The 56,902-nt window shown below is 66.0% G+C and carries 53 protein-coding genes and 1 pseudogene (2 of these 54 only partly in view); 18 read left to right on the top strand and 36 right to left on the bottom strand.

Annotation, left to right across the window (positions count from 1 at the left end; genetic code table 11):
- From ArtHe_RS14565 to ArtHe_RS14575, 3 genes are all read left to right on the top strand, one after another.
- Positions 1-2,134, top strand: partial view of a trypsin-like serine protease gene (locus ArtHe_RS14565; protein ID WP_248317611.1) — the 3' portion only. The gene continues 395 nt to the left of window position 1, outside the view; the window shows 2,134 of its 2,529 coding nt (coding positions 396-2,529); its start codon lies off the left edge, out of view; the stop codon is at positions 2,132-2,134.
- 155 nt (positions 2,135-2,289) lie between these two features.
- Positions 2,290-2,706: a hypothetical protein gene (locus ArtHe_RS14570; RefSeq protein WP_248317613.1), complete on the top strand. Its 417-nt coding sequence runs from the start codon at positions 2,290-2,292 to the stop codon at positions 2,704-2,706.
- A 100-nt stretch (positions 2,707-2,806) separates the two neighbouring features.
- Positions 2,807-3,235 (top strand): hypothetical protein, encoded by a 429-nt coding sequence (locus ArtHe_RS14575; protein WP_248317614.1) that lies wholly within the window; start codon positions 2,807-2,809, stop codon positions 3,233-3,235.
- A gap of 34 nt (positions 3,236-3,269) precedes the next feature.
- Here the strand turns inward: ArtHe_RS14575 and ArtHe_RS14580 are convergent, their stop codons facing one another.
- From ArtHe_RS14580 to ArtHe_RS14605, 6 genes are all read right to left on the bottom strand, one after another.
- Entirely contained in the window at positions 3,270-3,689 is a 420-nt protein-coding gene (locus ArtHe_RS14580; protein WP_174522135.1) for a hypothetical protein, read from the bottom strand.
- Between the two features lie 63 nt (positions 3,690-3,752).
- On the bottom strand, positions 3,753-4,343 hold the full coding sequence (locus ArtHe_RS14585) for a hypothetical protein (RefSeq protein WP_066300336.1): 591 nt from the start codon (positions 4,341-4,343) through the stop codon (positions 3,753-3,755).
- 52 nt (positions 4,344-4,395) lie between these two features.
- Positions 4,396-5,754: an MATE family efflux transporter gene (locus ArtHe_RS14590; RefSeq protein WP_248317615.1), complete on the bottom strand. Its 1,359-nt coding sequence runs from the start codon at positions 5,752-5,754 to the stop codon at positions 4,396-4,398.
- 24 nt (positions 5,755-5,778) lie between these two features.
- The gene (locus ArtHe_RS14595; protein ID WP_248317616.1) at positions 5,779-7,017 is read right to left on the bottom strand and encodes an MFS transporter; all 1,239 of its coding nucleotides are present in this window, start codon (positions 7,015-7,017) and stop codon (positions 5,779-5,781) included.
- Positions 7,010-7,939, bottom strand: coding sequence for a DUF4031 domain-containing protein (locus tag ArtHe_RS14600; RefSeq protein ID WP_248317617.1), 930 nt, complete (start codon positions 7,937-7,939; stop codon positions 7,010-7,012). The genes ArtHe_RS14595 and ArtHe_RS14600 overlap by 8 nt, the downstream gene beginning before the upstream one ends.
- 140 nt (positions 7,940-8,079) lie before the next feature.
- The gene (locus ArtHe_RS14605; protein ID WP_248317618.1) at positions 8,080-9,477 is read right to left on the bottom strand and encodes an NAD(P)/FAD-dependent oxidoreductase; all 1,398 of its coding nucleotides are present in this window, start codon (positions 9,475-9,477) and stop codon (positions 8,080-8,082) included.
- 286 nt (positions 9,478-9,763) lie between these two features.
- On the opposite strand from ArtHe_RS14605, the gene ArtHe_RS14610 reads away from it, so the two are divergent.
- Positions 9,764-10,867, top strand: a complete 1,104-nt coding sequence (locus ArtHe_RS14610) for an exo-alpha-sialidase (protein ID WP_248319816.1) — start codon at positions 9,764-9,766, stop codon at positions 10,865-10,867.
- Positions 10,864-11,157: a MoaD/ThiS family protein gene (locus tag ArtHe_RS14615; RefSeq protein ID WP_066300347.1), complete on the top strand. Its 294-nt coding sequence runs from the start codon at positions 10,864-10,866 to the stop codon at positions 11,155-11,157. The genes ArtHe_RS14610 and ArtHe_RS14615 overlap by 4 nt, the downstream gene beginning before the upstream one ends.
- Positions 11,158-11,221: 64 nt before the next feature.
- Here the strand turns inward: ArtHe_RS14615 and ArtHe_RS14620 are convergent, their stop codons facing one another.
- On the bottom strand, positions 11,222-11,974 hold the full coding sequence (locus ArtHe_RS14620; protein ID WP_083521686.1) for a transglycosylase family protein: 753 nt from the start codon (positions 11,972-11,974) through the stop codon (positions 11,222-11,224).
- Between the two features lie 642 nt (positions 11,975-12,616).
- Between ArtHe_RS14620 and ArtHe_RS14625 the strand changes: the two genes are divergently transcribed.
- A complete protein-coding gene (locus ArtHe_RS14625; protein ID WP_248317619.1) occupies positions 12,617-14,593 on the top strand; it encodes an APC family permease in 1,977 nt (658 codons plus the stop codon).
- On the opposite strand, the gene ArtHe_RS14630 is transcribed toward ArtHe_RS14625, so the two are convergent.
- The 16 genes from ArtHe_RS14630 to ArtHe_RS14705 form a co-directional block, all read right to left on the bottom strand.
- Positions 14,590-16,275, bottom strand: coding sequence for an ABC-F family ATP-binding cassette domain-containing protein (locus ArtHe_RS14630; protein WP_248319817.1), 1,686 nt, complete (start codon positions 16,273-16,275; stop codon positions 14,590-14,592). The two genes, ArtHe_RS14625 and ArtHe_RS14630, sit on opposite strands and share 4 nt — an antisense overlap.
- A 385-nt stretch (positions 16,276-16,660) precedes the next feature.
- Positions 16,661-17,284 carry a hypothetical protein gene (locus ArtHe_RS14635; protein ID WP_248317620.1) on the bottom strand — a complete coding sequence of 208 codons (624 nt, stop codon included), beginning with the start codon at positions 17,282-17,284 and terminating at the stop codon, positions 16,661-16,663.
- A gap of 60 nt (positions 17,285-17,344) precedes the next feature.
- Complete coding sequence (gene dnaB / locus ArtHe_RS14640; RefSeq protein ID WP_066300357.1) at positions 17,345-18,727, bottom strand: replicative DNA helicase; 1,383 nt, start codon at positions 18,725-18,727, stop codon at positions 17,345-17,347.
- A gap of 617 nt (positions 18,728-19,344) precedes the next feature.
- Complete coding sequence (rplI, locus tag ArtHe_RS14645; RefSeq protein WP_066300360.1) at positions 19,345-19,794, bottom strand: 50S ribosomal protein L9; 450 nt, start codon at positions 19,792-19,794, stop codon at positions 19,345-19,347.
- A gap of 18 nt (positions 19,795-19,812) precedes the next feature.
- On the bottom strand, positions 19,813-20,052 hold the full coding sequence (gene rpsR, locus ArtHe_RS14650; protein ID WP_003800144.1) for a 30S ribosomal protein S18: 240 nt from the start codon (positions 20,050-20,052) through the stop codon (positions 19,813-19,815).
- 102 nt (positions 20,053-20,154) lie between these two features.
- Positions 20,155-20,712 carry a single-stranded DNA-binding protein gene (locus ArtHe_RS14655; protein ID WP_248317621.1) on the bottom strand — a complete coding sequence of 186 codons (558 nt, stop codon included), beginning with the start codon at positions 20,710-20,712 and terminating at the stop codon, positions 20,155-20,157.
- A gap of 67 nt (positions 20,713-20,779) precedes the next feature.
- On the bottom strand, positions 20,780-21,085 hold the full coding sequence (gene rpsF, locus ArtHe_RS14660; protein ID WP_066300367.1) for a 30S ribosomal protein S6: 306 nt from the start codon (positions 21,083-21,085) through the stop codon (positions 20,780-20,782).
- Between the two features lie 229 nt (positions 21,086-21,314).
- The gene (locus tag ArtHe_RS14665) at positions 21,315-22,604 is read right to left on the bottom strand and encodes a M18 family aminopeptidase (protein ID WP_248317622.1); all 1,290 of its coding nucleotides are present in this window, start codon (positions 22,602-22,604) and stop codon (positions 21,315-21,317) included.
- 114 nt (positions 22,605-22,718) lie between these two features.
- Positions 22,719-23,585 carry an ABC transporter permease subunit gene (locus ArtHe_RS14670; protein WP_248317623.1) on the bottom strand — a complete coding sequence of 289 codons (867 nt, stop codon included), beginning with the start codon at positions 23,583-23,585 and terminating at the stop codon, positions 22,719-22,721.
- A gap of 2 nt (positions 23,586-23,587) precedes the next feature.
- Entirely contained in the window at positions 23,588-24,538 is a 951-nt protein-coding gene (locus tag ArtHe_RS14675; RefSeq protein WP_248317624.1) for an ATP-binding cassette domain-containing protein, read from the bottom strand.
- A gap of 155 nt (positions 24,539-24,693) precedes the next feature.
- A complete protein-coding gene (locus ArtHe_RS14680) occupies positions 24,694-25,539 on the bottom strand; it encodes an ABC transporter permease (protein ID WP_248317625.1) in 846 nt (281 codons plus the stop codon).
- Positions 25,536-26,483, bottom strand: a complete 948-nt coding sequence (locus tag ArtHe_RS14685; protein ID WP_248317626.1) for an ATP-binding cassette domain-containing protein — start codon at positions 26,481-26,483, stop codon at positions 25,536-25,538. Before ArtHe_RS14685 ends, ArtHe_RS14680 begins: the two co-directional genes overlap by 4 nt.
- Before the next feature lie 31 nt (positions 26,484-26,514).
- Positions 26,515-27,357, bottom strand: a complete 843-nt coding sequence (locus ArtHe_RS14690; protein ID WP_248317627.1) for an ABC transporter permease — start codon at positions 27,355-27,357, stop codon at positions 26,515-26,517.
- Positions 27,354-28,361 carry an ATP-binding cassette domain-containing protein gene (locus tag ArtHe_RS14695; protein WP_248317628.1) on the bottom strand — a complete coding sequence of 336 codons (1,008 nt, stop codon included), beginning with the start codon at positions 28,359-28,361 and terminating at the stop codon, positions 27,354-27,356. Before ArtHe_RS14695 ends, ArtHe_RS14690 begins: the two co-directional genes overlap by 4 nt.
- 148 nt (positions 28,362-28,509) lie before the next feature.
- A complete protein-coding gene (locus ArtHe_RS14700; protein WP_349238360.1) occupies positions 28,510-29,793 on the bottom strand; it encodes an MFS transporter in 1,284 nt (427 codons plus the stop codon).
- Entirely contained in the window at positions 29,765-31,447 is a 1,683-nt protein-coding gene (locus tag ArtHe_RS14705; protein ID WP_248317629.1) for an ATP-binding cassette domain-containing protein, read from the bottom strand. Before ArtHe_RS14705 ends, ArtHe_RS14700 begins: the two co-directional genes overlap by 29 nt.
- Positions 31,448-31,548: 101 nt before the next feature.
- Here ArtHe_RS14705 and ArtHe_RS14710 point away from each other — a divergent pair, with 101 nt between their 5' ends.
- Complete coding sequence (locus ArtHe_RS14710) at positions 31,549-31,869, top strand: putative quinol monooxygenase (protein ID WP_066300389.1); 321 nt, start codon at positions 31,549-31,551, stop codon at positions 31,867-31,869.
- Between the two features lie 86 nt (positions 31,870-31,955).
- Here ArtHe_RS14710 and ArtHe_RS14715 read toward each other — a convergent pair whose 3' ends face one another.
- The 7 genes and pseudogenes from ArtHe_RS14715 to ArtHe_RS17905 all read right to left on the bottom strand — a co-directional run.
- The gene (locus tag ArtHe_RS14715; protein WP_248317630.1) at positions 31,956-32,231 is read right to left on the bottom strand and encodes a hypothetical protein; all 276 of its coding nucleotides are present in this window, start codon (positions 32,229-32,231) and stop codon (positions 31,956-31,958) included.
- A 50-nt stretch (positions 32,232-32,281) separates the two neighbouring features.
- A complete protein-coding gene (locus ArtHe_RS14720; protein ID WP_248317631.1) occupies positions 32,282-33,364 on the bottom strand; it encodes a hypothetical protein in 1,083 nt (360 codons plus the stop codon).
- 160 nt (positions 33,365-33,524) lie between these two features.
- Complete coding sequence (locus ArtHe_RS14725; RefSeq protein WP_248317632.1) at positions 33,525-34,970, bottom strand: NAD(P)/FAD-dependent oxidoreductase; 1,446 nt, start codon at positions 34,968-34,970, stop codon at positions 33,525-33,527.
- A complete protein-coding gene (locus ArtHe_RS14730) occupies positions 34,963-36,042 on the bottom strand; it encodes a peptidoglycan bridge formation glycyltransferase FemA/FemB family protein (protein WP_248317633.1) in 1,080 nt (359 codons plus the stop codon). The genes ArtHe_RS14725 and ArtHe_RS14730 overlap by 8 nt, the downstream gene beginning before the upstream one ends.
- The gene (locus tag ArtHe_RS14735; RefSeq protein ID WP_248317634.1) at positions 36,039-37,484 is read right to left on the bottom strand and encodes a glycosyltransferase 87 family protein; all 1,446 of its coding nucleotides are present in this window, start codon (positions 37,482-37,484) and stop codon (positions 36,039-36,041) included. The genes ArtHe_RS14730 and ArtHe_RS14735 overlap by 4 nt, the downstream gene beginning before the upstream one ends.
- Positions 37,485-37,509: 25 nt before the next feature.
- Positions 37,510-37,719, bottom strand: a complete 210-nt coding sequence (locus ArtHe_RS14740; protein WP_248317635.1) for an Lrp/AsnC ligand binding domain-containing protein — start codon at positions 37,717-37,719, stop codon at positions 37,510-37,512.
- A gap of 47 nt (positions 37,720-37,766) precedes the next feature.
- Positions 37,767-37,928: pseudogene (locus ArtHe_RS17905) on the bottom strand (AsnC family transcriptional regulator); the annotation flags it as partial.
- Between the two features lie 68 nt (positions 37,929-37,996).
- On the opposite strand from ArtHe_RS17905, the gene ArtHe_RS14750 reads away from it, so the two are divergent.
- Both ArtHe_RS14750 and ArtHe_RS14755 read left to right on the top strand, forming a co-directional pair.
- Complete coding sequence (locus tag ArtHe_RS14750; RefSeq protein ID WP_248317638.1) at positions 37,997-38,671, top strand: LysE family transporter; 675 nt, start codon at positions 37,997-37,999, stop codon at positions 38,669-38,671.
- 172 nt (positions 38,672-38,843) lie between these two features.
- Positions 38,844-39,929, top strand: coding sequence for an inositol-3-phosphate synthase (locus ArtHe_RS14755; protein ID WP_248317639.1), 1,086 nt, complete (start codon positions 38,844-38,846; stop codon positions 39,927-39,929).
- A 91-nt stretch (positions 39,930-40,020) separates the two neighbouring features.
- Here ArtHe_RS14755 and ArtHe_RS14760 read toward each other — a convergent pair whose 3' ends face one another.
- From ArtHe_RS14760 to ArtHe_RS14780, 5 genes are all read right to left on the bottom strand, one after another.
- On the bottom strand, positions 40,021-41,688 hold the full coding sequence (locus ArtHe_RS14760) for a formate--tetrahydrofolate ligase (protein WP_248317641.1): 1,668 nt from the start codon (positions 41,686-41,688) through the stop codon (positions 40,021-40,023).
- A 59-nt stretch (positions 41,689-41,747) separates the two neighbouring features.
- Positions 41,748-43,001, bottom strand: a complete 1,254-nt coding sequence (mshA, locus tag ArtHe_RS14765) for a D-inositol-3-phosphate glycosyltransferase (protein ID WP_248317642.1) — start codon at positions 42,999-43,001, stop codon at positions 41,748-41,750.
- A 129-nt stretch (positions 43,002-43,130) separates the two neighbouring features.
- A complete protein-coding gene (locus ArtHe_RS14770) occupies positions 43,131-43,421 on the bottom strand; it encodes a hypothetical protein (protein ID WP_248317643.1) in 291 nt (96 codons plus the stop codon).
- A gap of 679 nt (positions 43,422-44,100) precedes the next feature.
- Positions 44,101-44,754 carry a histidine phosphatase family protein gene (locus ArtHe_RS14775; RefSeq protein ID WP_248317644.1) on the bottom strand — a complete coding sequence of 218 codons (654 nt, stop codon included), beginning with the start codon at positions 44,752-44,754 and terminating at the stop codon, positions 44,101-44,103.
- Positions 44,751-46,241 (bottom strand): CCA tRNA nucleotidyltransferase, encoded by a 1,491-nt coding sequence (locus ArtHe_RS14780; protein ID WP_248317645.1) that lies wholly within the window; start codon positions 46,239-46,241, stop codon positions 44,751-44,753. Before ArtHe_RS14780 ends, ArtHe_RS14775 begins: the two co-directional genes overlap by 4 nt.
- Positions 46,242-46,384: 143 nt before the next feature.
- Here ArtHe_RS14780 and ArtHe_RS14785 point away from each other — a divergent pair, with 143 nt between their 5' ends.
- The 6 genes from ArtHe_RS14785 to ArtHe_RS14810 all read left to right on the top strand — a co-directional run bounded on the left by ArtHe_RS14785 (position 46,385) and on the right by ArtHe_RS14810 (position 53,086).
- On the top strand, positions 46,385-46,915 hold the full coding sequence (locus tag ArtHe_RS14785; RefSeq protein WP_174522136.1) for an NUDIX hydrolase: 531 nt from the start codon (positions 46,385-46,387) through the stop codon (positions 46,913-46,915).
- A 79-nt stretch (positions 46,916-46,994) separates the two neighbouring features.
- Positions 46,995-48,662 (top strand): murein biosynthesis integral membrane protein MurJ, encoded by a 1,668-nt coding sequence (gene murJ / locus ArtHe_RS14790; protein ID WP_248317646.1) that lies wholly within the window; start codon positions 46,995-46,997, stop codon positions 48,660-48,662.
- Between the two features lie 167 nt (positions 48,663-48,829).
- Positions 48,830-50,338, top strand: coding sequence for an ABC transporter substrate-binding protein (locus ArtHe_RS14795; RefSeq protein WP_248317647.1), 1,509 nt, complete (start codon positions 48,830-48,832; stop codon positions 50,336-50,338).
- 166 nt (positions 50,339-50,504) lie between these two features.
- Entirely contained in the window at positions 50,505-51,539 is a 1,035-nt protein-coding gene (trxB, locus tag ArtHe_RS14800; protein WP_248317648.1) for a thioredoxin-disulfide reductase, read from the top strand.
- A 21-nt stretch (positions 51,540-51,560) separates the two neighbouring features.
- Positions 51,561-51,887, top strand: coding sequence for a thioredoxin (gene trxA / locus ArtHe_RS14805; protein WP_066300427.1), 327 nt, complete (start codon positions 51,561-51,563; stop codon positions 51,885-51,887).
- A gap of 5 nt (positions 51,888-51,892) precedes the next feature.
- The gene (locus ArtHe_RS14810; RefSeq protein ID WP_066300430.1) at positions 51,893-53,086 is read left to right on the top strand and encodes a peptidoglycan-binding protein; all 1,194 of its coding nucleotides are present in this window, start codon (positions 51,893-51,895) and stop codon (positions 53,084-53,086) included.
- 17 nt (positions 53,087-53,103) lie between these two features.
- On the opposite strand, the gene ArtHe_RS14815 is transcribed toward ArtHe_RS14810, so the two are convergent.
- Entirely contained in the window at positions 53,104-54,009 is a 906-nt protein-coding gene (locus ArtHe_RS14815; protein ID WP_066300432.1) for a LysR family transcriptional regulator, read from the bottom strand.
- Between the two features lie 139 nt (positions 54,010-54,148).
- On the opposite strand from ArtHe_RS14815, the gene ArtHe_RS14820 reads away from it, so the two are divergent.
- The 3 genes in view from ArtHe_RS14820 to ArtHe_RS14830 are tightly spaced (each overlapping or abutting the next) and all read left to right on the top strand, a layout consistent with a single transcriptional unit that may run on beyond the window.
- Positions 54,149-55,408 (top strand): FAD-dependent oxidoreductase, encoded by a 1,260-nt coding sequence (locus tag ArtHe_RS14820; RefSeq protein ID WP_066300438.1) that lies wholly within the window; start codon positions 54,149-54,151, stop codon positions 55,406-55,408.
- A complete protein-coding gene (locus ArtHe_RS14825) occupies positions 55,405-56,268 on the top strand; it encodes an NAD(P)-dependent oxidoreductase (RefSeq protein WP_066300447.1) in 864 nt (287 codons plus the stop codon). The genes ArtHe_RS14820 and ArtHe_RS14825 overlap by 4 nt, the downstream gene beginning before the upstream one ends.
- A protein-coding gene (locus ArtHe_RS14830) for an ABC transporter ATP-binding protein (protein WP_066300453.1) crosses the window boundary here: on the top strand, positions 56,265-56,902 show its 5' portion. The gene runs 154 nt beyond the window's last position; 638 of the gene's 792 nt are visible here — the first part of the coding sequence; the start codon lies at positions 56,265-56,267; its stop codon lies beyond the right edge, outside the window. The genes ArtHe_RS14825 and ArtHe_RS14830 overlap by 4 nt, the downstream gene beginning before the upstream one ends.

Genomic DNA, 56,902 nt, shown 5'->3' on the forward strand with positions numbered 1-56,902 from the left:
GCTGGGCGCCCGGCTCGAGGCACCGGCGGCCACGGAAAAGCCAGCCGAAGAAAAACCTGACGCCGAGCAGGCTGTGGATGGCAGCAGCACTCCTGCCTCCCCCGCTCCCACCGGGACCCCGGCCCCTTCAACCGAGCCCGCACCTAAGCCTTCCAATGAAGCGTCAGCCACAGCAACCACTGAAGCGACCCGCACCGCAACCGACCTGACTGCCCTGGCTCGCGACTACATTGCCAGCGTGGGTGTGGAAGGACTCCAGTCCATCAGCCTTGGCCCTGACGGCTTCACGATCAACGTCGAAAACCCGGAGGCTCCCGCCGCAGCCTCGGCGCGGACGCTGCAGGGCCCGGCTGCCTCCACGCCGGAGGAATTCGCTGACGACTACACCAACGTCAAGACTGAAGCATCCGGAAGCGGAGCCGGCGTCGCCCTGGAGAACGTCTACGGCGGCCAGGGCTACGCCATAGATACCGGACAGGGCTACAACGCCTGCTCCGTCGGCTTCAACGGCTGGACCCCGGCCGGCGAACCGGCCGTCATCTCGGCCGGGCACTGCACGGGCGACGGCACCGCCAAGAATACCTACGTGGCACCGCCCTCCAAGGCGCTGGGCACCTTCGGCACCTCGGTCTTCGGCGGACCGGGCAACACCCCCTCAAGCCCGGAGGCCCCTAACGTCGGCACCGACGTTAGCGTGATTGACGGTATCAACAGTGACCTGGACCTGGTTCCGGAAGTCACGCACTGGACCGCGGGCGGACTCTCAGAGACCACAACCCGGATCACCGGCGTCGGCACAGCCGTCGCCGGGCTGCCGGTCTGCCGCTCCGGGATGACGACCGGGTGGCACTGCGGGACGGTCGACAGGCTCTCGGTCTTCTTGGTCGGCGGCCGCAATATGGCTACCGACCCCAACGACGTTCGTGCCGTCCTGGGCTTCGAGTCCACATTGTTCGCCCAGCCCGGCGACTCCGGTGGACCGGTCATTGCCGGCAGCACCGCATTGGGCCTGGTCAGCGGAGGGTTCGATAAGGACGAAGACGGTGTCATTGAAACCGTCGGCGCCGCGGATCTGACATCCGCCCTCTCCGTCACCGGCGGCTACACCGTGGCCCTGTATCTCGCGGCACCGGAACTCAACATCAAAAATGGCCAGACGGTGGAAACCGATCAGGTGCTGACCGGCACCGCGCCGGCCGGCTCAACCGTCAAGGTCACCGTGAACGGCGGCACCAGCGACATACCGGCAGCTGCAGACGGCACCTGGTCCATGAAGGTTCCCCGCACCGTCGCCGACGGAGCTACCGCCAAAATCACTGCCACTGCAGTGGTCGGCTTCAACAAGTCGGAGACCACCACGTACTCCGTGACGGTCAAGCACTCTGCGCTGGCCGGTCCGGTCCTGACCAGCCCCGCTGACGGGGCGTCCGTGGTGAACGAGCTGCGGACGATCGAAGGGCTCGCCGATCCTGAGGCGACCGTAACCCTGGAGGTCGCTCCCGCGGCTGCCGGGGAGGGCGCAGCCGAAGCACGGGCACTGGCAGCCACCGACCCGCAGGTTGTGACGGCTAAGGCTGACGCAGAGGGAGCCTTCTCGGTCCAGTTGGACGAGGCGCTGTCCCAAGGTGCGTACTCGGTGTCAGCCAGTCAGGACGGCGTCACAGGGAAGGCCGCTTCTCCGGTGGTCACCACGTCCTTCAGCGTGATCTACCCGGCTCCGGCCATCACGTCTCTGCGCAACGGTGAAGTGTTCACCGAAGCCACCGCTCCGGAGACCATCTCCGGCACCGGTGTTCCGGGTGCAACACTCACGTTGACCGTAGGTGACGCTGATCCCGTGGCCGCGGTGGACGCAGACGGCAACTGGACCGTGGAACTGGGAACCTGGGCCGCCGGTGAGTACGTTGTCACCGCCACCCAGGAACTCGACGGCATCGGATCAGCAGAGGCGGCTGTGACCATCAGCGTCACGGCACTCCAGGTTGCCGGCGTGGCCAACCCGAATCCGGCCGGCAAGCTTCCCAGCACGGGAGCAGGCGGCACCACCGCACTGCTTTCCGCCGCAGGAATCCTGCTTCTGGGCGGAGCAGCAGGCGTAGGCATCAGCCGCCGACGCCGCAGCAGCTCCCGCTAGCCCGCTAGCCCGCTGGCAGAACGGTCCGGGATCCGCCCTGATGCGGAACCCGGACCGTTTTCCGTCTGGCACGATCACCAGCGCAGGCAAATACTGGCACGGGGCCGCTGCAGGCGAGCCCCTGCGGGGTTGGAGAATCACACACGGAGGACGGTATGCCGGACCTGGTAGAGACCAACGAGATCCTCAAGGCGCTCCTCGGCGCTGCGTATACCGATGCCTGGGTCGCTGACGGCCGTCTGCACGTGGCGGTTACGGACACGTCCTTCTTTGAGGCCATCCGCGCCGCCGGAGCCATCCCGGTGGAGGCAGCCTTCTCCGCGGCGGACCTGCAGGCAGCACTGCGCTTTGTCCACCAAACCGGAGCCGCGGCGGGCACGGAGTTCCATAGCCTCAGTTCCAGCGGACAAACCGGCATCACTGCCCGCGTACCCGCGGATCAGGTCGAGCGGCTCCGTTCAGCGCTGGCCACTGCGACTCCCCTGGCCACTGGGGGGCCGCCCGGCAAGGTGCCCCTAACGGTTGCCGTATCCACGGGAGTGGGGACACCGCTGGACCCAAACAGCGCCTGACTGCCCCGATTCGGCCAGCCCGGGGCGCGGCAGCGGAGCCTCCGCTCTTAGACTGATGGGGTCGAGCAGTACGGCATTCCGCCTGCCTCCAGGAGAGCGTATGGAGCAGAAACTGCGTTCCGCCCTGTCCCCCCGCACCGCCTGGATCCTGATCGGGGTGTGCATCGTCTTCTGGACAGTCTCGGCGTTCGGGCTGCTTCAACTGCCCGCAGATGCCCCGTCGCTGCTGATGTTCTTCTGGTTGTATCTGAATGCCCTCGCGGCCCTGGCCAGCGCCGTGACCGTAGCGGCAGCGGTTGCGGCGTTGGTGCTGCACCGCCGGGTTTCGCTGCGCCTGGAACCGGAAAGCGCTGGCGGGACACCGCCGTCGGCTCTGGACTCCGCGGAGGAAACGGACCTGTTCCGGCTGCTCAGTGAGAAGCCGCCAGAGGCACCCGGCGCACTCTCTCCAGGACCGGCCGCGCAGGAACCGCCGATGCGGGAAGAGACCACCAGCAGGCCGTCTCGAAAGAAGCGCAGAAGGCGCTAGCTGGGCTGGCCGGTCCGGTTAGCCCCGGCAGATCCTATGACTTGTCGGCGGGAGGGTCTGCGGGACCCCCGGCAGCATCGGACCCGGGGGATGGTGCTGCGGGCGGCGTGTTGGCGGCCTGGGCATCGGTGGCAGCAGTCTTCGCACCGGGTGCTCCAACACTGCCGGCGCCGCCGGGGATTTTGGCGGAGGCGCGGTGAATGCCGGACCCCTCGCTGAGGTGGTCCGGATTCGGCTTCTCCGTCATCAGCAGCAGCGAGGAAATCAGCAGCGAGGCAATAAACGCGATGCCTGCTGCGGTGAGGCCCAGATCAAGCCGCAGTTCCTTGGTTGCTCCGCCGGTGGCGAAGATCATGGTGGCGATGCCGGCAATGATGGCCAGGACTGCGGAGAAAACCAGCGGGGCTTTCACGGAATTCCGTTTCTGCGGCCCACCGGGCTGGCTCTTCGCCACTATCTGTCCTCCTGCGTTGTCGATTGGGCGGACTTCTACCTCAGGTAGAAGCCGCGGTCAGTTCTAGTTTACGGCCTTCGAGGCTTCCTCGCTGTCCCGGGCCAGGCTGGCGTCATGGCGCAGCCCCAGGCCGGAGATCGCGAGAATAACCGCGGTGATGATGGCTGCTCCGCCACTGACACCGATCAGGGCCTGAACGTGGCCGGCTTCGGGCAGGCCCAGGAAGACCGGCATCAGCACGCCGGCCCCGATGCCCACCACCCCGGTGATCAGCCAGTCACGGGCCGGGACGAACAGTTTCCGGGCGCGGAACCAGAGCACGAGCTCGATGGCCCCGCCAATGAGCAGGGCGGCGCCGGCAGTGAAGGCAAAGACCTCCGCTGACTGGATAACCGCCACCAGGACGCCGGCCACGGCATAGACGGCGGCGGCGGCCAGCAGTGCGGCCGGGACCATGGCAGCCCCGGAGGCCTTGGCCAGAGCGGACATCCGCCAGACGCTGACTCCGGTCAGCACCAGGTAGACGCCACCGGCGAGGGCGAGGACCGCCACTGTTGGTTCCTGCCAGAAAATGCTCACCGCTCCGTACACCGCCGCAATGACGGAACGCAGCAGAATAGGGACCCAAGGTGCCTTGGGGTGGGATACGCCCACGGTTGGCCTCCGCTTTCAGGTTGCTTGGCGGCCGGTCCGGCCGATCCTTAGCTTAGTCCTTCCGGTTCCCGGGTGCCGCACCGGTGCGCATCCAGGCGTCGCCGCGGGCCCGCCAGGCGAGGGTGATGGCCCGCGCTGACATGTAGCCGAGCCCAAAAGCGGCCCACAGCCACGCGATTCCGGTGCCGCCTTCGAGTCCGGAAATGTGGACCCACCACAGCAGCGGCAGATAGGCCAGCAGGTTCACGACGCCGGTGAGCGCCAGGTACTTCGCATCGCCGGCACCGATCAGCACACCGTCCAGCACAAACACCAGGCCACAGACCGGCTGCGCAGCGGCCAGAACCCACAGGCCAGCCGTCAGTGCCTGCTGCACACCTGGGTCGGGCGTGAAGATCCAGCCCACAAACGGCGCCGCCGCAGCCAGCAGCACGCCGGTGATCACACCAAAACCGATGCCCCACCGGGACATCGTCCGGGTCAGGTCACGGACGGTCCGCCGGTTCCCGGCGCCCAGCTCCTTGCCGATCATGGCCTGCGCGGCGATGGCGAGCGCATCGAGCGCGAAGGCCAGGAACGTAAAGAACGTCATAACCAGCTGATGGGCAGCCAGGGACACCGGCCCCTGGGACGTGGCGACGAAAACGGCGGCAAGCACCGCGATCCGCAGGCTCAGGGTGCGCAGCATCAGCCAGGACCCGACATGGAGGCTGGCGAGGATGCCGGAGACCGCAGGACGCAGCGGCACCCGTTCCCGCCGGGCCATCCGCGCAACCATGATCAGATAGACCGCAGCCATGCCCCACTGGCTGATGCTGGTTCCCAATGCCGCGCCGGCGACCGAGAGGTCCAGTCCGTAGACGAGCAGGAAGTTCAGGCCGATGTTAACGCTGAACCCGGCCACGGCGACTGCCAGCGGGGTTTTGGTGTCCTGGAGGCCCCGCAGCACGCCGGTGGCGGCCAGCACCACCAGCATCGCGGTCAGACCGGGTGCGGACCAGCGCAGGTAGTCCACGGCATAGCGCTGCACTTCTCCTTCGGCGCCCATCACTCCGGTCAGCCAGGGGGCCAGGAGGATGGCTGCAGCGGAGAGCACGATGCCCAGCAGGACTGCCAGGGCGATGCCGTCGCGTCCGGCCGCAACGGCGTCGCTGTGGCGGTTCCCGCCCAGGTACCGCGCCACGGTGCCGGTGGTCGAATAGGCCAGGAACACCATCAGCCCGACGGCGGTCTGCAGGACCGTGGACGCCAGGCCCACACCGGCCAGCTGGTTCACGCCCAGATGCCCCACGATCGCGGCGTCGGCAAGCAGGAACAGCGGTTCGGCGATCAGCGCCCCAAGGGCAGGGAGGGCGAGGGCAAGGATCTGCCGGCCGAGGCCGCGGTTCGCAGCGGGAGTCCTGGTTTTCACTCCTCTAGCGTACGGCTGGCCGGGTCACGGACCGGTTCCTCCGCCAAGGCGTGGCCGGCCCCCTGGCAGGGCAGTGGCAAGGAGGGCGGCCAGCGCCATCAGGACGCCGACAAATCCGGCCAGCCCCGCCCAGCCGGAGCCCTGGAAGAAGAATCCGCCGGCCCAGCCAAGCAGGCTGGATCCGCTGTAGTAGGCCAGGTTGTAGAGCGACGAGGCCTGCGCCCGGCCCGTTTCGGCCAGCACCGGCACCCACCCCGAGGCAACGGCATGCGCGCCGAAGAACCCGGCGGTGAACACCACCAGTCCGGTGATCACTGCTGGCAGGGTCTGCAGCAGCGTGACGGCCAGGCCAGCAGCCATCACAGCGGTACTGACCAGCAGGACGGTCCTGCGGCCACCGGCCAGCGTGCCGGCGGCCTTCCCGGCCGCCCGTGAGGACCAAGTGCCGGCCAGGTAGGCAAGGAACAGGGAACTGGCCAGCGCCTGCGGCAGATTGAAGGGCGCCATCCCGAGGCGGAAGCCAAGATAGTTGTACACGGCGACAAAACCGCCCATCAGCAGGAAGGCCTGGGCGTAGAGCACCAGCTGCCGCGGGGACCGCAGGTTCACGGCCAGCCGGGCGCCCAGGCCGGGGCCGCCGTCGCTCCGCCGGCGGGGTTCGTAACCTCGTTGCCGAGGGGCTGCGAGCATAAAAACGACGGCGGCCGCTGCGGCCAGCAGACTGACCACTGCCACACCTATGCGCCAGTTGGCATATTCGCCGATGGGCGCCGCCACGATCCTGCCAGCCAGCCCGCCGATCGTGGTTCCGGACACGTAGGTTCCCGCCGCGACGGCAGCGTGCACCGGACTCACCTCCTCGCTGAGGTAGGCCAGGGCGACGGCCGGTATCCCGCCCAGGGCCGCGCCCTCGGCGAAGCGGAGGAGCAGGAGCGCCGGAAAGTCCGGCGCCAGCGGCACCAGCAGTCCCAGCACGACGGCGGCCACGATGGCCGTCCGCATCACCGGCAGCCTGCCGAAACGGTCAGCGGCCGCAGACCAGGGGATGACGGCGGCAGCCAGGCCCAGGGTGGCGGCGGAGACACTGAGCGCAGCGGTGGCGGCGGTGATGCCGAAATCCGCGGCCAGCTCGGGCAGCAGGCCCTGCACGGAGTAGAGCTGGGCGAAGGTCGCCAGTCCAGCAGCGGCCAGTCCCACCAGTACTCCCCGGTAGCCGGCGCTTCCGCGTTCGTGTCCCAGGAATCCGTCCCTGCCCTCAGCCACGGGGCGGTTCAGCTTCCCGGCGCGGGGCACGGAATCCCCCGGTTCCGTCCGTGGAACCGGAAAGCGCAGCAAGTTCGCGGCGGAGGTTTGCGCGGGCCGCGGCTCCCCACAGTTCCTCGCCCCGGCCGGTGCGGAAGAGCCGGCTCCGGCCCAACAGTGCGTCAAGGACGGCACGGCGGCCGGCACGGAAGGCGGCATCGTCGAGGTGCCGGTATTCAAGCCGGACGTCAGCGGCATACCGGTCATATCCCTGCGCGTCCCGGCCCAGCACGGCCAGGTCCGCGTCGCTGAGCTGCGCACCGCTGATATCCCCGGGATCCGGATCGTGGCCGGCCGTCAGCCTGACCAGCCGGGCCGTCTCGGCCGTCTCGGGACGGCTGACACCGGCAGCCTGGAGCAGCTGCTGCGCCAGGACCGCGGAGGCCTCTTCGTCTGTGCCGGGTACGCCGTCGTACACCGCGTCATGGAACCAGGCTGCCAGCAGCACCGGACGGTCACTGCAGCCCAGACGGTGCAGGGCTTCCAGGGTTTGGAGCAGGTGGCGGCGGTCGTGATAGCGGCGGTGCGGCTCGCCCCACCGGTTCAGCAGTTCGGCACCCAGCTCCGGGGTGCCGGGGAGCAGCGCCTCCCAGCGGCGGCGCAGCGGATGCACCAGCGAGGCGGCGCGTTCTCGCGCCGGTATCCGCAGCCCGCCGGCGATCAGCGCCCGGACCAGGGTGGCGCCGTCGACCGCTGCGGCACCGGCCTCCACCAGATCGCGGTACCGGTGCGCCGGAACGTCATAGTGGTCCTGGTCAAAGGCCCGGCGGGAAATCCCGGCGGCGGCGGCAAAGTCATGCAGCTCTTCCAGCGAGGTGTCTGACACCAGGTGGGAGAAGTGGGTGTTGTGGGCAGGCCACAGGGGCGGGTCGATGTAGATCAAGCGGACTCGGAGGGCCGGGGTGCAGGAACCATTCCTCCATCCTTAGCCCACCGGGTCCGCAATTTCCATCTGGCCGGCTGCGCGCCCGCCTTCCACCCGCGGTACGGCGGCGCCGTCCCGCGGGTGGTTCCGCTGACCGGTTATTGCCCGGCAGGCTCCGGGGCGGTGTTTCCACGGACAATCCGGGCGGTCTCGTCCTCTGCCGGCTCTGACAGGTAACGCTCCAGGGAGTCATCCAGTTCGCTCAGCCACGGCGTGTGGTGGACCACCGACTCGGTGCCGGTCAGGACGGAGGTGTGCACACCGTCGCGGTAGGTGAGGATGTTCTCCTTCTTGTCCTGCTTCCAGGCGAGGAACACCTCCACCACGCGGTCGAGGTCGAACTCCGGATAATCCGTTGCCTCCACGAGGTCACGGATGTAGTCAGCTTGGAAACGCACCTCGTCAGCGGCGGCGCCGATAGCGCGGAAGCGGCCCCTCCACTCGGCCTGGTGCTGCAGGCGGGCCTCCTCGGCAGGCAGTTCCGCGGTGCCAAGGATCAGGTCCCGCACGTACCAGGCCTGGGCATCGAACATATTAAAGGTGAACCACTGGTCCTGGGCGCCCAGGTAGTACAGATGCGGGTTCCCTTCCCACACCACACCCCGGTACAGGCGTTCGGGGTAGACGTTGTTCGGGGAGTCCAGCGCGAGTTCGGCAGGCAGGAACGGATACTTGTGGAGGTATCCCGTGCACAGGATCACTGCGTCGAAGCGGCGCGTCTCACCGTTGGAGAAGCGCACGGTCTCGCCCTCGAAGCGTTCGAGCAGCGGCAGCTCTTCCATGCCGTCCGGCCAGTCCAGGCCCATGGGCGCTGTCCGGTAGCTGATCGTGACCGACTTAGCTCCCATCTTGAACGCCTGTACGCCGATGTCCTCGGCGGAGTAGCTGGCACCAACCAACAGGACGTCCTTGCCGGCGAGCGCCTCCGCACCGCGGAAATCGTGGGCATGGCGCAGCGAGCCGGGGAAGGTCTCAATGCCGTCAAAGTCGGGAACGTTCGGAACGGAGAAGTGTCCGGTGGCCACCACCACGCGGTCGAAGCGTTCCGTCGTTGTTGTTTTAGTCCGCAGGTCCTCGACGGTGACCTCGAAGCCGCCGTCGACCTCCTTCACCCAGCGGACGGCGTGAGCAAAGCGCACCCACTTCCGGACGTCCGTTTTGCTGACCCGGCCGTTGATGTAGTCCCAGAGGACCGCCCGCGGCGGATAGGAGGAGATGGGCCGGCCGAAGTGCTCGTCGAAGGTGTAGTCGGCGAACTCGAGGGCCTCCTTCGGCCCGTTGGACCAGAGATTGCGGTACATGCTGGAGTGGACGGGTTCCCCGTATCCGTCGATCCCGGTGCGCCAGGTGTAGTTCCATTGGCCTCCCCAGTCGTCCTGCTTCTCAAAGCAGACAATCTCGGGGATTTCCAGGCCCTCCCGGGCCGCCGACTCAAACGCTCTGAGCTGGGCCATGCCGCTGGGGCCGGCTCCGATAATGGCAATTCGTGCAGTCAAGGCTGCCTTTCCGGCCTTTCGGCCTCGTGTCACACAGCGCGGAGGCGGCCCGTGGGCCGCCTCGACACGCCGCTTCGTATAACCGGGAGCAGCCATCACGTGGCGGGTGCTCCCGGAGGCGCCGAAGGGGGCGCCCATGCGGCTCATCCTATCGGTTGGGTTTTCTCAACCTCTTTTCCGCGGGCGGATCCGGCGCCGCCGGCGCCTTCCCTGTTGGCTGGATGACTGCGGTTAGGCAGCCGGATACCCCTTGCCCAGCCCGGGGCCGAATGGTCCAATGTCTGCCATGACGCACACGGAGGATACTGTCCTGGCCATCGGCACGCGCAAGGGGCTCTGGCTGGCGAGCAGCCCGGACCGCAGGGACTGGACGCTCAGCGGGCCGTACTTTCTGATGAATGAAGTTGCCAGTGTTGCCCTGGACACCCGCACCTCCCCGCCGCGGATCCTGGCCGGCCTGCTCTCCTCCCACTGGGGGCCGACAGTGGTGATCTCCGACGATCTTGGTGCCACCTGGTCGGAGCCGGAAGAGGGGGCCATTGCCTTCCCCGCCGCGGCCGGGGAGTCGCTGGGACGGATCTGGCAGCTCCAGCCGGATACTGCGGACCGACCGGGAGTCGTCTGGGCCGGGTGCGAACCGATTTCGGTGTGGAAATCGACCGACGGCGGAAGCCGCTTCGAGCTGAACCAGGGCCTGTGGGACCACCCGCACCGCACCGAATGGGGTGCGGGCTACGGCGGGGCCGCCGCGCACACTGTCCTTCCAAGTCCCACGGATGACACGGTGCATGTGGCCATCAGTTCCGGCGGCGTCTACCGGTCCGACGACGGCGGGAAGAGCTGGCAGGCACGCAATCAGGGCATTTCCGCCTACTTCCTGCCGGACCCTCATCCGGAGTTCGGCCAGTGCGTGCACAAGGTGGCGCGGGACGCCGAAACGCCCGGGCGGCTCTACGCGCAGAACCACCACGGTGTGTACCGCTCCGATGATTCAGGCGAAACCTGGATTTCGATTGCCGGCGGCCTTCCTGCGGACTTCGGGTTCGTGATGCTCTCGCATCCGCGCAGCGGCGGGACCATTTGGACCATTCCGCTGGTGGCAGACGGTGAACGGATACCGCCGGACGGGCGCCTGGCCGTCTACCGCAGCACGGATGCCGGGGACTCCTGGACCCGGCAGGACACCGGACTCCCGGAGGCGGAGTACAACGCAATCCTGCGTGACGCAGCGGCTGTGGATGCCGGGGACCCAGTCGGTGTGTACTTCGGCACCCGGGCGGGGGACGTCTACGCCAGCGCTGACGAAGGGGGCACTTTTAGCCTGGTCGCTTCCAATCTTCCCGATGTCCTGTGCGTCCGCGCTGCCACACTCGGGACAACCGGACCATGACTGCAGGCGAGGTCCGGGTCCTGCTGCCGGAAGTCCTGGCCGCCACGGCGGAAGGTCAGCGGGAGCTCACGCTCCCTGGTTCCGATGGACTGACGCTCGGATCCCTGCTTGACGCCATCGGGCGCCGCTATCCCGTGCTGGAACGGCGGATCCGGGACGAGACAGGAACTGTCCGGCGGTATGTGAACATCTACATCGACGGCCAGGACATCCGCGGCCTGGACCGGCAGGACAGTATTCTCGGTGCAGGCTCGGAGGTGATGGTCCTGCAGTCCATCGCCGGTGGATAGCAGTGGTTAAAAAGGGAATGGCTGGACTCCCGAAGGAATCCAGCCATTCTCAGGCAGCGCCGTCTTATGCGGGGAGCTGCAGGACCTCGCCGGTGAAGATGAGGTCCGGGTGGACGATCGTGCCGGCGTTGGCAGCGTACAGGGCCTGCCAGCCGCCTGCGATGCCGAGCTTGTCGGCGATGGAGGACAGGGTGTCGCCAGCCTGGATGGTGTAGGTGTCACCGCTCACGGCCGGAGCCTGCACGGGTGCAGCCGGGGCCAGCGAGGATGCGGGAACCTCGACAGGCGCGGCAGCGACCGGGGCCGGCTCAGTGTAGGTCGGTGCCGGAGCAACTTCCTGCACCGGGGTTTCCGGAACGTAGGTCTCAACCGGGGTGTAGGTCTCAACCGGAGCGGCCGGAACGGTCTGCTCCGGAGCCACGTACTGGCTCTGGGTGGTTACCTCGGGGGCTGCGGAGGTAACCCCGGTAGCGCCGCCGGAAAGACCCAGCTTGGCGGAGCATGCAGGCCATGCGCCCCAGCCCTGGCCTGCCAGGACCTTTTCAGCAACAGCGATCTGCTGCTCGCGGGAAGCGTTTTCGGGGCTGCCGGTTCCACCGTAGGCTGCCCAGGTGGAAGGCGTGAACTGCAGGCCGCCGGAGAAACCGTTGCCGGTGTTCGTGTTCCAGTTGCCGCCGCTCTCGCACTGCGCCAGGGCATCCCAAGTACTCGCATCGGCCGCCTGGGCACCGGGCCCAGCAAAGGTGAGGCCTGCGCCAGCCACAACAGCGGCAGCAAGTCCACGGCGAACGTAACGGGTAATCTTAGAGTTCTTCATCAGCTGTATCTGCTCCTGAGGGCCCACCATGCGTTCCGCCCGTCCCCGGGCTTCATAACGCCGTCGCCTACCCCGACTACTAGAGTTCAGGTTTAGGTGCTCCCACCGCGGCGACGTCTGGTGGCGCGGGGCACCTTGCAATTTGTCGGCCACACCATCTCATGTGGGTGCTGGCCGGCCGGATCAGCCTCAGCGGACTCTCTTGGATCCGACGTAGTCCCGTATTGGGTACATATCCAAGCTAAGACGAGTTCGAATCGATACCAAATCGAGACCTTCGGAAATCAACCGTTACCACACTCCACTTCCGCTTATTCATGCCGATCCAGGGGCCAATTGTGCACTTTGCCACAGAGCTGTTTTAACGCTAATCAGGGTTGTTCGAACTGAATGTTTTTGTGCGCGCGCTCACGGCCCTGGCTGCCCTGAATGGGATTCGCGGGCACCGTCCCATCGGGATTTCACATCCCGGTTCATGATTTCTTCAGCTCAGCGGCTCAGAAACAATCGACGTGGATGTGCAGCACTGCCAGAGCCGAGCTGTGCTGCCTGGCAGCCGTTTGAGCCCTGGATGCTGGCCCGGATAGGCCCGGTTCGTGACCGTCTGGACTTGGTTCTGCAACGGGTCTAGGGTTTGTCCTCGTGCTCACATTCTTCAATGCGCTCAAGCGCATTCTGGTGGGGCGTCCGTACGGCAATGAACGCCTTTCGCGCACCCTGCTGCGAAAGCGGGTTGCATTGCCCGTTTATGCCTCGGACGCGCTTTCCTCGGCAGCCTATGCGCCGGACGAAATCCTCCTCACCCTGGCCCTGGCAGGGGTAGCAGCAGTTACCCTGTCCCCCTGGGTTGGGCTCGCCGTCATCGTGGTCCTCCTGACAGTGGTGGCCTCCTACCGGCAGAACGTCCACGCCTATCCCTCCGGGGGCGGGGACTATGAAATCGCCAGCGAAAACCTGGGCCGGCGTGCCGGACTGACCGTCGGGTCGGCGCTGCTTGTGGACTATGTCCTCACCGTTGCCGTCTCCATGTCCTCTGCCTCGCAATACCTGGTAACCGTTATTCCAGCGCTTCACGGCCGGCAGGGGCTCCTCGCCGCAGCCGGCGTCGTCATTCTGATGCTGGTGAACCTCCGCGGGGTCAAGGAAGCGGGAAAGATCTTTGCCTTTCCCACCTACCTGTTCCTGGCCTCGGTTCTGGGCATGTGCGCCGCCGGCCTCTTCCAAGCCGCTACGGGCACCCTTGCACAAGCGCCTTCGGCAGCTTTCGATCTGGTGCCCGAGGCGGGGCTCGACGCCGGCCTGACCGGACTCGCTGGCGCTTTCCTGCTGCTTCGGGCGTTTTCCTCCGGCGCCGCTGCGCTGACCGGCGTGGAAGCCATCAGCAACGGGGTTCCCACCTTCCGGAAACCGAAGAGCACCAACGCTGCCACCACCCTGCTTCTCCTGGGTGGGCTGGCGGCGCTGATGCTGGCCGGGATCCTCACCCTGGCTACCCTGACCAAGGTCCATTTCGTCCAGAACCCCGCCACGCAGCTGCTCCTGAACGGTGCGCCTGTGCAGGACTACCTCCAGCACCCGGTCATCAGCCAACTCGCGGAGACCGTTTTTGGGGACGGCTCCCTGCTCTTCTACATTGTGGTGGTCGCTACCGGATTGATCCTGGTGTTTGCCTCCAACACCGCGTTCAACGGTTTCCCCATCCTGGCCTCGGTGCTGGCCCGCGACGGATACCTGCCCCGGCAGATGCGCACCCGCGGCGACCGCCTGGCCTTCAGCAACGGCATCATCGCCCTCGGCCTGGCCGCCCTGGTGCTCATCCTGGCATTCAACGCGGACGTCACCCGCCTGATCCAGCTCTACATCGTGGGCGTTTTTGTCTCCTTCACGGCCAGCCAGCTCGGCATGATCCGGCACTGGACCAGGAAGCTGCGGACCGAACGGAACAAGGAGGCGCGCCGCCGGATGCGGCGTTCGCGGGTGATCAACGCCTGCGGTTTCGGCATGACGTCGGTGGTGCTGGTGATCGTGGTGATCACCAAGTTCGAGCACGGGGCGTGGATCGCCCTGTTGGCCATGGCATTCCTCTACGCCGTGATGAACAGCATCCGGATCCACTACCAGTCCGTGGCGGAGGAGCTGCGGGTGGAGGACGATCCCGAGGTTCTGGCCCTGCCCAGCCGGGTCAACGCCGTCATTCTGGTGTCCAAGGTCCACAAGCCGGTCCTCCGCGCCCTCGCCTACGCCCGTGCGTCCCGCCCCTCCAGCCTGAACGCGATCATCGTGGACCTGGATCCCGAGGAAACGCAGAAAACCGTGGATGACTGGGAGCGGCTGCGCATCCCCGTTCCACTGACGGTCCTCTCCTCCCCCTACCGCGAAACCGTGTCCCCCGTCCTGGCCTACCTGCGTGAGGCCCGCCGCAGTTCACCGCGGGAACTTTTTGTGGTGTACATCCCCGAATACGTGGTCGGCCGCTGGTGGGAACAGCTGGTGCACAACCAGACCGCGCTGCGGATCAAGACCCGGCTGCACTTCGAGCCGGGAATCATGGTGGCCAGTGTCCCCTGGCAGCTGGCGTCCAGCCGGGACAAGACCGCTGCCCCGGGGCCCGGGGACTAAGCTGCCTGCGGGTCCGGAGCCGCCAGGCTGAGCCGGGCACCGGTCCAGCGCTGCCGCAGCCAGTGGTCATGGCTGGCCAGGATCACCGTTCCCGGATACGCAGTGATGGCCTCTTCCAGTTCCTCCGCGAGGGCGAGGGAGAGATGATTGGTCGGCTCGTCCAGCAGCAGCAGCTGCGGCGGTTCGGCCACCAGCGCCGCCAGTGCCACCCGACGGCGCTGGCCCGGCGAGAGCTCAGCCAGCCGCAGCCCGTCCACCCCCGGATGGAGCAGGCCAAGCTCAGCCAGCGACGGAGCCTGGCCGGGTTCCGCCAGCCGTGACCGGTACGCATCACCGGCGGTGACGTCCAGGTCCGGCCAGCTGTCTTCCTGGCTCAGCAGGCCCACCGTCAGTCCGCCGGCGCGGACCACCCGGCCGGCGGCGGGGGCCATGGTCCCGGCGAGCAGCCCCAGCAGGGTGGATTTCCCTGCCCCGTTGGGGCCTTCCACCAGCAGGCGGTCACCGGCCCGGAGCACCAGGGTCTGCGGAGGCAGCCGTCCCGGCACCCCTGCTTCGGCGAGGAGGACAATCTCCTCCGCTGCCGTCCCCAACGACGGGCTGCCGGGTGATCCGCTCACGTTCGGCATTCCGCTCACACCGAAGGTTCCGGGTGTTCCGGGTATTCCACGGAAACGCAGCGGCGGCTGCGGAGCGGGAACCGCGGAGCGTTCCAGTTCGGCCAGGCCCCGCCGGGCGGCCTGGACCCTGCCGCCCACGGTCTTGGCCGCCTTGTCGCTGTAGAATTTCCGGGCTCCGCGGACTTCAGTCTTCGGCGCCGTGGTGTGGAAGACGTTGCGCCCGTCCACATCGGCTATCTGCTGCAGCCGCTGCCGCTCCGCCTCCTGCGCCCGCCAGGCTTCCTCCCAGCGGCTGCGCGCCCCGGCCTTGGCCCGCAGGTAGCCGGAGTACCCGCCGGTATAGCGGATTCCCTGCACGGTCGGCCCGCCGTAGCCTTCAGGCCCGGAACCGGGGTCCAGGTCCACCAGGTCCGTGGCAACGGTGTCCAGGAACCAGCGGTCATGGCTGGCCATCAGGACCGGTCCCGGCCAGCTGGCGAGTTCGGTGGCCAGGAAGTCCAGGGCGCCGTCGTCGAGGTGGTTGGTGGGCTCATCAAGGAGGAGGGCGAAGGGGCGTTCCAGCAGCAGCGCGGCGAGGGACAGCCGCCGCCGCTGGCCGCCGGATAGGGCGTCCAGGGGGCGGCTGCGCGGCACTGCTCCCAGTCCCAGCCCGTTCATAACGGCGGCGATCCGGGCGTCCAGCGACCACAGGCCGGAGCTGTCCGCCTCCTGCAGGACACGGTCATAGGCGTCAGCAACGGTCGGATTGTCCGGTTCCGATCCGAGGCGCTCCGCCAGTCCGGTCAGCTGCGCGCCGAGGGAACGGACCGGTGCGACGGCGGCCTCCAGGACCTGGTCCACGGAGAGTGCGGGGGTGGATGCCATCTCCTGCCGCAGGAAACCGGTGGATTCCGGGCGGCGCACCGACCCGCTGTCCGGGGTAATCATGCCGGCGGCTATCCGTAGGAGCGTGGATTTCCCGGCTCCGTTTTCTCCGATCAGACCGGTGCGCTGTCCGGGTGAGACGGTTACTGACACATCTGTCAGCAGCCGTCTGTCCGGATAGCTGAGGGATACGGCGGCCAACCGGAGGTGGCGGATGTTTCCGGCGGTGACCGGTCCGGTAACTGGTCCGGGAGATGCTAAGGGGAGGTGCTGATCAGCCAACGAAGGTCCTGACGTCCAAATACGGAAGCCCGCCGGGCAGGATCCACAGGTTGGCCAGGCGGGCGGATCCGACAGGTGCGGATTCCGCCAAGGCTGGCAGTGGGGCCTCGGGCGCGGGCAGTTGGTGTCAGGAAAGCAGCATGCGTCGATACTAATTCCGGGCCGGGCTGGGTGCAACACAGGTCCGGCCGGCCGGCGGGACCGGGACCGGCCCGGCGCAGGCCCGGGCTCCGGGCAAGCGGCTCAGGCTCCGCGGGACCGGCTCAAGCTCCGGCTCCGGCCCGCGGGAATGGGCAGGGCAGGCCTACGGCAGAGTGGCTGCTCCGCGGCCCGCCAGGACGGACTGGTAGGCGTAGCCGGTGAGACGGCCCTCCCGGGCAGCGCTGGCCACGGCCTCGAAGGAAAGTTCCCCGCTGCCGCTGTACGGAAAATGGATCAGCTCGGCAATGAGTTCCCATTCCTCAGCGATGGTGTCAATGAGTTCTCCGGGCGTTTCATCCGGGCCGGGGCCTCCGCCCAGAACCGTCCACGCGCCGTCGGGCACCCGGTAGGACTCAAGGCGTTCCAAGTCTGCCGCCAGCTCCTCCAGCGAGCCATACTCCCGCTGCGCCTCGGGCGGAACGGAGCCGTCCGGGGTGGCGAGCTGACTGACAAATCCGGTCTGAGCAGGGAACACGGAAGTGGGCACCGGCTCCCCCTCTTCGAGGTAGGCGGGCAGCTGGGAAGGCATCCAGTACCAGGCGTCCCCCTGGTCCGCCCCGCCGGGCTGGTTACGCTCGCTGATCCAGCCCCGGGAGCTCAGCAGTTCCTCGCCTTCGTCACTGACGAAGGTTTCCGTATCACCCAGGATCCTGTTGGTTTCGTGGGCGCTGCGGCGGGCCTGGCTTTTCTTGGCGGCAGCCTTCTTGCGCGGCTTGGACTTGGGCACGGTGTTGCTCCTGAAAGACGGCGGGTTGAGGAAGATCGGGGGTTCGGCGGGAAGAAACGGCTAGAAGCCGGAGCCGCCCTCGACCGCCATGTTGGAGAACCGGGAGTAATGGCCCTGGAAGCCCACCACGATGGTCTTGGTGGGGCCGTTACGGTGCTTGGCCACGATCACGTCGGCTTCGCCGGCGCGCGGAGACTCCTTGTCGTAAATGTCTTCGCGGTGCAGCAGGATGACCATGTCCGCGTCCTGCTCGATCGAGCCCGATTCACGGAGGTCGGAGACCATGGGCTTTTTATCCGTACGCTGTTCCGAACCACGGTTCAGCTGGGACAGGGCGATGACCGGGACATCGAGTTCCTTGGCCAGCAGCTTCAGGGCACGGGAGAACTCGGAGACTTCCTGCTGGCGCGATTCCACCTTCTTGCCGGAGGACATCAGCTGCAGGTAGTCCAGGACCACCAGTTTGAGGTCGTGCCGCTGCTTCAAGCGGCGGCATTTGGCCCGGATCTCCATCAGGGACATGTTGGGGCTGTCATCGATGAACAGCGGGGCATCGTTCATCCTGCCCATGGTGGTCGCGATCTTGCCCCACTGTTCGTCCTTGATCGTTCCCTTGCGGAGGTCCTGCAGTCCGATCGTCGCCTCGGCGGAAAGCAGGCGCATGGCAATCTCGTTCCGGCCCATTTCCAAGGAGAAGAACACGGTGGTCATGTTGTTCTTGATTGCCGCGGACCGGGCAAAGTCGAGAGCGAACGTGGATTTACCCACGGCCGGACGGGCAGCGATAACGATCATCTGGCCGCCATGCAGGCCCTGGGTCAGTTCGTCGAGCTCGTAGAACCCGGTAGGGACACCGATCATGCCCTCACCGCGGTGACCGGCGGATTCGATCTCGTCCACCGTGCCCTCGATGATGTCCTTCAGCGGAACATAGTCCTCCGCCGTGCGGCGCTCAGCCACGGCATACACCTCGGCCTGCGCCGCGTTGACGATGTCGTCGACTTCCATGCCGTCGCTTGAGTAGCCCAGCTGGACGATCTTGGTTCCTGCGTCCACCAGCCGGCGCAGCACCGCACGTTCCCGGACGATCTCCGCATAGAACCCGGCGTTTGCCGCGGTCGGCACGGACTGGATGAGCGTGTGCAGGTAGGCGGGACCACCGATCCGGCCAATTTCACCGCGCTTCGTCAACTCATCCGAGATCGTCACCGCATCGGCAGGCTCGCCGCGGCCATAGAGGTCGATGATGGCCTCGTAGATGGACTCATGGGCGGGACGGTAGAAGTCCACGCCGCGCAGCACCTCAACGCAGTCGGCAATGGCGTCCTTGGAGAGCATCATGCCGCCGAGAACAGACTGCTCGGCCACCAGGTCCTGCGGCGGAGTCCGGCCGAAATCCGAATTGCGGGTTGATTCAGCGGCATCCGCGTGAGCAAGCGACACTATGGCCACCCTTTCCAAAAACGTTAGATCCATGGGCCCCGTCGGGCGGGCGGCATGAGGTTGTGGCTGTCTATCTGTTTACCCGACGGCACTGACACCGGCTGGGCCGCCAGTGCCTTCGCCGTAACCTCTGCAGGTGCACCGATGAAGGAGTCCACCGCAACCGTAGCCCCGTAAGGCCCCCTCAACAAACGAGTTATCCACAGGCGCTGTGGATACCCTGTTCATAACTGGGCGTGTCTTGTGCACAGGTTGGGCATAAGGTTGTGGATAACAATTTTATTTCGGCCCAAATATGGCTCTGACTAGGGAAAACACTCGTCCACACCTGTGCACAGAGAAGTATTTTCCTCAACATTCATCCTGTACCTTCAGGTTGACAGATCAATTTAGGGGGCGTAGCGGCGCCATTATCCACAGTCGATATCCACATACCTGTGGGCTTCCGAAAACTACTTGGAATAAACTGCCTGCGTAGCTTCCATCACCGGCAATGGATGTGCTTGACGGCACAGGAAAACCGGGGTCCTGGCCCGGCAGGTTCTGGCCCGCACACAAAAGCGCCCCCCGCCAAAGGCGGAGGGCGCTTTTAGTCACGCAGTGCGTAACGGGCGGTGCTAGCTGGCAACGACCTCAAGGTCGATGACGGCAGCAACGTCGTCGTGCAGGCGGACGTTGGCCTGGAAGGAACCAACCGACTTGATGTGCGTCGGCAGTTCAACCTTGCGCTTGTCGATGCTGCCGAGGCCGGCAGCTTCAACGGCAGCGGCAACGTCAGCGGGCTTGACCGTGCCGAAGAGGCGTCCGGACTCGCCGGCCTTGACGGTCAGCTTGACCGGCTTGGCGGAGAGAGCAGCAGCCTGCTTCTGGGCATCTTCCAGCGAAGCGTGCTCGCGGGCAGCGCGGGCAGCCTTGATGGACTCAACCTGCTTCTCGCCACCCTTGGTCCAGGTCAGGGCGAAGCCGCGGGGGATCAGGTAGTTACGTGCGTAACCATCCTTTACCTCAACAACGTCGCCTGCAGCACCGAGACCGGTTACTTCGTGGGTCAGAATGAGCTTTGCCATGAGTTAGGTTCCTTTCCTTTAGCCGCGGCCAGCGCCGGAGTAAGGCAGGAGTGCAACTTCACGGGCGTTCTTGATTGCCTGTGCGATCTTGCGCTGTTCCTGCACGGTTACGCCAGTTACGCGGCGAGCGCGGATCTTTCCGCGGTCGGAAATGAACTTGCGCAGCAATGCTACGTCCTTGTAGTCGATGACAGTGATGTCAGCGGCCTTCAAGGGATTGGACTTTGGTTTGGGCTTGCGAAGTTCAGCCTTAGCCATCGTGGAGCTCCTTATGTCTAGTGGAGCCCGTGGATTGATTCCACGGGATGGGCTCGACGGCGGTTGCCGTCAGAGGTTGTGCCTTGCGGCACAGGGTGTTGCTTAGAAGGGCGGGTCGTTGGAATCCGGACCGGCTCCCCAGCCGCCTGAGTTGCCGCCCGCAGGCGCACCCCAGGGGTCTTCCGCAGGTGCGGACTGCTGCTGCTGCTGGCCGCCCCAACCGGAGTTGGAGTTGCCGCCGAAGCCGCCGGAGTTTCCAGCATTGCCGCCAAAGCCGCCACCGCCACCGCCGGAGCGCTGGGTGCGGGTGACCTTTGCGGATGCGTACCGCAGCGAGGGGCCGATTTCGTCGACCTCAAGCTCCATGACGGTGCGCTTTTCGCCTTCTTTGGTCTCGTACGAACGCGACTTGAGTCGGCCCTGGCAGACGACGCGGGTGCCCTTTGTCAGGGACTCGGCGACGTTTTCCGCAGCTTCGCGCCAGACCGATGCACGGAGGAACAGCGTTTCGCCGTCCTTCCATTCATTGGACTGCCGGTCGAAGGTACGCGGCGTCGAGGCAATGGTGAAGTTCGCCACTGCCGAACCGGACGGGGTGAACCGGAGTTCCGGATCATTCGTCAGGTTGCCGACCACGGTGATCGTTGTCTCGCCTGCCATTTATGCCTCCTGGTGTCTCGGCCCGGAATGCGGACCTTTCATTGACGAGTAAAAGGATGGGCCGAAATTACTCGGCAACAACCTTCTGGTCTTCGGGGCGGATGATCTTGGTGCGCAGGATGGTCTCATTGAGGCCAAGCTGGCGGTCAAGTTCAGCAGCCGCTGCAGGGCTGGCGGTGAAGTTAACCACCGCGTAGATGCCTTCGGCCTTCTTTTTGATTTCGTAGGCCAGGCGGCGACGGCCCCAGATGTCCACCTTGTCGACGGTTCCACCATCGTTGCGGACAACGTTGAGGAACTTGTCGAGCGAAGGCTCCACGGTACGCTCTTCGACCTCGGGGTCGATGATTACCATCAGTTCATAAGCACGCATTTGTGAACCCACCTCCTTTGGGCTATACGGTCACGGTATTTCCGTAACAGGAGGTTCTTTAGCGTTGTCTTTGCTCCGGGAACCCGGCGGATAGCTCCGCCGCGCACCAAAAGCCTGCCAGCCAAGGCCGACAGCACAGACTCCACTATCCTATCGGACTTTCACTCCGGTTTTTGACGCCTGCGGGCACCTGTGGACAGCTGCCGGAAGACCGGGCGGCCCCCCGGATTCAGCGGTTGAAGAACAGTTCCGCCGCACGGGAGAGCAGGTAGGGATCCTGCACGCCCGCCATTTCGCGGGCCGAATGCATGGAGAGCAGTGGAATCCCGACGTCGATGGTGCGGATTCCCAGCCGGGTCGCAGTGAGCGGTCCGATGGTGGAGCCGCAGGGAATCGAGTTGTTGGAAACGAACTCCTGGTACGGGACTTCAGCCTCGCGGCACAGGGCCGCCCAGTAAGCAGCACCCGGCGCATCGGTGGTGTAGCGCTGGTTGGCGTTGATCTTCAGCAGCGGCCCGCCGTTGAGGACCGGCTTGTTAGCCGGATCGTGGCGCTCGGCATAGTTCGGGTGCACCGCATGCCCGGCATCCGCGGAGACACAGAACGATGCCGCGAAGGCGCGCTGGGTCTCTGCGGTACCGGCACCCACCCCGGCACTGATCCGGGCCAGCACGTCTTCGAGGAAGGGGCCGGCGGCGCCGGAGCGGCTGCCGCTGCCCACCTCCTCATGATCGAAGGCCGCCAGCACGGCAATGGAACCACCGGATTTGGAGGCGGCAGCAGCACTCTCAAGTGCGCAGAGCCCCGCGTGCACCGAGGAGAGGTTGTCCAGCCGACCTGAGGCGAAGAACTCGTTGTCTGCTCCGAAAACGCGTGCGGGCTGTGTGTCCGCGGCAACGACGTCGTACCCGCCGATCTCTGCCCGGTCCACGCCGGCCTTCGCAGCCAGCACTCCCAGCAGGTCGGCAGCGGACGGATCGCCCAGGCCCCAGACCGGGTTTAGATGCTGCTGCTTGTCCAGCTTCAGGCCTTCGTTCACGGCCCGGTCCAGGTGAATGGCCAGCTGGGGGAAGCGCAGCAGCGGCCCCGTGGAGACCAGGTGCTCCTGTCCGTCCAAGGTGACCAGCCGGCCGGCCAGTTCCAGTTCGCGGTCCAGCCAGGAGTTCAGCAGCGGCCCGCCGTACACCTCCACGCCGGCCTGCAGCCACCCGAACCGGCCCGTGGTGGGCGAAGGCTTGAGCTTGAAGGTGGGGGAATCGGTATGGGCGCCGAAGATGTTGAAGCCGGTGGCCGGCGCCGCGTCCTCCGGAACGATCCAGGCGATAAACGCTCCGTCGCGGACCACCACGTAGCGGCCGGGCGCTGCCGGCCAGTCCTGGTCTTCGGCCAGCTCGGTGAAGCCACCGGCGAGGAGCCTCTCCGCGGCGGTGCGGGCGGCGTGGAAGCTCGAAGGTGAGGCGCTGACATACGCGCCGAGGTCGTTGATGTGTTCGAGGGGCTGCCTGGTCGGATTCAACATAGTCCGATTCAACCAGAATGCGCCGGACATAACAGTGGAGGGGTCCGCGGCCGTTCGTTCCGCATTCCCCTCCACCGGGCTTTATCCGCTCACCGGGAGCAGGTTATTTCGGCGTTAGACGTCGCGCCGCTTCGTTACGACCAAGGCGATCGCCAGCAGGACCACTGCCCAGGCGGCCAGGACCAGCCCGCCCTGCCACTGGTTCAGTGCGCCCTCGGCGATGTCGAGGGCGACCAGTTGGTTACCGGCGTTGCTCGGGAGGAAGCGGGAGACGTCCTGGACCCACTCAACACTGAAGATCGAGGACAGGATCGGAAGGATCATCAGCAGGCCGATCGTGGTGACGACGCCGCCGGCGGTGCTGCGCAGCAGCGTGCCGATGGCGGTGCCAATGATTGCCACGAGTGCCAGGAAGGTCCCGGTGTTGATGATGCTGGGGATCATGCCCTCAACGTCAAGGGAGAATCCGAGGTCGGCACTGTTCAGGATCGGCATCCCGACAAAGTAGCTCAACAGCGCGGAAACCCCGCCGACGACGAACGCAATAACGGCGATGATCAGGGCCTTGCCCAGCAGGGCCGGGATCCGCTTGGGAACGGCGACCATGGTGGAACGGATCATCCCGGTGCTGTACTCGGAGGCGATCAAGACCACGGCCAGGGAGGCGATGAGCAGCTGACCGAAGATAAGCCCGGAGGTGGGAACCATGTGGGCCATGGCCTGCATGTCCATGGCGCCGCCCATCTGGGCCATCATTTCGGGACTGGCTTCAGCCATGATCTCTTTGCTGACAACCACGTTCCAGGCAAAGAAGGCGCCGAGGCCAACCATGACCACCAGGGTCGTCGCGATCAGGATCACGGTGGAGGGGACGGTGGTGACCTTGATCCATTCCGAGCGCAGGATCCGCGCGAAGTTCACGCCGCTGCCGTCGGGCCGGGCGGCCCGGCGGGAGGGAGCTGGTGCAGATGTGGTGCTCATTGTCAGTTTCCTTCCCCGGTGACACCGGCGGACGCCGGTTCCTGCGAGAATCCTTGGGACCTGTACTCGACGTCGTCCCGGGTCAGTTCCATGTACGCGTCTTCGAGCGAAACCTGGAGCGGTGTCAGCTCGGTCAGCAGGATCCGGCGATCGAGGGCGATCTCCGCAATTGCGCGTGAATCGGCGCCGCTGATCTCGAAGAGGCCGTCTTCCATCCGCTGGATCGTTGCGCCCTGCGCCTCGAGGACCGGCAGGAGTTCCTGTGCCCCCTCGGTCCGGACGCGGGTCCGCTGGCGGCCACCGCCGTCGATGATGTCCTGAATCGGAGCGTTGGCGATGATGCGGCCGCGCCCGATGACAATGAGGTGATCGGCCGTGACAGCCATTTCACTCATGAGGTGTGAAGACAGGAAAACTGTGCGTCCCTCCGCAGCGAGGCCGCGGGCGAGGTTGCGGACCCAGAGCACGCCCTCGGGATCCAGACCGTTGACGGGCTCGTCGAGGATCAGGGTCTGGGGGTCCCCCAGCATGGCGACGGCGATGCCCAACCGCTGGCCCATGCCTAGTGAAAAGCCGCCAACGCGCTTCTTCGCGACGGGTTCCAGCCCGGTCAACTCAATGACTTCGTTCACCCGTTTGTTGGAGATGCCGTGGGTGGCTGCCATGGCACGCAGGTGGTTGTAGGCGGAGCGGCGCGTGTGTACGGCCTTAGCATCCAGCAGGGCACCTGCCTCGTGCAAAGGCGCCTTGTGCTGGGCGTACCGGGCGCCGTTGACGGTGACAGTCCCAGCGGTGGGTCGGTCCAGGCCGACGATCATCCGCATGGTGGTGGATTTTCCAGCACCGTTCGGGCCCAGGAATCCGGTGACTTTACCGGGCTCGACAGTGAAGGAGATGTTGTCGACGGCGGTCTTGCTGCCATAGTGCTTGGAGAGGCCGTGTGCCTCGATCATAGTGATCCTCATCTAGGAGCGTACAAGTACAGGGTGTACGTCCACCCTATGCGGCGGACGTCCGCTGCGGACGGTTCCTAGGGATGAATGAGGGAAATCAGGCGTCCCCCTTAGGGATGACTCAGGGTCTTCACCGATACCCCGGATGCGAAAGCTCAAACGTCCCGCTTTTTTATGACGACGGCGGCAGCCGCCAGCAGCACGACCGCCCATCCCGCCAGGATCAGTCCGCCTTCCACCTGGTTGAACGCCTCCGGCTCGATTCGCGTGGCTACCAGCTGGGCCGCAGCGTTGCTGGGCAGAAAGCGGGCTGCGTCTGCCACCCAGTCCGCCAGGCCGGTGAGCAGGCCGGCGATGATGGGCAGCACGAACAGTGCGCCGACCAGCGTGACAACACCCCCGGCGGTGCTGCGCAGCAGAGCACCGATGGCTACGCCCATAACGGCAATCAGCGCAAGGACCGTGCCGGTATTGATGATGGCGGGCACCACCCCATCGGCGTCCAGCCCGAAACCGAGGTCCGAACCCGCGAGGATGGGCTGCGCCACCAGGTAGGTGGTGAAGGCCGCCAGGACACCGGTCAGGAAAGAGATGACGGCTATCACGAGTGTTTTGCCCAGCAGGGCGGGGATACGGGTGGGTATGGCCACCATGGTGGCCCGGATCATGCCGGTGGTGTACTCGGACCCGATCAGCACCACCGCCAGTGCAGCGATCAGCAGCTGGCCGAACGGCAGGCCTGCGGCCGGCACGTCGTAGGCTGCGCTCTGCAGGGACTGGCCGATCCCCTGGGGTGGGCCGGCCTCGGGATCAGTGGCCAGCGAAACGAGGCCCCAGGCAACCAGGGCGCCCAGCCCGACCATCACGGCGAAGCTCACAGCCAGCAGAATCACAGTGGAGGGCACTGTGGCCGTCTTGATCCATTCCGAGCGCAGGACGCGCCCGAACGTGACCGGCCGGCCGGTCCAGGTCCGCGGTGCCCGGGGCGCTGCCGTGCTCATGCGCTTTCTCCTTCGCCGGCCGGGAGCATTTGCGGATCGATCTGCCGGGACCGGTACTCGACCTCGCCGCCGGTCAGCTGCATGTACGCGTCTTCAAGGGTTTCCTGCTGCGGGATCAGCCCGGTAAGGAGGATGCCCCGGGAAAACGCTGCTTCGGCGATGCTGCGGGCGGACATACCGGTGATTTCGAGCTCGTCCGCCGCCCGTCGGCGTACCTCCACCCCGGCTGAGCCGACGGCGTTGGTCAGCGCATCGGCGTCGTCGGTCTGCACCAGGACGCGTTCCTGCCGGCCGCCGGCGAGCACCGTCTCGATCGGTGAGTCGGCCAGGATTCTCCCCCGGCCGATCACGATGAGGTGGTCGGCGGTGAGCGCCATCTCGCTCATCAAGTGGGAGGAGATAAACACCGTGCGGCCTTCCGCGGCAAGGCCCCTGACCAGATACCGCACCCACTTCACGCCCTCCGGGTCCAGACCGTTGACCGGTTCATCCAGGATCAGGGTCGCCGGGTCTCCCAGCAGCGCCACCGCAATGCCAAGCCGCTGTCCCATACCCAGTGAAAAGCCGCCAAGGCGTTTCCTGGCCACCGGCCCCAGGCCGGTCAGGTCAATGACTTCCCTGACCCGCGCGGCGGGTATACCTTCTGTCGCGGCCAGTGCCCGCAGATGGTTATAGGCGGTGCGCCGCGGATGGGCCGCCTTGGCTTCAAGCAGCGCACCGACTTCATGCAGCGGCATCGGGTGCCTGGCATACGGCTTGCCGTTGACGCTCACGCTCCCTGCCGTGGGATGGTCCAGGCCAACGATCAGCCGCATGGTGGTCGACTTCCCGGCCCCGTTGGGCCCCAGGAATCCGGTCACCTTCCCGGGCTGGACGGAGAAACTGATGCCGTCAACGGCGGTCTTGGCGCCGAAACGCTTGGTGAGTTCGTGTGCCTGGATCATATGGTGTCCTTCGAGTCGATTGGGACGGTTCCTAGCGGGAGCTCACAGCCTCAAACTTCCGCACGGCAAGCGGCACGAACGCCACGAGCATGATCGCCGAGCCGATGAGCACCGTGGTGATCGGATTCTGCATGGGCCAGGTATCCGGCACCGGCGTGGATCCGAGGTTGCCGAAGAGCTGCCGCACGGCCTGGACCAGGGCCGAGACGGGATTCCAGTCGGCGATGGTCCGCAGCGGTTCCGGCAGGGTGGAGCTCTGCACGAAGGCATTTGAAATGAAGGTGATGGGGAACAGGATGATGAAGGACGCGTTGTTGATCGCTTCCGGAGACCGCACGGACATTCCCAGCAGTGCCATCACCCAGCTGAAGGAGTAGGAGAACAGCAGCAGCAGTCCAACGCCGCCAAGGAAACTCCAAAAATCGGTGTTGACGCGCCAGCCGACCAGCAGGCCCGTCCCCATCATGATCACCATCGAGATGCTGTTCAGCACCAGGTCCGAGTTTGTCCGGCCGATCAGCACGGCCGATGGACTCATCGGGAGCGTGCGGAAGCGGTCGATGATCCCTTCCTTCAGGTCCTGAGCCATGGCCGAGCCGGAGAAGGTGGAGCCGAACACCACCGTCTGCGCGAAGATTCCGGCCATCAGGTACTGCGTGTAGTCGGTCCCCGCCACTTGGATGGATCCGCCGTATACCTGGCTGAACAGCAGCACGAACATGATCGGCTGCAGGACGGCGAACACCACCATGTCCGGCGTCCGGCGGATCTTGATCAAATTCCGTTTGGTCACCGTCCAGCCGTCCGAGGCCCAGCTGCCGGCGGTGGCGCCCTGGCTCGGCTGGAACGTGCGTGTCTGCGCTGCGGTGCTCATCGTGAGGCCTTCGCTTTCCCGGCGTCGTCCTTCTCCTCTTCGGCCACATGCCCGGTGAGCTTGAGGAAAACGTCATCCAAGGTGGGGCGCCGGATCCCGGCGTCGTGCAGTTCGATCCCCGCGGACTCAAGGTCGCGCAGGACCTGCTGGAGCGCCGACGGACCCTCGGTGACCGCTACTTCGAGGGTCCGGCCGTCGCTGGCGGTCTGGACTTCGCCGTTGCCGTACCGGGCCAGGACTTCCCTGGCCACACCGGCGTCGAATCCTTCCACCAGCGCCACGGCCACCCGGTGCCCGCCGATCCGGGCCTTGAGCTGGTCGGAGGTGCCTTCTGCGATGACCTTGCCGCCGTCGATGACGGCCACGGTATCCGCGAGCTGGTCAGCTTCCTCCAAGTATTGGGTGGTGAGCAGGAGTGTGGTCCCTCCGGCGACCAGGGATTTGATGACATCCCAGAGGGCCAGCCGGCTGCGCGGATCCAGGCCGGTCGTCGGTTCGTCCAGGAACAGGACCCGGGGCTCGTTCACCAGGGCGCCGGCCAGGTCCAGCCGGCGGCGCATACCGCCGGAATATCCTTTGACGGGCCGGTTGCCGGCGTCGGAGAGTTCGAACTGGTCAATGAGCTCGGCTGCCCGGGCCCGCGCCTTTCGGGTCGGCAGGTGGTAAAGCTTGCCCACCATCCGCAGGTTCTCGATGCCGGTGAGGTTCTCGTCCACAGCGGCGTACTGGCCGGAGACACCGATGATCCTGCGGACCTCCTTGGGGCGCGCTGCGACGTCGATCCCGTCAATGGAGGCGGTTCCGGCGTTGGGTTGGATCAGGGTTGTCAGCACCTTGACCGCTGTGGTCTTGCCGGCTCCGTTGGGGCCCAGGAGGGCGGTGACGGTTCCTTGGGGAACTCCGATATCGAGTCCGTCGAGGGCATGCACCGGCCCCGACTTGGATTTATAGATCTTGGTCAGCCCGCGGGCCTGGATCAGCGGATCCCGCCGGCCCTCAGACACGGGGTTTTGCTGTTGTTCAGGGTGTGGGGGGTTGTGGGGTAAGGACATGCGAACAGGGTAGAACCGGCCCCGGCCGCTGGGTAGGTCTTTTCAGGACAGGTTTTGTCCGCAAGGGAAGGTGCGTCAGAAAGTTGGCTGGATCTCTGCGTTACACGGCAGGATCCTGGGCGGTCTGCGGGCTCTTGCGGCGCTCGGCAGCGGCGGGAGCGAAGATGATCGAGAGCAGGATCGCGGCACCGACCACCAGCAGGGCATTGCGCAGGCCCCAGAGTTCGCCGAGGAAACCCAGCACCGGCGGACCGACGAAGAAGGCGGTGTAGCCCAGGGTGGAGACCACCGAGACCCGTCCGGCGGCAAGCGCGGGGTCATCCCCGGCCGCAGACATACCCATGGGGAAGCCCAGGGCGGCTCCGATCCCCCAGAGGATGACGCCGATGCCCGCCAGCCACAGGTTGGGCGCGGCCACGAACAGGACCAGTCCCACCAGTGAGGCGCTCATGCACAGGCGCAGCGCCCGTACCCGGCCCATCCGGTCGATCAGACGGGCGCCAAACCAGCGGGTGGCAGTCATGGCGGCAACGAAAACACCGAACATCACCGCGCCAGCGGTTTCCGAGGCGTGCAGCCCATCGACCGTGGCCTTGGCCACCCAGTCGTTGGCGGCGCCTTCCGTGAGTGCCGCCCCCAGGACGACGACGCCGATCAGCAGCGTGCGCCCTTCCTTCCACGCAGCGAAGCTGGACGGTTTGGCCACAGGTTCACCGTGTTCCTGCAGCGGAGCGTCCGGCAGGAAGGCCCGGGGAACCAGGATCACCAGGACGACGGCGATCACCACGATTCCGATCAGGTGCAGGGACAGGCTCACGCCGACGGCGGACAGCACCGCACCAATCATCGCCCCCACGAACGCGCCGCCGCTGAACGCTGCATGGAACTGGGGCATGACCGTCCGGTTCAGCCGGTGCTCAACCTCGGTCCCCTCGAGGTTCATGGCGACATCCCAGAGGCCGATCCCGGCTCCGAAGATCAGCAGCCCGCCGGCGGTCAGCGGGATGGAGGTCCAGGCCAGGCCAGCGGCGATCACCAGAGCGGCGAAGGACGCCAGCAGTCCTCCCAGCCGAACCGCGTTGGCCGTGCCGACCCGCTGGGCCACTGCCCCGGACAGGGGCAGGGAGGAGACCGATCCAACAGCAGAGAAGAGCAGCAATACGCCGACGCCGGCGGAGCCGATCCCCAGCGATTCGGCGGCAGCGGGAATCCGCGCTGCCCAGCTGGCAAAAATCATGCCGTTCAGTCCGAAGATGGCGAAAACGGCCAGTAGTGCCCGATCCAGTGATTTGGTTTGCACGTGCCCATTCTGGGACACGGCTGCCACCCATGGGAAATTCCTGTGCCGGCAGGGCTTACCGGGCCCGCTGGACCCGCTTCTCATCCCAGACCGGCTCTTCGGATTCGTAGACCTTGCCGTCGGAGCCGAAGACCAGGAACCGGTCGAAACTGCGGGCAAACCAGCGGTCGTGCGTTACCGCCAGGACCGTTCCCTCAAAGGCATCAATGGCTTTCTCAAGCGCCTCGGCAGAGTGCAGGTCCAGGTTGTCGGTGGGCTCATCCAGCAGCAGCAGCGTGGCTCCGGAGAGTTCCAGCAGCAGGATCTGCAGCCGCGCCTGCTGCCCTCCGGAGAGTGAGTCGTACTTCTGCTCGCCCTGCGAAGCCAGGCCGTAGCGATCCAGGGCGCCGGCCGCGGCTTCCCGTCCCAGCCCGGACCGGTGGTCGTCACCGCGGTGCAGGATGTCCAGCAGCGTTTTACCCAGCAGGTCCTGGCGCATCATGGTCTGGGCAAAGAACCCGGGCCGAATCCGCGCGCCGAGCTTTACCGATCCCTCATGCGGGACGGGCGCGATTTCCACCTCGGAGACAGGTTCGTGTTCCTTGTCCGGATCGCTGCCGCCCAGGGCCAGCAGCCGCAGGAAGTGTGACTTTCCGGAACCGTTGGAGCCCAGGACTCCCACCCGGTCGCCGAACCAGATCTCGGTGCTGAACGGTTTCATCAGACCGGTGAGCTCAAGCTTCTGCGCCACGACCGCGCGCTTGGCGGTCCGGCCGCCGCGCAGCCGCATCTGCACATTCTGTTCAATCGGCAGCGCTTCGGGCGGCCCTGCCTCCAGGAACTTCGCCAGCCGGGTCTGGGCTGCGTGGTACCGGTTGGCCATGTCGGAGCGGAAGGCCGCTTTGTTCTTGTACATGTTGACGAGTTCCTTGAGCTTGACGTGCTCCTCGTCCCAGCGCCGGCGCAGCTCCTCGAACCGGGCGTTCCGGTCCTCGCGGGCCTGGACGTAGCTTTCGAACCCGCCACCGTGGATCCAGGCCGAGGCTCCGTTGATCCCCGGCTCCAGGGTGACGATCCGGGTAGCGGCATTGGCCAGCAGTTCCCGGTCGTGGCTGACGAACAATACCGATTTCTTCGATTCGGCCAGTTTCGCTTCGAGCCAGCGCTTGCCCGGGACGTCCAGGTAGTTGTCCGGTTCGTCCAGCAGCAGCAGCTGGTCCGGGCCGGAGAACAATGCTTCCAGGACCAGCCGTTTCTGCTCGCCGCCGGAGAGCGTGCTGGCTTTGCGGTACTGCGCCCGGTCGAACGGCATCCCCAGGGATGCCATGGTGACCTCGTCCCAGACGGTTTCCTGCTCGTACCCGCCCACGTCTCCCCAGTCCGCGACCGCCTGGGCATAACGCATCTGGGTGGGTTCGTCGTCGTTCTCCAACATGGCCAGTTCCGCGTCGTCCACCGCCCGGGCAGCCGCAGCCAGCACCGGCGGGGCAGCGGACACAAGCAGGTCGCGGACCGTGCTGCCGTCACGGACCTGGCCGACGAACTGGCGCATGATGCCCATGTTCCCGGAGCGTGAGACGGTGCCTTCGTCGGGCTTGACCTCGTCCGAGATGATCCGCAGCAGGGTCGTTTTGCCGGTGCCGTTCGGTCCGATCAATGCCGTCTTATGGCCGTCGCCGACCTTGAAGCTGACACCACTGAGCAGCTGCCGTCCGTCGGAGAGGAAGTAGTCAATGTTGGATACGTCGAGATGAGCCACGCATCCATCCTCCCATCCGGCGGGCTGGCTCCGGCCAGCGTGACGGCGGCGCCGGGCGGGGCATAGGATTGCTGTCCCGTTCCCAACCGAAAGCAGGAGAGATGATCTTCATTGTCGTTAAGTTCAAGGTCAAGCCGGAGTGGAATGACCGGTGGCCGGAACTCACCGCCAATTTCACTGCTGCCACCCGGTCCGAACCCGGGAACCTGTGGTTCGACTGGTCCCGCAGCCTGGAGGACCCGAACGAGTATGTCCTGGTGGAGGCGTTTAAGGACGACGCCGCAGCAGCCCACGTGAACAGCAGCCACTTCCAGCAGGCCATGAAGGATATGGTCCAGGCCCTGGAGGAAACCCCGCAGATCATCAACACGGTCATCGAGGGCGAGGACTGGTCCCGGATGGGCGAACTCACCGTCGATTAGGGCTGTCGAGCAGGGCACCGTCCGCCTGGGCGGCCAGCGGAAAACTCTCAGCCGGCTACCCCGGCGGGAGGGGACATCCGGAGGGTTCAGTCCTCCGGCGTGTATCCCGCCCGCTCCAGCATTTCGCGCAGGTCCACCACGGTCTGTTCATCGATGTCCTTGCCCCGCGGCGGGGTGAGGACATCGGTGCGGCCCGCCAGGGTGACCTCGTACTTGCCGTTATGTTCCCGGGTGGTGTCAGCGACCGCCTCAAGCAGGGAACGCACCCGTTTCCACTCGATGTTGTGGGATACAGGGTGGCGCAGGATCTGGTTCAGCGTGTCCCGGTGATGGTTGTTCAGGTGCTCCGGTGTTTCCGTCATGGCAACCTCCTCCCTCAAGTTCGCCACGCGCCGGGCGGCAGTGCAAGGGGCTACGGCCGGAAGTCGAGCTTCAGCGAGTCCCCGGCCAGCTCGAGCTCCGAGCTGAAGGGAATATTCACCAGGTCGGACCGGGTCTCCCAGCGCCCGTCTCCGGCGGCGTCCTCCTGGTACGTCACCCGGGCTTTACCGCCGGTGGCGTAGACGGACAGGCCGGATGCCGGAGTGCCCGTGATCCGGTAGACGGGAGCCTTTTCCGCCGTCCACTCCACGGCACGGTGGCCTGCGGTGCCGCCGCCGGACGTGTAGGCCGAATTCGGGCAGGCCGCCGGAGCTGTCTCGGCGCGGTGCAGGCAGTCCTGAAGGTAGGCGTCTCCCTGGGCCTGCACCTCGGCGGCAAGTTCCGGCGTCACGGCGGCAACCAGGCGGACCGGTCCGGGATCCCCGGCCATACCGGGTTCCACCAGGACAGTATGCGGGCTTCCGTAGGTGAGATAGCGGCTGTCGGGGCCCTGGAGCCGGTAGCGTCCCGGGAGCAGCCTCACCTCGACCGTGCCGGCGCCGGACTGCGGCAGCTGGACGTCCCGCCCGTTGATCCTGACCGCCCCGGCTCCCTCCGGAACCGTTACCGCCACCGTCCGCGCTGCAGTGTGCTGCAGCTGCCAGCCGGTGAAGACCAGCAACCGCTGTCCGTCGTCACTGAGCTCAAACTCCACCGTGGAGCGGCCGCCGTTCTGCTCAAGCTCAGCGCGGACCACCGCTTCGCTGCCGTTGATTTCTTCGCCAAGCACTTCATAACCGGTAATCCGGTTCTCCGCCGCGGCGTAGATGCCCTCGTCCGCCGGGGTCAGGGCTTCCGACGGCGGCAGCAGCTCGATGGCCGCAGCCTGGTCGCCCGAGGCCAGGGCCGCCAGATACGCCTTCACCTGGGCCTGCGGGCTGAAAACATCGTGGCTGAGGAAACGGAACCCGATGATCCCAGCAGCTGCCAGCAGCACCACCCCCGCAGCGGTCAGCACGACGGCGGCATTCCGGCCAGCGCGGCGGGCCCGCCGGCGGCTGCGCGGCCGAAGGCCGGTGGCGGGTGTTCCATCACCGGGGCGGCTCCGCGGGCGCTCTGGTGTTGAAACGGTCATCGGCTGGTCCCCCGGTCAAGCTCTGGCTGCCGTCCCAGGCAGCGGCGGCACCTCTCAAGATACAGCCTGTGGACACCGGAATCCCCGCAGGCCCGGCAACGGCGCTTCGCCGTGCCGGAGTGTGCGCCGGTCTGACGGCAGGCCCCGTCAGGGCCGGCCGTCAACGGGCAGGAGCAAGGTCCGGAACGGGCAGGCCAAAAACCTGCCGCAGGGCCAGCGCGGCCGCATGGTAGCCGCCCATTCCGTGAACTCCCGGTCCCGGCGGAGTGGACGCGGAGCACAAATACACCCCGGGCACCGGCGTGCCCCAGGGTGCCCGGGACGCCACGGGCCGCCGGATCATCTGCGGCAGCGTCACCGCGCCGGCCCCGAAGTCCCCGCCCACGTAATTCTCGTTGTACGCGGCGAGTCCGGCCGCCGTCGTCGCCTGCGAGTCCACGATGAGGTCCCGGAATCCCGGTGCGAACCGCTCGATCTGGGCAGTAACCGCCGCGGTCATGTCCCGCTCGGAACCCGCCGGCACATGGCAGTAGGACCAGAGGACGTGCCGGCCCTCCGGTGCGCGCGAGGCGTCGAAGCTGCTGGGCTGGGAAAGCAGTACGTACGGGCGTTCCGGATGCCGGCCGGCGGCTACCTCCGCCTCGGACGCCGCCGTCTCGGTGCGGGTTCCGCCCAGGTGCACGGTTCCGGCACCGGCCACTTCCGGATTGGACCAGGGCACCGGTCCGGAGAGGATGTAGTCGACTTTGCAGGCGGCGTTGCCGTAGCGGAAGTTCTCCAGGCGGCGGGCGTACCGGGGCGGCAGCCGGTCCCCGGCGAGGCGCAGCAGCCCCGCCGGTGAGGTGTCCAGGATGACTGCGCGGGATCCGGCAACCTCGGCAAGCGAGTTCACCCGGTGTCCGGTTTCCAGGTCTCCCCCGTGCACCCGCAGGTCCGCCACCAGGGCGTCGGAGATCGCCTGCGATCCGCCTTCCGGGATGGGCCAGCCCACGGTATGGGCCAGCAGTGCCAGGAGCAGACCGCCTCCGGCCGACGGAAGGGAGGGAAGCCGGCCCACGGGGTGGGCCATCACACCGGTCAGCAATGCCGGGGCAGCGTCGCCTGAAAAGCGGCGGTTCCAGGCCGGGCTTCCCTGTTCCAGGGCTGCCAGGCCGAACCGCAGGGCAGCGGCAGGATTGCGCGGCAGGCTCAGCAGCGGATTCATCAGCAGTGCGGTGATGGCCTCGGAATGCCGGACCAGCGGGCGCATCAGTGCACCAAATGCCTGCCCGTCCGGTCCCAGGCCCAGGATGGTGTGCTCCAGGCTGCGGTAGGCGACGGCGGCGCGGCCGCCATCGAGCGGCTGGGCGTAGGACGCCTCCGGAATGGTGAGCCGGATCCGCTCCGCCAGGCCGAAAGCGCGGAAGAACGGTGCTGCCAGCGCCATTGGGTGGACGGCCGAGCAGACGTCGTGGAAGTGTCCGGGGCGGATCAGTTCCTGGGTGCGGGTGCCCCCGCCCGCGGTGGGCGCCGTGTCCAGGACCTGCACGGAAAGTCCGGCGCGGGCCATGGTCACAGCTGCGGCCAGGCCGTTCGGCCCGGATCCCACCACGGTCACATCAGTCACGGCGGGCCTTTGCTGCGGCCGGCAGCTGCTTCAGCCGCCCCAGGGCTCCCTTGAGGGCGGACGGTGCTTCCCGCCGGATGCGCAGGGCGCTGGCGAGGATCCGGTAGCGGGCCGGTTTCAGCGGAATGTCGTAGGTGGTGGGGACGGTGACAATGGTCTTGGAGAAGTTCCGCTTGAAGGTGGTGACGTTCGCCAGCGAAGGGTAATTTTCGCTCTCGATGCCGGTCAGGCCGCAGGCAGTGTTCCCGGCCTCCTTGAGTACCTTGAAGGCTTCCCAGAGCAGCAGATACGGCGCATTGGTCTTGCGGGCATCCCGGGAACTGGCGGCGAAATAGTAGACGGCGTAGCCGCGGTACTCGGTGGTGATCAGCCAGGACACCGGTTTGCCGTCGACGTAGGCGACCATCAGGCGCAGGTAGTCACCGAGCTCGTCCAGCAGCGTTTCGTAAAACGCGGAGTCGAAGCTGGAGAAACCGTCGCGCGCCGCGGTTTCCTGCATGATCGGGAACAGCTCGGTGCGGAAGACCGTGGTCCACTGCTCCCGCTCCACCGTGCGCACATCCACGCCCAGCTTCTCGGCCTTGCGGATCAGGTTGCGGGCATTCGGGCGGAAAGCGGCGGAGATTTTCTCGGTCTCCGGTGACAGGTCGACGACGATCTCGCGCTCGTACCAGCCGTGTTCCAGCGGTCCGGTGACCGGCGGCTGCTGGTGCTCCACCTGCATCCGGACGTACAGCGGATCCACGGCCGGGTCCGCGCGGAACTGGTCCTGCACGGTCTGCACCAGCCTGGCTTCGGCCTCCGGCGTCCGTTCGCTGAACCAGGTGGGGCCGTTCACGGCAACCAGGGACGGGCGGAAACGGCGGGAGGAACGCAGGAAACTTGCGGTGGCAACCAGCTTGCCGCCGTCGTAATAGGCCCAGATCCCGTAAGGATCACGGCCAAGCCGGGTCTCGAAATCCGCCCAGTACGGGGTCTGCTCCAGCGGAATAACAACGTCGGGATGCCGTTCTGCCAGGGCATCGAAGTCCTCACGGGACAACTGCTGGAAACGGTAGGGAGCGGGTGTCACAGTGCTTCTTTCGCCGGGGCTTCGTCCGTTTCCAAGGGTACCCGAGGGCGGCGCCGGAGCCCGATCCGCCAGCGGTCCGCTGCATGGTCGAAAGGCCCGCCCTGCGGGTCGTCGATGTCCAACCGGCGGACCGGGTCTGTCCGCGGATCCAGGATGTCTCCCACCACCCGGGCCATCAGATACAGGGTGGCGCTCATGTGTCCGATGACGGACAGGACGAACCACCCCGAGTCCAGGTTGTTCTCCGGCGGGCCGCCGCCGATCACTGCAGCCAGGTACAGCCAGATAGCCCACCAGTGCATCACCTCGAAGAACTGCCAGATGAGGAAGTCGCGCCAGCGCGGCCGCGCCAGGGCCAGCAGGGGCACAAGCCACAGCACAAACTGGGGTGAATAGACCTTGTTGGTGAGGATGAACGCCGCGACGATCAGGAAGGCGAGCTGGGCCAGCCGGGGCCTGCGCGGGGCTGCCAGGGCCAGGACGGCGATCCCCGCGCAGGCCAGGGCGAACAGGAAGTAGGCCCAGAAGGTGATGAACTCCGGGCTGACGGCCCGCTCGGGAAAGGTAATGTCCCAGGCCTGCCAGACGCTGGAGTTCCCTGAGCCGCGGTCACGGGAGAACTCATAGAAGTGTTTCCAGCCCGGATAGTCCCGCAGCATAAAGGGCACGTTCACCACCAGCCAGGTCCCCGCGGTGGCGGCAAAGGCCAGGAGGGCTGCCCGGAACTTGAGCGTTCGCAGCGCCAGCACCAGCACGGCTCCCAGGATCAGCACCGGATAGAGCTTCAAGGCCGTTCCCAGACCCAGGAAGATCCCCGCTGCAACCGGCTTGTTCCGCGCGAACGCCAGCATTCCAAGTGCCGCGAGCATCACCGCCCAGATATCCCAGTTAATGAAGACAGACAGGATCACGGCCGGGGCCACGGCCACCATGGCCGCGTCCCAGGGGCGCCGGTTGGCCATCCGCATGGTCGCCACGACCGTCACGATCCAGGCGATGGTGGCAAAAACGGCGTTCAGGTCGAAGTACAGCAGGCCACGGGATTCGGCGCCGGCCGGAACCAGCCAGGCCACGAAACCGGCCAGGAGACCAAGCAGCACCGGATACTCGAATTCGGAGCCGGCACTGATGAACGGGTAGATCCCCTCCCCCAGGCCGCGTGCGCTGAACAGTGCAGGCCAGTCCGAATAGCAGGCCATGTAGAACTGGTTGGACCAGCCGCTGAGCCGGCAGGGGGTTTTGGCCAGCAGGGCAACCAGGGCTGCCCCGGTGGTTAGGAGGATGAGCACCCGCTCCACGGTGAAGAAGCCCGGGGAAACGACGCCCGGGGCGGTGAAGCGGCCCAGCGGCCCGCCGATACCTTCGGTGAAGCGGCGCAGCAGCCGGTCGTTTCGGCTGGGGACGACGATGCGCAGCGGCCGCCGGCGGAGCTTGGGATCCATGCCTTCCAGTATGCAGGCGTGCCGTTCAGCGCAGGGCCAGCCTGGTTTGGGTCTGAATGGCCCCGGAACCCGTCTTGAGCCGGTGCAGCAGCTCGTCCAAGGCCTTCATGGTGGGCACACCGACCCGCAGGAGGTAGTCATAGGGGCCTGTCACATGCACTGCCTCCTGGACCGCCGGGTCATTCCGGGACCACTCCAGGAAGGAGCGGGAATCCGTCTCCGGCTTGAGCCGCACGTGATGAAGGCCTGCAGTCCCGGGCCTGCGTCCGGGGCCTCCGAGCCGAGGATGGCCCGGTAGCCGAGAATGATGCCGCTGGCTTCCAACCGGCGGACGCGTGCTGCGGCCGCGTTGGTGCTCAGGCCGACCCGGCGGCCCAGCTCGCTGTACGTGATCCGCGCTTCGCTCTGCAGGATGCTGAGTATATTGCTGTCTGTATCGTCCACGCCGCGATTCTAACCACCCCACCGCTCAAAGTGAGGCGCTGCCCGGCGGTGAGCCGCACAGTGCAGGGATGGACGTTCTCTCATCACTGGCAGCGGGCGTGGTCGCCGGGTTTGGCGTGGCCGCACCGCTGGGTGCCATCGGCATCCTGCTGCTGCGCGAAGGGCTGACGGCGGGCTTCCGGGCGGCCGCACCGGCGGCGTTTGCCGTCGCACTCGTTGACACGGTGTACTGCACCCTGGCCGTCTTTGCCGGTGCCGCTGCCGCTCCGCTCGCCGCGTCCTGGGGCTCCCTGCCGGCCGTGGCTGGAGGAACCGCGCTCATTCTGCTGGGCCTGGCAGGCATCCGGCAGACCTGCCGCGGCGTCCCGCGGCCGGCCGCCGCCGCCGGCGCCCCGGCCCCGGCTCCGGCGGAGACGGAGGCGAACCGGCGGGCAGTCCGGGCAGCCAAACACCGGGGGCGCTTTGCTCTCTTCGTGGCATTAACCGCGGTCAACCCGGTGACCCTGCTGTATTTTGCGGCCCTGGCGGCCGGGCTCCGGGACCTCCTGGCGCCGCCTGCCGGCCCTGCCGCGTTTATCACGGGAGTGGCGGCGGCGTCCCTCAGCTGGCAGTTGGGCCTGGTCTTCTCCGGCGCGTTCCTGCGGGGCCGGGCCAGCCCGGCGGTGCAGCGCGGCCTCTCGCTGGCAGGGCACTCGGCCGTCGCAGTCCTGGGGGCTGCCGCCGTCGTTATCCCGCTTCTGTGACGTTGCCTCCCGCTTCGTGACCAGGCCGCCGCCGGGCAGCCTGCCGCGGACTGGAGGTGCCCGCAGGCCCGGGCAGCTGGAAGCGGGCCGCATGTGACCAGATTAACAAAGTAGACTGAGGCAGTTGCCTGCGCCGCGTGCGGCGGCATATGAATGTCTTCAAAGGAGAACAGTGGCAAAGAATCCCATCCGGGTGGCAATCGTTGGTGTTGGAAACTGCGCTGCATCGCTGGTGCAGGGCGTCCGCTACTACCGCGATGCCGACCCGACAGCAACCGTCCCGGGCCTGATGCATGTCCAGTTCGGCAAGTACCACGTCAACGATGTGCAGTTCGCGGCCGCATTCGACGTTGACGCGAAGAAGGTCGGTCTTGACCTCGCGGACGCCATCGGCGCAAGCGAGAACAACACGATCAAGATCTGTGACGTCCCGGAGACGGGCATCAAAGTCCAGCGCGGCCATACCCTGGACGGCCTGGGCAAGTACTACCGGGAGACCATCACCGAATCCGATGAGGAACCGGTGGACATTGTGGCTGAGCTCAAGGCCGCCGACGTCGATGTGATGGTCTGCTACCTGCCCGTCGGTTCCGAGGCAGCGGCCAAGTTCTACGCCCAGTGCGCCATTGATGCCGGCGTCGCCTTCGTCAACGCGCTGCCCGTCTTCATTGCCGGGACCAAGGAGTGGGCGGATAAGTTCACCGCTGCGGGCGTGCCGATCGTCGGCGATGACATCAAGAGCCAGATCGGCGCCACCATCACCCACCGGGTGATGGCCAAGCTCTTCGAAGACCGCGGCGTCACGCTGGACCGGACCTACCAGCTCAACGTCGGCGGCAACATGGACTTCAAGAACATGCTGGAGCGGGAGCGGCTGGAATCCAAGAAGATCTCCAAGACCCAGGCTGTGACCTCCAACGTCGAGGCCGAGCTCTCCGCGAACGACGTACACATCGGCCCGTCGGACTTCGTCGCCTGGCTCGATGACCGCAAGTGGGCCTTCGTCCGCCTGGAAGGCCGCAACTTCGGCGATGCCCCGGTCTCGCTGGAGTACAAGCTGGAAGTGTGGGACTCGCCCAACTCGGCCGGCGTGATCATCGACGCCGTCCGCGCCGCGAAGATCGCCCTGGACCGCGGTGTCGGCGGCCCGATCCTTTCCGCGTCGAGCTACTTCATGAAGTCCCCTCCGGAGCAGTACAACGATGACATCGCCCGCGACAAGGTGGAGCAGTTCATCCGCGGCGAGGTCGAGCGCTAAGCCCCGCTCGCCAAGCTCAACAAACCAGCAAAAGGTGGCCCTCCCAGCGGGAGGACCACCTTTTTGGCTGTTCCGGGAGGCTTCGGAAGGCCTAGAACAGGCCCGACGGCGTGCCGTCCGGTGCCACGCCCATCCGCAGTGCCGCCGGTGATTTTGGCAGGCCCGGCATGGTCATGACCGCCCCGGTCAGTGCCACGATGAAGCCGGCACCGGTTTTGGGCACCAGGTCCCGGACATGCACGGTGAATCCTTCGGGCGCACCGAGCTTGGTTACGTCGTCCGAGAAGGAGTACTGCGTTTTGGCCATGCAGACCGGGAAATGCTCCCAGCCGTTGGCCCTGATCTCCTCCAGCCGGCGCAGCGCGGGCACGGAGAACTCCACGCCGTCCGCACCGTAGATCTCCTGGACCACCGTGCGGATCTTCTCCTCCACGCTCATCTGCAGCGGATACAGCGGGCTGAAAGCGGACGGCTTCTCCAGGGCAGCCAGGACCTTCCCCGCAAGCTCATCCCCGCCCGGACCGCCGCCCCCGCCGGCCCACACATCAGCGACGGCCGCTTCCACTCCCTCCTGTGAACACCACTCCAGCAGCCAGTCCAGTTCCTGCTGGGTGTCGGAGGTGAAGCGGTTGACCGCCACCACCGGATTCAGCCCGAACTTGGCAATGTTGCGCAGGTGCCGGCGCAGGTTGGCCGTCCCGGCCTCGAGGCCCGCCTGGTTGGCTTCGCCCAGCCGGTCCCGCGGCACACCTCCGTGCATCTTCAGCGCCCGGATGGTCGCCACGACCACCACGGCGTCGGGAGCCACGTCCGCTGCGCGGGAGGTGATGTCCATGTACTTCTCCGCCCCCAGATCGGCGCCGAAACCGGCTTCCGTCACGACGACGTCGGCCAGGTCCCGGGCCAGTGAGGTGGCGATCACTGAGTTGCAGCCGTGCGCGATGTTCGCAAAAGGACCGCCGTGCACCAGGGCCGGTGTCCCCGCGATGGTCTGCACCAGGTTGGGCTTCAGCGCATCCTTGAGCAGCAGGGCCAAGGCACCCTGGACCCCCAGGTCCGCTACGGTTACGGGCCGGCGGTCGTAGGTATAGCCGACCGTGACCAGGGCGAGCCTGCTGGTGAGGTCCTCGAGTCCCGTGGCAAGGCAGAAAATGGCCATCACCTCGGACGCCACGGTGATGTCGAACCCGTCCTCGCGCGGTGTGCCCTGGCCGGGACCGCCGAGTCCGATCACCACGTTGCGCAGGGACCGGTCATTCATGTCCAGGACCCGGCGGAACGTGATGCGGCGGGGATCGATCCCAAGCTCGTTGCCCTGGTAAATGTGGTTGTCCACCAAGGCGGCCAGGGCGTTGTTGGCGCTGGTAATGGCGTGGAAGTCCCCCGTGAAGTGCAGGTTGATTTCCTCCATCGGAATGACCTGGGAATACCCGCCCCCGGTGGCGCCGCCTTTCATGCCCAGGACCGGGCCCAGGGACGGTTCCCGCAATGCGATGACAGTCCGGCGGCCGGCACGCGCCAGGGCGTCGCCCAGGCCGACAGTGACCGTTGATTTACCCTCCCCCGCCGGCGTTGGGCTCATGGCTGTAACCAGGACAACCTTGCCCTTTTCCTCGCGGGCCGGGATCAGGTGCGGATCCACCTTGGCCTTGTACCGGCCATAGAGTTCAAGCGCCTCATCGGGAATGCCGGCGGCGGCGGCGATGGATGTGATCGGCTGCAGGGTCGCGGCGCGGGAGATATCGAGGTCGTTGGCCATAGGACAACGCTCGCACCAGCCCCGTTATGCGTCAATCCAAGCCGTGGCGCGTCGGAGCGTCAGTTTCGGACGGACTGCGCGGAGGCCTGGTCGGCAGCCCGCCGGTAGCCCTGCGTGGTGAGCATCGCGGTGCGCTGCCAGCCGAACGCCCGGGCGTGTACAGCAGCGGAGCGGCCCAGTTCGGCCCGCCAGGACTGGTGGTCGTAGAGCGTTTCGAGCTCCGCGGCCCAGCGCGCCGGATCGTGCCCCTGGACCAGGATTCCGGTCCGGCCGGAGCTGACCGCCTTGGGCAGGCCACCGACGTCGGCTGCGATGACCGGGGTCCCGCAGGCCTGGGCCTCCAGCGCCACCAGGCCAAAGGATTCGCTGTAGGAAGGCACCGCAACGACGTCGGCGGAGCGGAACCAGCCGGCGAGCCCGCCCGCTGCGATGGGTGGACGCAGCTGCACCGTTCCCTCCAGTGCCAAGGACGCGACGGCGGCTTCCAGGTCCAGGACCTCGGACCCGCTGGGGGCACCGAGGATGCTGATCCGGAGCGGAATGTCCGGGCGGGCGGTCCGCAGTTTCGCAGCAGCTTCCACCAGCACCTGGGGTCCCTTCATCCGCTGGATCCGCCCGGCGAACACCACGTGGAACTCTTCCCGGCGGATCCCGTGCAGCGGTTTCGCCAGCGCACGGCCGGCCGGGGAGAACACCTCAAGGTCAACGCCGGGCGCCACCACATCGATGGCTGACTCGCTGGCCCCGTACCAGGTGGCAAGTTCCGAGGCTTCGGTGGTGGTGTTGGCGATCAGGCGGGCCGCGGAGTCAACAATGTCCTGCTCCCCCTGGATCCGCACCTGCGGTTCGGCACGCTCACCGGGCTGCAGCTGGACGTTCTTTACCCTGGCCATGGTGTGCATGGTGTGGACCAGGGGGACATCCCATTGGCGTGCCAGCGCCAGTCCGGCAATCCCGGAAACCCAGTAGTGGGAATGGAGGACGTCGTAGCGTCCATGCTCCTGCAGGCCGCGTGCAGCTGCGCTGATGCCCTCGGCCAGCTCTTCCGCCAGTCCGGGCAGCACTTCCTTGGGAAGGCGGCGCCGGGGTCCGGCGGTGATGTGGCGAACGGTTGCTCCCGGAGCGATCTCCACTGCCGGCGGCTGGTCCGGCGCCGAGGCGCGGGTGAAAATGTCCACCTGCACGCCCATCTTGGCCATCTGGACGGCCACGGAACGAACGTAAACGTTCATTCCGCCTGCGTCGCCGGAACCAGGTTGTTCGAGTGGAGAGGTATGCAGCGAGAGCATGGCCACCCGGTTAACCTGGGGCACAGCACTCCCTTCGTCGCTGGCCTGTGTTCCCTACCTATCGACCATACAACGCGAGAAGGCCCGGCTTTGTTTCCTGACCGGGTGGCCGCTGTCTGATGACAACGGCCACCGGAGGCCTGGCAGGCACCGTCACAGCCGGCTGCGGCTGTTGACGTAGTAGGTGAGGAGGTTGAACTGGCGTTCTTCCTGCTCCTGCAGCGACTCCTGGCTTGCTGCCAGCTTGATGGCCAGAAGTTTGATGGCTCCGCGGCGGAGGAGGGCACCGGCCACCCTGCGCACCAGCTCGGCTGGACCGGCCCGGCGTGCATCCGTGCCGGCAGCACGCCGGGCTTCTTTCCTTGGAATCGGAGGCGGCTGCGCGGGAGGGTGAACAGATTTCTCGTCGTTCAGCCCTAAAAAGGGCAGGTTGATATAAGGCATGGAAATACTCCGAAGAATGGCGCGCTAAAAGCGCGGAAATAAAAAGGCTAAGAAAGGAAAAGTGCAGTCAGATTCAATGGCCACTGAAATAGGCAATTGGGCTCCGCATGCTGATCTGTGCCCGCATTAATCGGGCAGGCATGGGAGGTCGGTAATACCAGTCAGGGCCAGGAATCGAAGCCGCGGTGCCCGAAAACCTGGGTGAGCTGCATGGAGTGCGGCCCCGCAGACCGGGAACCAGTGGAAACCTGGCTGGCTACGCGGCAATCCGCGGATGCACAGCGGCTTCCCGGACTTGTCCGGAACCGCCGGGCTGCCTGCCGGTGCCAAGGGGCTGGCCGCAGGTTCGGTACTGCATTCCAAGTGGCAGGCCGGACATGGCTGCACGGAAATGGAACTGCGAATGGGACCGCCGGGATGTACCCGAAATATTCGTATCCATTTTCCACCTCCGTTGTTCGTCCGGGGCCACTGAAGGGCCGCTGCGCTGGGTTCTGCAAGTACCGACTGCATGCACTTTGCTGGTGCACTCTGCTCATACACTTTGCTCGCGCACTTTGCTTAGCTCTTGCACTTTGCTTATGCACTTTGCTGGGCAGCTGAGCCGGCCGCTGAAAAAAATATAGCCGACTTACATGGGGATTGCCAAGCCCAAAGTAAAACTTTTTCGGAATTCTTTCTAGATATTCCATTTCAGCAGGGCCGGAGTGTGCTTATCCCAGCCCAGGACGCAGACGGCCGCAGTTCCGAGCACCAGATGCCGCCCCTGATCGGGGGCAAGACCCAGCCAGCGGGCGGCGAGGATCCGCAGGAAATGTCCGTGGGCCACCAGCAGTGCCCGCTCCAGCGGAACGGCGTCCGGGTCCTGGTCCATCGGCGTTCCGCAGCCGGCCTGGACGGTGGAGATAATGCGGTCTGCGCGGGCTGCGACGGCGTCCAGTGTTTCGCCGCCCGGAACGCCGTCGTTCCAGATGATGTAGCCCGGGTTCTCCGCGCGCACCTCGGTGCTCTTCCGGCCTTCGTTCCGTCCGTAGTCCCATTCGTGGGCGTGGGGCAGGATCTCGGCGTCCGGGTGGCCCAGGAGTTCAGCAGTGCGCCGGGCCCTGACCAGTGGGGAGGTGAAAACCCGGTCGAAGCTGAAGCCACCGATCTTTCCGCGTGCAGCCGCAGCCTGCGCTTCGCCTTCCACGGTGAGGGGGATGTCGGTCAGCCCGGTGTAGTTTCCTTCCCGGGACCATTCAGTCTCCCCGTGCCGGACCAGCCAAAGGATGGGCAGCGGAGTTCCGGCGGGTGTCAGGTCCGGAACTGCCGGTCCAAAGTTCCCTGCGGTCATGACTGTTCCTCCGTCTCGTTGGGCTGCGCCAGCTGCTCCGCGCTCCCGGTGTCCTGCCGGCTTTCCGGCTGTTCCTGCCACCAGGCGCGCAGCTTGGCCGCCGCCTCTTCCGGATTCGACGGACCATTCTCCATCCGTTCCTCCAGGAGGAAACGGTAGGCACGGCCCACCACCGGTCCCGGCCGGATGCCAAGCAGTTCCATGATCTGGCTGCCGTCGAGGTCCGGACGGATCGAAGCCAGTTCCTCCTGCTCGGCCAGTTTGGCGATCCGGGTTTCGAGGTCATCGTAGGCGAAGGCCAGGCGTTCGGCCTTGCGCCGGTTCCGGGTGGTGACATCGGAGCGGGTCAACCGGTGCAGGCGCTCCAGCAGCGGGCCGGCGTCCGTGACGTACCGGCGCACCGCGGAGTCGCTCCAGCCCGCGTCGCCGTAGCCGTAGAAGCGCATGTGCAGTTCCACCAGGCGGGAGACGGCCTTGATGGTGTCATTGTCAAAACGCAGCGCCTTCATCCGTTTCGCGGTGAGCTTGGCGCCAACGACGTCGTGGTGCAGGAAGCTGACCGATCCAGCGGGTTCGAAGCGGCGGGTGGCGGGCTTTCCGACGTCGTGCATCAGCGCCGCGAAGCGCAGGATGAAGTCGGGGCCCGGCACCGGTCCGTCAGGGCCGGTTTCCTGTTCGCAGGCCTGCCGCAGCACGGTCAGCGAGTGCTGGTAGACGTCCTTGTGCCGGTGATGCTCGTCCATCTCCAGCTTCAGCGCCGCGACTTCGGGCAGCACATAGTCAGCCAGGCCGCTCTCCACGAGCAGGTCCATGCCCGCCGCCGGTGATTTGCCGTTGATCAGCTTCACCAGCTCATCGCGGACCCGTTCAGCCGAAATGATTTCGATCCGCCCGGCCATATCCTTCATGGCCGCGAACACCTCCGGAGCAACGCGCACGTCGAGCTGGGACGCGAACCGGGCCGCGCGCATCATGCGCAGCGGGTCATCGGAGAAGGACGACGACGGCGCGCCGGGGGTGCGCACCACTCCGGCCTGCAGGTCACGGACTCCGCCGTAGGGGTCCACCAGTTCGAGCTGCGGCAGCCGCAGGGCCATCGCGTTCATGGTGAAATCCCTGCGGTACAGGTCGTCCTCGAGCTTCTCGCCGAAGGCAACCACCGGCTTGCGGGAGTCCGGATCGTAGGCTTCGGCTCGGTAGGTGGTGATTTCGATCTGGAAGCCGTCCTTGCGCATCCCGATCGTGCCGAACTCCCGGCCGATCTCCCAGTACGCATCGCACCAGCCGCGGACCACGGCAAGGATGTCATCCGGCCGCGCATTCGTGGTGAAGTCCAGGTCGGGAGAGACCCGGCCCAGGAACAGGTCGCGCACCGGTCCGCCGACCAGGGAGAGTTCAAACCCGGCCGCCTGGAATTTCTCTCCCAGCTGCGGGATCACGCCAGGAAGCGGGGGATGCGGGACAGAGCTGTCAAAAAGGTGCGCCATAGTGCTTTAAGCGTGCCAGATAAACCGGCCGCAGCGGACAACAGAGCCCGCCTGTGACCCGGACACGCCGGGGTTGGCGCGGCCGGGCGGGGGCGGGCTGGGAACAGTCATCATCGCTGGGGAAAGGTAGTTACAGTGGGGGTATGGCCCATCCTGTCCCGAGTGCGCCCAAGCGGACCCCATTGACTGCGTCAATGGGCAGTTCCGGCGCGCACCCGGCGCATGCGGCCCTGCCCACCGTCGAAGAGGTGTCGGCTGGCGGCATTGTGGTGGATACCAGTGATTCCCAGCTGCCCGTGGCCATCATCGCGCGGCTTAACCGCGGCGGACGGCTGGAGTGGTGCCTGCCCAAGGGCCACCCGGAGAACGACGAGGACAATCAGCAGGCAGCCATCCGCGAGATCGCCGAGGAAACCGGCATCAGCGGCCGTATCCTCAGTCCGCTGGGCAGCATCGACTACTGGTTCACCGTCAGCGGCCACCGGGTGCACAAGACCGTGCACCACTATCTGCTGGTCGCCGTCGGCGGCGAACTCACGATTGAGAATGACCCTGACCACGAGGCGGTTGACGTCGCGTGGGTACCCCTTTCAGTCCTGAGCCGGCGGCTTTCCTTCCCCAATGAACGGCGTATTGCGGACCTCGCCCGTGAGATCCTGCCCAAGCACCTGTGACCGGCGGCGGAGTCCGGCGGATGCCCGGACCTCCAGGTTTTGAGGGATTGGTGCGCGAAGGTGAGAGCATAAGGACATAATGGCCGCACAGAAAACCGCTCCCAGCACTGCCCGCTCCAGCGCCGTCATGGCAGCGGGAACCATGGTTTCCCGCGTACTCGGATTGGTCCGTACCGCGCTGCTGGCCGTGGCTATCGGCAATACCGGGCTGGTCACGGACATTTTCAGTTCCGCGAATGTCCTGCCCAACTTCATCTACCTCCTGGTGGCAGGCGGCGTCTTCAACGCCGTGCTGGTGCCGCAGATCATCAAGGCCAGCAAACGCGAGGACCGCGGGGCGGATTACGTTTCACGAATCCTGACCCTGAGCCTGGTGTTCCTGGCTGTCATCGCTGCCCTGGCCACCATCGCGGCGCCGCTGATCCTGCCCCTGGTGACAGCGCTCAATCCGGACCAGCTGCCGCTGGCCACCGTTTTTGCCTACTGGCTCTTCCCGCAGATCTTCTTCTACGGCGCGTACGCCGTGATTGGCCAGATCCTGAACGCCAATGGGCGGTTCGGTGCGTACATGTGGGCACCGGTGGTCAACAACCTGGTGGCCATCGCCGGCCTGATCGTCTTCATCACCTTCATCGGCCGGCAGGAGAGCGAACAGTTCTCTCCGGAAACCTGGACCTCCACGGCAACCCTGATCCTTGCCGGCAGCACCACCCTCGGAATCGTGCTGCAGGCCGTTGTCCTGCTGTTCCCGCTGAAGAAGCTGGGGCTTGGGCTGCGTCCGTCCTTCGGGCTGCGCGGGGTCGGCCTCGGGCAGACCGGCAAGGTGGCCAAGTGGACCGTGCTCACCATGCTCGTTGGCAACGGCGCCTACCTCGTCTACACCAAAGTCGCGACCATTGCCTCCGCGGCGCGGCCGGCCTACCAGGCCATGACGCCTCCCCAGGAAATCGCCGGTCACCTCAACCTGGAGACGGCGGCGATGCTCTACATCATTCCGCACTCGGTCATCACGCTTTCGCTCGCGACCGTCCTCTTTAACCGGATGTCCCACGCCTACGTGGAACAGGACCTGGACGGTGTCCGGGACACCATTGCCCGCGGGCTGCGGGCCATCGGCGTGGCAACCGTTTTCTGCGCGGCTGTCCTGGTGGTGCTGGCCGGTCCCATCAGCATGTGGTTCAGCGGCGGGTCCAACGCCTCGGCCGTGATCCAGGCGCAGGTGCTGGTCCTGCTGGCAGCCAGCGCCCCCTTCCTCAGCGCAACCTTCCTGATGAACCGGGCCTTCTACGCCAATGAAGACGCCAAAACACCACTGATCATGCAGGTTATCCTCTCCATCCTGGGCGTGTCCCTGGCCCTTGCGGCGGCCGCCCTTCCGGCGGACAGGATCGTTTTTGGCCTGGCCGTGGCCTACTCAATCGGCAACATCGCCGCCGTGGTGCTCAGCCACATCTTCCTGAACCGCAAACTTGGCCACTACGGTGCCGGGCGGGTGTTCGATCTGCACGTCCGGTTGACCGTCGCAGCGCTCGGCGCCTCCGCCGTGGGAGCAGCAGCCCTGGCAATGCTTGGGGGCTACACCTCGGACGGGTTCGCCTGGAGCTCCCTGGCCAGCGCCGTCGTCGTCCTGGCGGTCTGCGGCACGCTGATGGCTGCGTCTTACGCCGCGATGCTGCGCGGGCTGAAGGTCAGGGAACTGGACGAGTTCATGGCACCTATCCTCGCACGCCTCAAACGCGGGGCCTGAGACACCAAACTCAGGTTTGGCCGCCGCCGCGGGTAGCATGGAATAAGGCGGGCGGTACGGGAAAGTCAATGGTGGCGTGCGCGTACTGTGTTAACCGCACCGGCAGCCCCACGCCCGCCGGTGGCTAAATCTTGCAGAAGTTACAGCCGTTTCCACGGGAGGAACACGTGCCACAACCGGTAAACGTTGGTTCAGTGCTGGGCGGCCGATACAAGGTCACCGCCCAGGTACTGGCCTCGGCAGAGAACGACCTTGTCCTCGACGGCGTGGACCAGGTGCTGAACCGTGCCGTAAGCATCCTCGTTGCCGCACCGCAGAACGCCAGCCAGGTTAGTGCCAGCGCGCGGGAAATCGCCATCGGTGAGCGTCATTCCACCGTTCAGATCCTGGACCTGGGCGTCAGCGACGGCTGCACCTATCTGATTACCTCCACCGGCAACGCCGCTGACCTCCTTGACCTCGTCATTGAACGCGACGCCCCCTATGTGGAGCCCTTCTTCACCGACACGCTCGGCTCGGAAATCTTTGGCGAACCGCGTTCGCGCGAACCCGAGACGGTCGAAGAAGACCGCTATGTCGAGGAATCCCCGGAACGGGACCGCAAACCGCTGCTCTCAGGCCTGTCCAAGCCCCAGCTCCCCCGCTTCGGCCGCGGTGCCGCAGCTTCCGGAGCGGCAGGTGCCTCCGCGGCTGCCAATGCGGAGCGTGACTTGGAGTTCGGCGGATCCCAGGGAGCCCCGGCGGAAGCGGCCACCGGCGCCGCAGCCGTTCCCCCGCCGCCCCGCCAGAGCCCGCGCACAGCCGCCTACTCCACGCCCGCCCCGGAGACGGCCCCGGTTGCCGCCCCCAAGGTGAGCCGCTGGGAAGATGAGGATGACTTCCCCGCGGAAGGCTACCGGCCTGCCGGCGAGAACGAGCGCCGGGCCTCCAGCTTCCCGCGCACTGCCCTGGGTGCCGGCTATGACTCCGATACCTACGAGGACTACGACCAGGAAGACGACGCCGAGCCCCGGGAAGGCGGCGACCGCAAGTACGGCCGGCTGCTGGTCGGAGGCTTCCTCAGCCTGGTGCTGATCGTCGCCGTGGTTCTCGCCTTTACCAACCTCGGCAAGGTCGGGGACATGTTCGCCTCCGACGAGGTTTCCACCTCCCCGGAGGCGGTAGCCCCGGCACCGGAAGAGGGTGCAGCCGAGGAAACCGGAGCCGCCCTGCCCGCTCCGGCGACCGCAGGTGTCACGCGCCTGGTTCCCGGCAACCAGTCCCTGGACTCGGTGAACGACGCCGCGCTTCCGCAGATCATCGACGGTAACCCGGCCAGCTACTGGTCCAGCTACGTCTACGCTTCGGAGACCTTCGGCGGACTGGCGCCCAGCCTGGCGCTCGTCGTCGAACTTGAAGACGAATCTGCCGTTAGCAAGGTGGACATCACGCAGCTGAACGGCAGCGGCGGCAGCTTCTCCGTGATGCTCAATGACCAGCCCACCCTGGAAGGCGCCTCCACCGTGGCCCAGTCCGGCTTCACCGGACCCACCACCAGCATCTCGGTGCCCAAGGTGGATGGTGAGCCGGCATCGGCAAGCTACGTCATCATCAACTTCACCCAGCTGCCCCGCCTGAGCGGAGTGCAGGCCGAATACCCCTGGGGCCTGCGCATCGCAGAGATCGCAGTGTCCTGATTCCACCCATTTGAGCCGCCGGCAACCGGCCCGGCGGCTCAACGTGTGACGCAGGAGCCATTCGGAATAAGCTGTTCTCTGTCAGTGTTGTGCCGGGTGGTTAGAGTCCCCGAGCGTTCCATCACCGGATCACGCCCGTTTCTCCAAAGAAAGAGGTTCACAGCACGTGAGCACCGAAATTCTGCCCGATGCCGCAGGTTCCGCGCCCGAAATCCGGGACGTCATCATCGTTGGTTCCGGGCCCTCCGGCTACACCGCTGCCGTCTACACCGCGCGGGCCAACCTGAAGCCGCTGCTGATCGCCAGCTCCGTCACCGCCGGCGGTGAACTGATGAACACCACTGACGTGGAGAACTTCCCGGGCTTCCCTGAAGGGATCATGGGTCCGGATCTCATGGCCAATCTGGAGAAGCAGGCCGCCCGGTTCGGCACCGAGATCCTCTTCGAGGATGTCACCTCGGTTGACCTCACCGGGGAGATCAAGAAGGTCACCATCGGCACCGGGGAGACCTTCCTGGCCCGCGCCGTGATCATTTCCACCGGGTCGGCTTACCGCGAGCTGGGCCTCGAGGACGAGAAGCGGCTGTCCGGCCGCGGCGTCAGCTGGTGCGCCACCTGCGACGGTTTCTTCTTCAAGGGCCAGAACATCGCCGTCATCGGCGGCGGAGACTCCGCCCTGGAGGAGGCGCTGTTCCTGACCAAGTTCGCTGATTCGGTGACCGTGGTGCACCGCCGCAACACACTGCGCGCCTCGAAGATCATGCAGGACCGTGCGCTGGCCAATGAGAAGATCCGCTTCATCTGGGATTCCGAAGTTGTGGCGATCCATGGCGCGGACAAGGCCACCGGGCTGCGGCTGCGCAACACCGCCGACGGCTCGGAGTCGGACCTCGAGGTCACCGGCATCTTCGTCGCGATCGGCAACGATCCGCGCATCGATCTGGTCCGCGGCCAGCTGGAGCTGACCGAAGCCGGCACCATCGCCGTCCAGGGACGCACCTCCAAGACCTCCCTGCCCGGTGTGTTCGCAGCCGGCGACGTTATTGACCCGACCTACCGCCAGGCCATCACGGCAGCGGGATCGGGCTGCGCTGCTGCCCTCGACGTCGAGCATTACCTGGCAGACCTTGGTTCAGCCGCCACTGCTGCCACCGTTCCCACCCCGGCGTCGGAAACTGTTTCCGAAAACGCCGCCGTCTAGAGATCCACAAGGAGTAAAACCATGAGCAATGCCAAGGACGTAACGGATTCCTCGTTCAGCACCGATGTGCTGGCCGCAGACAAGCCGGTCATTGTGGACTTCTGGGCTGAATGGTGCGGTCCGTGCCGGATGCTTTCCCCGATCCTCGATGACATCGCCGCCGAGTACGCGGAGAAGGTCGACGTGGTGAAGGTCAATGTGGACGACAACCCTGCGATCGCAGCCAAGTACGGCATCACGTCCATCCCTGCCGTCTACGTTTTCAAGGGCGGTGAGGTTGCTGCCACGTCGATCGGTGCGAAGCCGAAGCAGGTCCTCGAGCAGGAATTCGCGGCCTTCCTGAAGTAGGTTTCATGACCATGCACTCGGCGGACGAAAGTCTGCGGAGACTGGATTCCAGCCGGCGCGTAGTAACGCTTCGCGAAGCACTGCTGCGCGCCGGCATTTCCATGTCCTATCTCTCCCCGGACGCCGTTAACGATCCCACCGTCTTTGACGACCACGTCGATGCGGCGGTCCGTGCCTTCCAGCAGAGCCGCGGCCTGATCGTCGACGGCGTCGCTGGTCCGGATACCCAGCGTGCCCTCGCCGAAGCCCAGTTCCGCTTCGGCGACCGTGCCCTGGCCTATGCCGAAGATGAGCCTGCCGTTCGGGGCGACGACGTCGCGGAACTGCAGCGCCATCTCTCCCACCTGGGTTTCTACTACGGGCACATTGACGGCGAATTCGGTGTCCGCACCCGCTACGCCGTCGCCGAGCTGCAGCTGAACCTTGGGATCCCCGGGACCGGGGTGTGCGACACCGATACGATGACGGCCATGCTGCGGGTGAACCGTGCTCTCTCCCCCAGCCAGGCCTTTGCGCTGCGCGATTACGAGCGGCTGGACCGTTCCACGGCAGCCCTGCGCGGGCGGACCATCACCCTGAATATCGGCCGTTCGGAAACCCCTTCCGCCCACGTCACGGAGCGCCTGACCGGCCAGCCGCTGACCGAAGTCCTGGTCGCCTCCGATGTCAGCGCACGGGTGGAACGCATCCTCAACGAATTCGGGGCAGAGGTGGTTGCCTACGACGCCGAAGCCAACGGCAACGACCCGGCCGGCAAGCTGCCGAGCCTGAACGTCAACATTCACTGCGACTGGCTGGACCAGCCGGCGGCCTCCGGCATTGCCGCCTATTACTGGGGCCTGCCCTCCTCCGGAGAGCCCCGCTCCCCCATCGGCCAGCGGGCAGCCATCCTGATGATCAAGGAACTCGCGGCCCGGACCGATATGGGCAATCTCGGCATCCACGCCCGCACCTGGGACACGCTAAAGCTGCCCGGCATCCCATCCGTGGGAATCGATCTGGGCTACCTCAGCAACTTCCACGATGCGCACCGGCTCGCCGATCCCGTCTTCCGGCAGACTGTCGCCGATTCCATTGTCATCGCGATCCAGCGGCTGTACCTGCTGGAAGAAGAAGACCAGCCGACCGGCACACTGGCTCTAGACGACGTCAGCCGCTTTAACCCGGACGCGGACGCCCGCAGGGTGTCCGGGCTCTAAATGCTTGACGGCTGATTCTAGGCGCTGGCGTACGGGTTTCCTGCTTCCTCCATCATCGCTTGTACCAATACCTCTACGGGCCCGGATTGGACCGCGGAAGGCCAGGTCACCCAGGTGCGCACAAGCATCTCCATGCCTTCTTCATCCAGGGCATCCAGCGGAACCCAGGGCCAGTCAGGGAAATTGATCGCCGCTGACGCCTGAGTAGTCAGGGCGGCATCAGCGGATGCGAGATCCGCGATCAGCAGCGCGTGATGGCTGAACCGTCTAAAGACCCAGCGTGCCCTAATTCCCGCGGCGTCCGCGGCCGCACGCAGCTTGACCTCCTGGGCCTTGATCTCGCCGACGGCGTGTGCCATGACAGTCAGGGTGTCCAGGTCTGCCAACCTGAGGCTGCTTCGCCCGGCAAGGGGGGAGCCTGGAGGGAGGACGGCCCCCAGCGGCTGCGTCAGGACGTGCTTGGCATGCCCCTCACGCGGACGGGCGTGCAGGAGGCCCACATCCAACGCGCCGTTCCGCAGGAGCCTGCGCTGCTCATCGCTGCTGGCCTCGAATAGAGAGAGCTGCACCCTCTGGTCTGCCGCACGCACCCGGGTGGAGATCCGGCGGAACCAGTCGTGTGGCAACCCCGGAGGGGCTCCGATCCGCAGGACGCGGTTTCCCGATGCCGCAACCCGAACAATCTCGGGAATTTTCTCCATATGACCAATCAGCTGATGCGCATGGCTGTAGAGCGCTTCGCCAGCCTCCGTCAATGTGACCCCCTTGGCCGTCCGGACAAAAAGCCGGCTCCCGACTTCCCGCTCCAACTCGGCAATCTGCCGGCTCAGCGCGGGCTGGGTCATGTGAAGCTCTGCGGCAGCGCTGCTCACCGAACCCGTTGACGCGGCCCGGACAAAATACTCGATCTGCCTGAACTCCATTGCTACTCCCATGCCTGGTGGTAATGACTGAACAGCTTATTAGGCATTTGAATTATGACGCCCATCACAACGAGAATGAAATTCTACCGATGCCTTTTCTGGCAGGGTTATCAATTTCAAGCTTTAAGGAAATATCTCCATGCCCCACACTCCGGGCCGTACAGCTTATGACGTTGTCGTTGTAGGAGGCGGAGCGGCTGGCGTGGCTGCGGCCGTCAGCGCAGCACGCAGTGGCGCTGCGGTTTGTCTTGTCGAACAGTACGGTTTCCTCGGCGGAGCGGCCACTAACAGCTCGGTGCTCGCGTACTGCGGTTTCTACGACCAGCAGGGTGAGCAGGTGGTCTACGGTTTCGGCGACGAGTTCCTCCAAGAACTCCACCGCCATGACCTCTACCGCCGGGAAACCTTCAGCAACTCCGGCAACACGGTCGTCCTCCTCGACCTCGAAACCACCAAACTCATCCTGGACAAGCTCGTGGCCTCGGCAGGCATCGACGTCCTGTTCCACAGCACGCTCCACTCCGCACGCCGCGGTCCCGGCGGAATCGAAAGCGTCCTGATCTCCCACCGCGGAGGGAATCTGGAGCTCACGGCCAAGGCCTTCGTCGACTGCAGCGGCGACGGGGCGCTCCTGGCCGCCGCGGGCGCCGACCATCATCTCTCACCGACTGACCAGCGTCAGGCCAGCACTCTTGTGATGAGGGTTGGCGGGGTGGCGGAAGACGCCGAGACGTCGTCCCAGGCAATGGATGATGCACTGGCCCGCTATGCCGCCCGGACGGGCGTGGAACTCGGCCGCAGCAACGGTACCTGTGTACGGCTGCCCCTCTCCCGCGAATTGATGCTGCTCCTGGCTGACGAACACATCGACATACTTGATGTCCAGCAGCTCAGCGGTGCGGAGAGCCGGGCCAGGGCACTGTGCCACGACTATCTGGACGCCTTCGTATCCTTCCTGCCTGGCTGGCGGGATGCTTACCTGGCAGCCACGGGCCCGCAACTGGGAATCCGCGAGGGACGCAGGCTTCTGGGACAGGAAACGGTGCGGGCCTCGGACGTGAGCGGAGCGCGGCGGCGCCCCGAGGATGCAATTGCCCGCTGTGGCTGGCCCATGGAGGATCACGCCGTAGCCGGATCCACTTCCTACCATCGGATTGCGGGGAAGAGCTGGTACCACATTCCCTACGGCGCCCTGGCTTCCTCCGACGTGACGAATCTCTGGGCCGCTGGACGCCTGGTCAGCTCCGACAACCGGGCTTTTGCTTCCCTCCGGGTCATGGGTACGTCCTTTGCGACCGGTCAGGCAGCCGGGCTCGCGGCGGCCCTCTACGTCCGGGACAGCACAGTTGATGTCCTGCGGCTGCAGGAAGCACTCGTCGGTCAGGGGGCACTGCTGTGAGGGGGCCCTGGATCCAGCTGCCGCAGCGGGTCGCGCTGACCGGAGCCGCCGGCTCTCTGGCGTCCGACATCATCCCGGCGCTGCAGGACGCAGGGATAGAGCTGCGCTGCATCGACCGGGTCCGTCCCGAACGGGATTTCGGCGCTGACTGGGCGATCTGCGACGTCAATGACCGCTCGGCTCTCAGCACCGCTTTGTCAGGATGTGACGCGTTAATCCATCTCGCTGGTATACCGCTGGAGGACGACTGGGACCGGATCCTCAGGGCCAACATAGACGGCACCCAGGCAGTGCTTGAAAGCGCACGGCTGCAGGGCATCACCAAAGCAGTGCTGGCAAGTTCGATTCATGCCGCCGGCTTTACTCCGGTCCCCACCGACGGCACAGCGGTCCCCGACGATACACCGGTGCGCCCCAATACCTTTTACGGAGTCTCCAAAGCTGCATTGGAGGCCCTGGGCAGTTACTACCATGACCGGCACGGCATGGACGTAATTTGCCTGCGTATCGCGTCACGCTTCGAACAGCCCCGGGACGCCCGGATGCTGAGCACCTGGCTCTCCCCCGGAGATGCGGGTTCCCTGTTCCTCCATGCCCTGGATAAGCCCTCAAACGGTTACCGCATCATCTGGGGGGTCTCGGCCAACACCCGTGGCTACTTGTCCGCTACCGGCGGCTCCGCAATCGGCTACGAGCCGGATGACGACGCCGAACTCTGGGCACCGGGCCTGATCGGCCCACATGCCCCGGAATACCTGCAGGCCTCCGAATGGGACCAGCAGTTCATTGGAGGGATCTTCTGCTCCCCACTCCCTCCCCGCCAACCCTCACAGTCCTCCGACATTCAGGAAACAAGATGACCCCAGAAACTTCGACGGACTATGCCTTCGAGGTCAACTCCGTACACAAGGTATTCCCCGGTTCCACCGGTGTCCATGCCCTCGATGACATCAATCTGAAGCTGAAGGAGGGCTCCTTCACTTGTATCGTGGGTCCTTCCGGCTGCGGAAAGTCAACCCTACTTCGCATCCTGGGCGACCTGGAAACAGCAACTTCCGGCCATATCTCCACAAGCCTTCGAGCAGACAAGGTTCCGACCTCAGCGTTCGTATTCCAGGAACACGGCGTGTTTCCCTGGTTCAACGTCCTGCAGAACGTCGCGTTCGGCGAGCAAATGGCCGGTGTGGGCCGACGTGAACGCGAGGAGCACGCCCGGCACTGGATTGCCGAAGCCGGCTTGACCGGGTTCGAGAACTCCTATCCGCATCAGCTGTCCGGCGGTATGCGCCAGCGCATTGCCATCGCCCGCGCGTTTGCCACCGGATCCCCCGCACTGCTGATGGATGAGCCGCTGGGTGCCCTTGACGCACAGACACGGATGCTGATGCAGGAACAGCTGGTGAAGCTATGGGAGCTGGAGCGCAAAACGGTTGTTCTTGTCACCCACTCAATTGAAGAAGCGCTCCTGCTGGGCGACCAGATCGTGATGATGTC

The organism is Arthrobacter sp. Helios (genome assembly GCF_023167125.1).
In the GTDB taxonomy this organism is placed as follows: Bacteria; Actinomycetota; Actinomycetes; order Actinomycetales; family Micrococcaceae; genus Arthrobacter_B; species Arthrobacter_B luteolus.

What these genes read in the sequence shown, in the direction of transcription:
- ArtHe_RS14570 (WP_248317613.1), top strand. Translation starts at nt 2,290, where the DNA reads ATGCCGGACCTGGTAGAGACCAACGAGATCCTCAAGGCGCTCCTCGGC.
- ArtHe_RS14575 (WP_248317614.1), top strand. Translation starts at nt 2,807, where the DNA reads ATGGAGCAGAAACTGCGTTCCGCCCTGTCCCCCCGCACCGCCTGGATC.
- ArtHe_RS14610 (WP_248319816.1), top strand. Translation starts at nt 9,764, where the DNA reads ATGACGCACACGGAGGATACTGTCCTGGCCATCGGCACGCGCAAGGGG.
- ArtHe_RS14615 (WP_066300347.1), top strand. Translation starts at nt 10,864, where the DNA reads ATGACTGCAGGCGAGGTCCGGGTCCTGCTGCCGGAAGTCCTGGCCGCC.
- ArtHe_RS14620 (WP_083521686.1), bottom strand. Translation starts at nt 11,974, where the DNA reads ATGAAGAACTCTAAGATTACCCGTTACGTTCGCCGTGGACTTGCTGCC.
- rplI (WP_066300360.1), bottom strand. Translation starts at nt 19,794, where the DNA reads ATGGCAAAGCTCATTCTGACCCACGAAGTAACCGGTCTCGGTGCTGCA.
- rpsR (WP_003800144.1), bottom strand. Translation starts at nt 20,052, where the DNA reads ATGGCTAAGGCTGAACTTCGCAAGCCCAAACCAAAGTCCAATCCCTTG.
- ArtHe_RS14655 (WP_248317621.1), bottom strand. Translation starts at nt 20,712, where the DNA reads ATGGCAGGCGAGACAACGATCACCGTGGTCGGCAACCTGACGAATGAT.
- rpsF (WP_066300367.1), bottom strand. Translation starts at nt 21,085, where the DNA reads ATGCGTGCTTATGAACTGATGGTAATCATCGACCCCGAGGTCGAAGAG.
- ArtHe_RS14665 (WP_248317622.1), bottom strand. Translation starts at nt 22,604, where the DNA reads ATGTTGAATCCGACCAGGCAGCCCCTCGAACACATCAACGACCTCGGC.
- ArtHe_RS14670 (WP_248317623.1), bottom strand. Translation starts at nt 23,585, where the DNA reads ATGAGCACCACATCTGCACCAGCTCCCTCCCGCCGGGCCGCCCGGCCC.
- ArtHe_RS14675 (WP_248317624.1), bottom strand. Translation starts at nt 24,538, where the DNA reads ATGATCGAGGCACACGGCCTCTCCAAGCACTATGGCAGCAAGACCGCC.
- ArtHe_RS14680 (WP_248317625.1), bottom strand. Translation starts at nt 25,539, where the DNA reads ATGAGCACGGCAGCGCCCCGGGCACCGCGGACCTGGACCGGCCGGCCG.
- ArtHe_RS14685 (WP_248317626.1), bottom strand. Translation starts at nt 26,483, where the DNA reads ATGATCCAGGCACACGAACTCACCAAGCGTTTCGGCGCCAAGACCGCC.
- ArtHe_RS14690 (WP_248317627.1), bottom strand. Translation starts at nt 27,357, where the DNA reads ATGAGCACCGCAGCGCAGACACGCACGTTCCAGCCGAGCCAGGGCGCC.
- ArtHe_RS14700 (WP_349238360.1), bottom strand. Translation starts at nt 29,793, where the DNA reads ATGAGAAGCGGGTCCAGCGGGCCCGGTAAGCCCTGCCGGCACAGGAAT.
- ArtHe_RS14710 (WP_066300389.1), top strand. Translation starts at nt 31,549, where the DNA reads ATGATCTTCATTGTCGTTAAGTTCAAGGTCAAGCCGGAGTGGAATGAC.
- ArtHe_RS14715 (WP_248317630.1), bottom strand. Translation starts at nt 32,231, where the DNA reads ATGACGGAAACACCGGAGCACCTGAACAACCATCACCGGGACACGCTG.
- ArtHe_RS14720 (WP_248317631.1), bottom strand. Translation starts at nt 33,364, where the DNA reads ATGACCGTTTCAACACCAGAGCGCCCGCGGAGCCGCCCCGGTGATGGA.
- ArtHe_RS14735 (WP_248317634.1), bottom strand. Translation starts at nt 37,484, where the DNA reads ATGGATCCCAAGCTCCGCCGGCGGCCGCTGCGCATCGTCGTCCCCAGC.
- ArtHe_RS14750 (WP_248317638.1), top strand. Translation starts at nt 37,997, where the DNA reads ATGGACGTTCTCTCATCACTGGCAGCGGGCGTGGTCGCCGGGTTTGGC.
- ArtHe_RS14760 (WP_248317641.1), bottom strand. Translation starts at nt 41,688, where the DNA reads ATGGCCAACGACCTCGATATCTCCCGCGCCGCGACCCTGCAGCCGATC.
- ArtHe_RS14770 (WP_248317643.1), bottom strand. Translation starts at nt 43,421, where the DNA reads ATGCCTTATATCAACCTGCCCTTTTTAGGGCTGAACGACGAGAAATCT.
- ArtHe_RS14775 (WP_248317644.1), bottom strand. Translation starts at nt 44,754, where the DNA reads ATGACCGCAGGGAACTTTGGACCGGCAGTTCCGGACCTGACACCCGCC.
- ArtHe_RS14780 (WP_248317645.1), bottom strand. Translation starts at nt 46,241, where the DNA reads ATGGCGCACCTTTTTGACAGCTCTGTCCCGCATCCCCCGCTTCCTGGC.
- ArtHe_RS14785 (WP_174522136.1), top strand. Translation starts at nt 46,385, where the DNA reads ATGGCCCATCCTGTCCCGAGTGCGCCCAAGCGGACCCCATTGACTGCG.
- murJ (WP_248317646.1), top strand. Translation starts at nt 46,995, where the DNA reads ATGGCCGCACAGAAAACCGCTCCCAGCACTGCCCGCTCCAGCGCCGTC.
- trxA (WP_066300427.1), top strand. Translation starts at nt 51,561, where the DNA reads ATGAGCAATGCCAAGGACGTAACGGATTCCTCGTTCAGCACCGATGTG.
- ArtHe_RS14810 (WP_066300430.1), top strand. Translation starts at nt 51,893, where the DNA reads ATGACCATGCACTCGGCGGACGAAAGTCTGCGGAGACTGGATTCCAGC.
- ArtHe_RS14815 (WP_066300432.1), bottom strand. Translation starts at nt 54,009, where the DNA reads ATGGAGTTCAGGCAGATCGAGTATTTTGTCCGGGCCGCGTCAACGGGT.
- ArtHe_RS14820 (WP_066300438.1), top strand. Translation starts at nt 54,149, where the DNA reads ATGCCCCACACTCCGGGCCGTACAGCTTATGACGTTGTCGTTGTAGGA.